At 69.6% G+C, this 57671-nt stretch carries 50 protein-coding genes and 1 pseudogene (1 of these 51 running past the window's edge); 14 read left to right on the forward strand and 37 right to left on the reverse strand.

Annotated elements, in window-relative coordinates:
• Nucleotides 1–47 precede the first annotated feature (47 nt).
• Nucleotides 48–215 carry a DUF1427 family protein gene (locus WS49_RS00005; protein WP_059523305.1) on the reverse strand — a complete coding sequence of 56 codons (168 nt, stop codon included), beginning with the start codon at nt 213–215 and terminating at the stop codon, nt 48–50.
• A 112-nt stretch (nt 216–327) separates the two neighbouring features.
• Here WS49_RS00005 and WS49_RS00010 point away from each other — a divergent pair, with 112 nt between their 5' ends.
• Nucleotides 328–1251, forward strand: coding sequence for a LysR family transcriptional regulator (locus WS49_RS00010; RefSeq protein ID WP_059523307.1), 924 nt, complete (start codon nt 328–330; stop codon nt 1249–1251).
• An 18-nt stretch (nt 1252–1269) separates the two neighbouring features.
• Here WS49_RS00010 and WS49_RS00015 read toward each other — a convergent pair whose 3' ends face one another.
• Nucleotides 1270–1956, reverse strand: a complete 687-nt coding sequence (locus WS49_RS00015; protein WP_059523309.1) for a hydrolase — start codon at nt 1954–1956, stop codon at nt 1270–1272.
• A 283-nt stretch (nt 1957–2239) separates the two neighbouring features.
• On the opposite strand from WS49_RS00015, the gene WS49_RS00020 reads away from it, so the two are divergent.
• The 4 genes from WS49_RS00020 to WS49_RS00035 all read left to right on the forward strand — a co-directional run bounded on the left by WS49_RS00020 (nt 2240) and on the right by WS49_RS00035 (nt 5454).
• Entirely contained in the window at nt 2240–2500 is a 261-nt protein-coding gene (locus tag WS49_RS00020; protein WP_059523312.1) for a DUF1427 family protein, read from the forward strand.
• Nucleotides 2501–2510: 10 nt separating this feature from the next.
• Nucleotides 2511–4091, forward strand: a complete 1581-nt coding sequence (locus tag WS49_RS00025; RefSeq protein WP_059523313.1) for a cation:proton antiporter — start codon at nt 2511–2513, stop codon at nt 4089–4091.
• 61 nt (nt 4092–4152) lie between these two features.
• Nucleotides 4153–4545, forward strand: coding sequence for an OsmC family protein (locus tag WS49_RS00030; RefSeq protein ID WP_059523315.1), 393 nt, complete (start codon nt 4153–4155; stop codon nt 4543–4545).
• 24 nt (nt 4546–4569) lie between these two features.
• Nucleotides 4570–5454, forward strand: a complete 885-nt coding sequence (locus WS49_RS00035) for a pirin family protein (protein WP_059523317.1) — start codon at nt 4570–4572, stop codon at nt 5452–5454.
• 60 nt (nt 5455–5514) lie between these two features.
• On the opposite strand, the gene WS49_RS00040 is transcribed toward WS49_RS00035, so the two are convergent.
• The 9 genes from WS49_RS00040 to bcsB all read right to left on the reverse strand — a co-directional run bounded on the left by WS49_RS00040 (nt 5515) and on the right by bcsB (nt 20365).
• Nucleotides 5515–5709: a hypothetical protein gene (locus WS49_RS00040; RefSeq protein WP_059523319.1), complete on the reverse strand. Its 195-nt coding sequence runs from the start codon at nt 5707–5709 to the stop codon at nt 5515–5517.
• Nucleotides 5691–7244 carry a cellulose biosynthesis protein BcsG gene (gene bcsG, locus WS49_RS00045; RefSeq protein WP_059523321.1) on the reverse strand — a complete coding sequence of 518 codons (1554 nt, stop codon included), beginning with the start codon at nt 7242–7244 and terminating at the stop codon, nt 5691–5693. The genes WS49_RS00040 and bcsG overlap by 19 nt, the downstream gene beginning before the upstream one ends.
• Nucleotides 7245–7271: 27 nt before the next feature.
• The gene (bcsA, locus tag WS49_RS00050; RefSeq protein ID WP_059523820.1) at nt 7272–9809 is read right to left on the reverse strand and encodes a UDP-forming cellulose synthase catalytic subunit; all 2538 of its coding nucleotides are present in this window, start codon (nt 9807–9809) and stop codon (nt 7272–7274) included.
• Nucleotides 9806–10594 (reverse strand): cellulose biosynthesis protein BcsQ, encoded by a 789-nt coding sequence (gene bcsQ, locus WS49_RS00055; protein WP_059523323.1) that lies wholly within the window; start codon nt 10592–10594, stop codon nt 9806–9808. Before bcsQ ends, bcsA begins: the two co-directional genes overlap by 4 nt.
• Nucleotides 10591–10800 carry a hypothetical protein gene (locus WS49_RS00060; protein WP_059523325.1) on the reverse strand — a complete coding sequence of 70 codons (210 nt, stop codon included), beginning with the start codon at nt 10798–10800 and terminating at the stop codon, nt 10591–10593. Before WS49_RS00060 ends, bcsQ begins: the two co-directional genes overlap by 4 nt.
• Nucleotides 10797–12752, reverse strand: coding sequence for a cellulose biosynthesis protein BcsE (bcsE, locus tag WS49_RS00065; RefSeq protein WP_059523327.1), 1956 nt, complete (start codon nt 12750–12752; stop codon nt 10797–10799). Before bcsE ends, WS49_RS00060 begins: the two co-directional genes overlap by 4 nt.
• 207 nt (nt 12753–12959) lie before the next feature.
• Nucleotides 12960–16889, reverse strand: a complete 3930-nt coding sequence (locus WS49_RS00070; RefSeq protein WP_059523329.1) for a cellulose synthase subunit BcsC-related outer membrane protein — start codon at nt 16887–16889, stop codon at nt 12960–12962.
• Nucleotides 16874–18094 carry a cellulose synthase complex periplasmic endoglucanase BcsZ gene (gene bcsZ / locus WS49_RS00075; protein ID WP_059523333.1) on the reverse strand — a complete coding sequence of 407 codons (1221 nt, stop codon included), beginning with the start codon at nt 18092–18094 and terminating at the stop codon, nt 16874–16876. The genes WS49_RS00070 and bcsZ overlap by 16 nt, the downstream gene beginning before the upstream one ends.
• A 3-nt stretch (nt 18095–18097) precedes the next feature.
• Complete coding sequence (gene bcsB / locus WS49_RS00080) at nt 18098–20365, reverse strand: cellulose biosynthesis cyclic di-GMP-binding regulatory protein BcsB (RefSeq protein WP_059523335.1); 2268 nt, start codon at nt 20363–20365, stop codon at nt 18098–18100.
• A 504-nt stretch (nt 20366–20869) separates the two neighbouring features.
• On the opposite strand from bcsB, the gene WS49_RS00085 reads away from it, so the two are divergent.
• Nucleotides 20870–21892, forward strand: coding sequence for a sensor domain-containing diguanylate cyclase (locus WS49_RS00085; protein WP_059523337.1), 1023 nt, complete (start codon nt 20870–20872; stop codon nt 21890–21892).
• A 48-nt stretch (nt 21893–21940) separates the two neighbouring features.
• Here the strand turns inward: WS49_RS00085 and WS49_RS00090 are convergent, their stop codons facing one another.
• The 4 genes from WS49_RS00090 to WS49_RS00105 all read right to left on the reverse strand — a co-directional run bounded on the left by WS49_RS00090 (nt 21941) and on the right by WS49_RS00105 (nt 26242).
• The gene (locus tag WS49_RS00090; protein WP_059523339.1) at nt 21941–22393 is read right to left on the reverse strand and encodes a hypothetical protein; all 453 of its coding nucleotides are present in this window, start codon (nt 22391–22393) and stop codon (nt 21941–21943) included.
• The gene (locus WS49_RS00095) at nt 22393–23802 is read right to left on the reverse strand and encodes a phosphatase PAP2/dual specificity phosphatase family protein (protein WP_059523341.1); all 1410 of its coding nucleotides are present in this window, start codon (nt 23800–23802) and stop codon (nt 22393–22395) included. Before WS49_RS00095 ends, WS49_RS00090 begins: the two co-directional genes overlap by 1 nt.
• Nucleotides 23799–25568 (reverse strand): bifunctional alpha/beta hydrolase/class I SAM-dependent methyltransferase, encoded by a 1770-nt coding sequence (locus WS49_RS00100; protein ID WP_059523343.1) that lies wholly within the window; start codon nt 25566–25568, stop codon nt 23799–23801. The genes WS49_RS00095 and WS49_RS00100 overlap by 4 nt, the downstream gene beginning before the upstream one ends.
• 68 nt (nt 25569–25636) lie before the next feature.
• Complete coding sequence (locus WS49_RS00105; protein WP_059523345.1) at nt 25637–26242, reverse strand: CDP-alcohol phosphatidyltransferase family protein; 606 nt, start codon at nt 26240–26242, stop codon at nt 25637–25639.
• A gap of 83 nt (nt 26243–26325) precedes the next feature.
• Between WS49_RS00105 and WS49_RS34635 the strand changes: the two genes are divergently transcribed.
• The 3 genes from WS49_RS34635 (at nt 26326) to WS49_RS00115 (ending at nt 28293) form a co-directional block, all read left to right on the forward strand.
• Complete coding sequence (locus WS49_RS34635; RefSeq protein ID WP_156441308.1) at nt 26326–26463, forward strand: hypothetical protein; 138 nt, start codon at nt 26326–26328, stop codon at nt 26461–26463.
• Nucleotides 26464–26694: 231 nt separating this feature from the next.
• Nucleotides 26695–27327 (forward strand): lysophospholipid acyltransferase family protein, encoded by a 633-nt coding sequence (locus WS49_RS00110; RefSeq protein ID WP_059523822.1) that lies wholly within the window; start codon nt 26695–26697, stop codon nt 27325–27327.
• Between the two features lie 36 nt (nt 27328–27363).
• Nucleotides 27364–28293 (forward strand): phosphatidate cytidylyltransferase, encoded by a 930-nt coding sequence (locus WS49_RS00115; protein ID WP_059523347.1) that lies wholly within the window; start codon nt 27364–27366, stop codon nt 28291–28293.
• Between the two features lie 127 nt (nt 28294–28420).
• Here WS49_RS00115 and WS49_RS00120 read toward each other — a convergent pair whose 3' ends face one another.
• Genes WS49_RS00120 through WS49_RS00130 form a run of 3 tightly spaced genes read right to left on the reverse strand, consistent with a single transcriptional unit; the run spans nt 28421 to nt 31430 of the window.
• Entirely contained in the window at nt 28421–28732 is a 312-nt protein-coding gene (locus WS49_RS00120; RefSeq protein WP_059523824.1) for an AtuA-related protein, read from the reverse strand.
• Nucleotides 28732–30093: an acyclic terpene utilization AtuA family protein gene (locus tag WS49_RS00125; protein WP_059523348.1), complete on the reverse strand. Its 1362-nt coding sequence runs from the start codon at nt 30091–30093 to the stop codon at nt 28732–28734. The genes WS49_RS00120 and WS49_RS00125 overlap by 1 nt, the downstream gene beginning before the upstream one ends.
• A 38-nt stretch (nt 30094–30131) precedes the next feature.
• On the reverse strand, nt 30132–31430 hold the full coding sequence (locus WS49_RS00130) for a CitMHS family transporter (protein WP_059523350.1): 1299 nt from the start codon (nt 31428–31430) through the stop codon (nt 30132–30134).
• Between the two features lie 97 nt (nt 31431–31527).
• On the opposite strand from WS49_RS00130, the gene WS49_RS00135 reads away from it, so the two are divergent.
• Entirely contained in the window at nt 31528–32424 is an 897-nt protein-coding gene (locus WS49_RS00135) for a LysR family transcriptional regulator (RefSeq protein WP_059523351.1), read from the forward strand.
• A gap of 40 nt (nt 32425–32464) precedes the next feature.
• Here WS49_RS00135 and WS49_RS00140 read toward each other — a convergent pair whose 3' ends face one another.
• Nucleotides 32465–33058 carry a flavin reductase family protein gene (locus WS49_RS00140; protein ID WP_059523353.1) on the reverse strand — a complete coding sequence of 198 codons (594 nt, stop codon included), beginning with the start codon at nt 33056–33058 and terminating at the stop codon, nt 32465–32467.
• A gap of 418 nt (nt 33059–33476) precedes the next feature.
• Between WS49_RS00140 and WS49_RS00145 the strand changes: the two genes are divergently transcribed.
• Nucleotides 33477–34637 (forward strand): porin, encoded by a 1161-nt coding sequence (locus WS49_RS00145; RefSeq protein WP_059523355.1) that lies wholly within the window; start codon nt 33477–33479, stop codon nt 34635–34637.
• Nucleotides 34638–35057: 420 nt separating this feature from the next.
• The gene (locus tag WS49_RS00150; RefSeq protein WP_059523357.1) at nt 35058–36293 is read left to right on the forward strand and encodes a transglycosylase SLT domain-containing protein; all 1236 of its coding nucleotides are present in this window, start codon (nt 35058–35060) and stop codon (nt 36291–36293) included.
• 21 nt (nt 36294–36314) lie between these two features.
• Here the strand turns inward: WS49_RS00150 and WS49_RS00155 are convergent, their stop codons facing one another.
• The gene (locus WS49_RS00155) at nt 36315–36650 is read right to left on the reverse strand and encodes a hypothetical protein (protein ID WP_059523359.1); all 336 of its coding nucleotides are present in this window, start codon (nt 36648–36650) and stop codon (nt 36315–36317) included.
• A 144-nt stretch (nt 36651–36794) separates the two neighbouring features.
• Complete coding sequence (locus tag WS49_RS00160) at nt 36795–37541, reverse strand: MipA/OmpV family protein (RefSeq protein WP_059523361.1); 747 nt, start codon at nt 37539–37541, stop codon at nt 36795–36797.
• A gap of 245 nt (nt 37542–37786) precedes the next feature.
• Between WS49_RS00160 and WS49_RS00165 the strand changes: the two genes are divergently transcribed.
• Both WS49_RS00165 and WS49_RS00170 read left to right on the forward strand, forming a co-directional pair.
• On the forward strand, nt 37787–38515 hold the full coding sequence (locus tag WS49_RS00165) for a response regulator (RefSeq protein ID WP_059523362.1): 729 nt from the start codon (nt 37787–37789) through the stop codon (nt 38513–38515).
• Complete coding sequence (locus WS49_RS00170; protein ID WP_059523363.1) at nt 38516–39886, forward strand: ATP-binding protein; 1371 nt, start codon at nt 38516–38518, stop codon at nt 39884–39886.
• 26 nt (nt 39887–39912) lie between these two features.
• Here WS49_RS00170 and WS49_RS00175 read toward each other — a convergent pair whose 3' ends face one another.
• The 16 genes and pseudogenes from WS49_RS00175 to WS49_RS00245 all read right to left on the reverse strand — a co-directional run.
• Nucleotides 39913–40356 (reverse strand): nuclear transport factor 2 family protein, encoded by a 444-nt coding sequence (locus WS49_RS00175; protein ID WP_179949164.1) that lies wholly within the window; start codon nt 40354–40356, stop codon nt 39913–39915.
• A gap of 85 nt (nt 40357–40441) precedes the next feature.
• Nucleotides 40442–41422, reverse strand: coding sequence for an NADPH:quinone oxidoreductase family protein (locus WS49_RS00180; protein WP_059523827.1), 981 nt, complete (start codon nt 41420–41422; stop codon nt 40442–40444).
• Between the two features lie 110 nt (nt 41423–41532).
• Nucleotides 41533–41697 (reverse strand): annotated as a pseudogene (locus WS49_RS32870) (acyl-CoA dehydrogenase N-terminal domain-containing protein); the annotation flags it as partial.
• Nucleotides 41698–41899: 202 nt separating this feature from the next.
• A complete protein-coding gene (locus WS49_RS00185) occupies nt 41900–42634 on the reverse strand; it encodes a winged helix-turn-helix domain-containing protein (RefSeq protein WP_059523367.1) in 735 nt (244 codons plus the stop codon).
• Between the two features lie 117 nt (nt 42635–42751).
• Complete coding sequence (locus tag WS49_RS00190) at nt 42752–43489, reverse strand: TenA family transcriptional regulator (RefSeq protein ID WP_059523369.1); 738 nt, start codon at nt 43487–43489, stop codon at nt 42752–42754.
• 19 nt (nt 43490–43508) lie between these two features.
• The gene (locus tag WS49_RS00195; RefSeq protein ID WP_059523371.1) at nt 43509–45908 is read right to left on the reverse strand and encodes a putative bifunctional diguanylate cyclase/phosphodiesterase; all 2400 of its coding nucleotides are present in this window, start codon (nt 45906–45908) and stop codon (nt 43509–43511) included.
• Between the two features lie 139 nt (nt 45909–46047).
• Entirely contained in the window at nt 46048–46824 is a 777-nt protein-coding gene (locus tag WS49_RS00200; RefSeq protein WP_059523373.1) for a Crp/Fnr family transcriptional regulator, read from the reverse strand.
• A gap of 423 nt (nt 46825–47247) precedes the next feature.
• Complete coding sequence (locus WS49_RS00205; protein ID WP_059523375.1) at nt 47248–48261, reverse strand: lipase secretion chaperone; 1014 nt, start codon at nt 48259–48261, stop codon at nt 47248–47250.
• Between the two features lie 3 nt (nt 48262–48264).
• Nucleotides 48265–49416, reverse strand: coding sequence for an esterase/lipase family protein (locus WS49_RS00210; protein ID WP_082725447.1), 1152 nt, complete (start codon nt 49414–49416; stop codon nt 48265–48267).
• Nucleotides 49409–49825 (reverse strand): DUF4345 domain-containing protein, encoded by a 417-nt coding sequence (locus WS49_RS00215; protein ID WP_059523377.1) that lies wholly within the window; start codon nt 49823–49825, stop codon nt 49409–49411. The genes WS49_RS00210 and WS49_RS00215 overlap by 8 nt, the downstream gene beginning before the upstream one ends.
• Before the next feature lie 16 nt (nt 49826–49841).
• Nucleotides 49842–51137, reverse strand: a complete 1296-nt coding sequence (locus WS49_RS00220) for a hypothetical protein (RefSeq protein WP_373557180.1) — start codon at nt 51135–51137, stop codon at nt 49842–49844.
• Between the two features lie 20 nt (nt 51138–51157).
• Entirely contained in the window at nt 51158–51937 is a 780-nt protein-coding gene (locus WS49_RS00225; protein ID WP_059523382.1) for an outer membrane lipoprotein-sorting protein, read from the reverse strand.
• 51 nt (nt 51938–51988) lie between these two features.
• Entirely contained in the window at nt 51989–53398 is a 1410-nt protein-coding gene (locus tag WS49_RS00230) for an ABC transporter permease (protein WP_059523384.1), read from the reverse strand.
• Nucleotides 53395–54111, reverse strand: a complete 717-nt coding sequence (locus WS49_RS00235) for an ABC transporter ATP-binding protein (protein ID WP_059523386.1) — start codon at nt 54109–54111, stop codon at nt 53395–53397. Before WS49_RS00235 ends, WS49_RS00230 begins: the two co-directional genes overlap by 4 nt.
• Nucleotides 54108–55493 carry a flavin-containing monooxygenase gene (locus WS49_RS00240; RefSeq protein ID WP_059523387.1) on the reverse strand — a complete coding sequence of 462 codons (1386 nt, stop codon included), beginning with the start codon at nt 55491–55493 and terminating at the stop codon, nt 54108–54110. Before WS49_RS00240 ends, WS49_RS00235 begins: the two co-directional genes overlap by 4 nt.
• A 20-nt stretch (nt 55494–55513) precedes the next feature.
• Nucleotides 55514–57671: the 3' portion of a cytochrome P450 gene (locus WS49_RS00245; RefSeq protein ID WP_059523388.1), read on the reverse strand. The gene runs 1865 nt beyond the window's last position; the window shows 2158 of its 4023 coding nt (coding positions 1866–4023); its start codon lies off the right edge, out of view; its stop codon occupies nt 55514–55516.

The following is a 57671-nucleotide window of genomic DNA, read 5'->3' on the forward strand; positions in this document are numbered from 1 at the left end:
GATCCGGTTGGGTCCCGGTTGCGGTCATGTGCATCACCTCGCTTCGATCAGAAGCCAAAGAGCTGTTTGAGGGTGGGGATGGCCTGCACGCCGATCAGCATGCCGCCCAGACCGACCAGCGCGATCAGCGGCGGTGCGGGCGAGCGCACCTTGATCACGCTGTACACGACGCCGATCAACACGCCGGCGCCCAATGAAGCCAGATACGATTCCATACGCCCTTCCCGACTGAATTAGAATGTGCCGCATTGCCGCCCGGGCGCCGTGCGTCGGCAGCCCGAACCGTTTCCGCCCGTTCGCTTCACTTCGCCGCCACGCTCTCCAGCCATGCAACATCTTCCCGATCTCGAAGCCTGGGCCATCTTCGCGCGCGTCGCCGAGACCGGTTCGTTCGCCAAGGCGGCCGACCTGCTCGGCATCTCGCAACCGACCGTGTCGAAAGCGATCGCACGCCTCGAAAAGCGCCTCGGCGCGATGCTGCTGTACCGCACGTCGCGCAAGCTGTCGCTCACGCCGACCGGCGAACTGCTGCGCGATCGCGCGATCCGCCTGCTCGCCGACGCCGAGATGATCGAGGACGAGGCCTCCGCGCACGCGCTCGAACCGCACGGTCTCGTGCGCGTGAACGCGCCGATGTCGTTCGGGCTGCACCACCTGGCGCCGGTGCTGCCCGCGTTTCTCGAACGCTACCCGCGCGTCGACATCGATCTCGTGCTGTCCGACCAGTTCGTCGACATCGTGTCGGGCGGCTTCGACGTCGCGATCCGGATCGCCGAGCTGAACGATTCCTCGCTGCGGGCGCGTCGTCTGTGCGCGGTGCGCCGGCCGCTCGTCGCATCGCCTGCGTATCTCGATCGGCATGGCCGGCCGACCCATCCGAACGAACTCGACCGGCACGTGTGCCTGACCTACACGAACATCCCGACGCCCGACTACTGGCGCTTTCGCCACACCGCGTCGAACGACGAAATCGGCATCCCCGTGCGCGGCCGCATCCGCACCAACAACGCCGACGTCATCGGCCCCGCGCTTCTTGCCGGCCACGGTCTCGCGCTGCAGCCGACGTTCCTGGTGTGGGACGCACTGCAAAGCGGCGAGCTCGAGGAAGTCATGCCCGACTGGAAAATCGCCGACATCAACGTCAATCTCGTCACGCCGCCCGGCATGCTGCGTGCCGCGCGCGTGACGGCGCTGCTCGAGTTCCTCGTCGAACATCTGTCGCACGCGCCGTGGGCACTGCCGCCCGTCTGAACGGGCGGCCCGTGCCCGTTACTTCGCCGGGACGGCCGGAATCGACTCGTGCGGCGTCGCGGTGCGCTGCGCGGCCTTGTGAACCATCGTGTACGCGTAGTCGACACCCATGCCGTACGCGCCCGAATGCTCCTTCGCGACCGCCATCACGGCGTCGTAGGTGTCGCGGCGCGCCCAGTCGCGCTGCCACTCGAGCGCGACCTGCTGCCAGGTGACGGGCACGACGCCGGCCTGGATCATCCGCTGCATCGCGAAGTCGTGCGCGTCCTTCGACGTGCCGCCCGACGCGTCGGCCACCATGTAGATTTCGTAATCGCCTTCGAGCATCGCGCTGAGCGCGAACGTCGTATTGCAGACTTCCGTCCACAGGCCCGACACGATGACCTTCTTGCGGCCGTTCGCGGCCAGCGCATCGCGGACCTTCTGGTCGTCCCACGAGTTCATCGACGTGCGTTCGAGCGTCTTCTGGTTCGGGAACACGTCGAGCAGCTCGGGATAGGTGTAGCCCGAGAAGCTGTCGCTTTCGACGGTGGTGATCGTGGTGGGGATGTTGAATGCCTTCGCGGCCTTGGCCAGCCCGACGACGTTGTTCTTCAACGTCTGGCGATCGATCGACTGCACGCCGAACGCCATCTGCGGCTGCTGGTCGATGAAGATCAATTGGCTGTTCTGGGGGGTGAGGACTTCAAGCTTCGGGTTGCTCATGGCGCGAATCATCCTTTGGACAGGAAACGTTTGAGGCTTGCCTCGACCGGAAACCGGGAGGAGCCGACTGTGCGTTACCCCGGAACGGCGTCTTCCGGTTGCAGCCATTTAATCGGAAAAGTCGCGGCTCGAACATCCAAGAAATGGAATCGATCGAATTCCGAAAGAGAGGGCTCTCGAAGGGCCATCTGCCCTTTTGTTCCACACGTAAACCCGATACGCTTCCAGCACGTTGAAGGCGCGCCCTTCGCCCCCGATCAGCCTATCACGAGAGGTTTTCACCATGAAACCGTATTTTCTGTCGCTGTTCGCAGGCATCCTCGCCGGCGTCATCTACGGCGCGCTCGGCGTGAATTCGCCGGCACCGCCGATCATCGCGCTCCTCGGCCTGCTCGGCATGCTGGCCGGTGAACAGATCCTGCCGCTCGCGCGCCGAATGCTGTCCGGCTACCGGCTGAATACCGCGTGGCGCGACGCACAATGCAGCCAGCACATGTTCGGCACGCTGCCGGGCGGCGCCGCGAACGACCGCAAGCCGTCGTGATGCACGGCTCATGAACAACGTCGAACTGTTTCATTACCTGCTGCTGTTGATCTGCGGCGCGGGCGCGCTCACGTGGCTCGCGGAGCGGATCTCGATTCCACCGGCCGTCGTGCTGCTGCTCGGCGGCTGCGTGGTGGCCGTCGCCGGCAAGCGCGTGCCCGACATGGACCCGGCGCTGCTGCTTGCGGCCGTGCTGCCGCCGCTGCTGATGTCGAGCGGTTTCTATACGGCATGGAAGGAATTCCGGCACGAGCTCGGGTCGATCGCGTCGCTCGCGCTCGGCGCGGTGGCGTTCACCACGATTGCGGTCGCGCTTGCCGTGCATGCGGTCAATCCGGCGCTGCCGTGGGCCGCATGCTTCACGCTCGGCGCGATCGTGTCGCCGCCCGACGCGGTCGCCGCGAAGGCGATCCTGCAGCGCCATCCGCTGCCCGCCCGGCTCGTCGCGGTGCTCGAAGGCGAAAGCCTCGTCAACGATGCGTCGGGCCTGCTGCTGTATCAGATGGCCGTGTCGGCCGCGCTCGCCGTCACGATCACGACCGCGAGCGCCACCGGCCTGTTCTTCTCGCTCACGCTGATCGGCATCGCGGTCGGTCTCGCATGCGGTCATGCGATGTGCTGGGTGCTGCAGCGCCTGCGCGAGCCGATGCTCGGCATCGTCGTGACCTTCGCGATGGCGTGGGGCAGCTACGGGATCGCGGAAGCCGTGCACGGCTCCGGCGTGCTGTCGGTCGTGACGTGCGGCCTCGTGCTCGGCGTGCGCCAGCATCGCGTGTTCGACGCCGACATGCGGATCAAGGCGAAGGCGACCTGGGAAGCGATCGTGTTCGTGCTCGACGCGCTCGTGTTCATCCTGATCGGCCTCGCGCTGCACGCGATCCTCGCGCGCGTGAACCACGAAGGCGCGGTGCTGATGGCCGGCCTGCGCGTCGCGCTGCCGGCGACGGCCGCCGCGATCGCCGCGCGCGTCGTGTGGGTGTTCGTCGCGATGTGGCTGCCGGGCCGCCTGCGCGCGCCGCGCGCGGGCCACGCGCCCTGGTCGTGGCGCGAGGCCGTCGTGCTCGGCTGGTCCGGCATGCGCGGCGTCGTGAGCCTCGCGGCCGCGATCGCGCTGCCGAACGACTTCCCCGGCCGCGACCTGATCCTGTTCAGCACGTTCCTGCTGATCATCGCGACGCTGGTCGTGCAAGGCGGCACGCTCGCGCCGCTGATCCGCGTGCTGAAGCTGCGCCCGGCCGCGCGGCACACGATGTCCGAGCATGCGGTGCGCGCCTACACGTTCGGTGCGGCGCTCGCCGAACTCGATGCTCGCGAACAGCGCGGCGCGGGCCTCGAACGCGCATCGCTCGACCGGCTGCTGACCGAATACCGCAGCCGCGTCGCGTTCAACGAACGCGCGCACCGCGACGGCGCCGAACCGGCCGACGTGCGCGCGCGGATGCTGCGCGTCGAGCTGGAACTGGTCGGCGTGTCGCGCGACGCGCTGCTCGGCCTGCATCGCGACGGCCGGGTCGACGATGCGGTGTTGCACCGCATAGAATCCGAGCTGGATTTCGAGGAACTGCGGCTGCAGCGCCTGCTCGAACCGTAACGCCTCGCCTGCCCGGCCATGCCCGGCCGGCCCGTCTCCCCTTTCCCCACATGGAATTGCAATGAGCGAACTGTCCGTCGAAGCGAGCATCGGCTCCGTCGATTACCTGGTCCATTTCACCGACGGCGTGCATCAGTGGCGCGCCGACGAACCGGTGTCGCTCGGCGGCGGCGATACCGCACCGACGCCCGTCGCGCTGCTGCTGTCGAGCCTCGGCGCCTGCACCGCGATCACGCTGAAGATGTACGCGCAACGCAAGGGCTGGCCGCTCGCCGAAGTCCACGTGAAGCTCGCGCACGAATCGGGCAGCGCGGGCAGCACGATCATGCGCCGCATCACGCTCGACGGCGACCTGACCGACGAGCAGCGCGAGCGTCTGCTGCAGATCGCGAACGCGTGCCCGGTGCACAAGATCCTCACGCACCCGATCGCGATCGATACGGCCATCGCCTGACTCACCGACACCGAGAAACCCACCATGTCCGCATCGATCAAGACCCTGCTCACGCCGCGCGAGAGCGACATCGGCAACCTCGTCGTGCGCCGCGTGCTGCCCGCGCGCGCCGCGCGCCTCGTCGGGCCGTTCATCTTCTTCGACGAAATGGGGCCGGCCGTGCTGCCGGCCGGCAGCGGGATCGACGTGTTGCCGCATCCGCACATCGGCCTCGCGACCGTCACCTACCTGTTCGACGGCACGCTGATGCATCACGACAGCCTCGGCTTCCGGCAGAAGATCGTGCCCGGCGACGTGAACTGGATGACGGCCGGGCGCGGCATCGTCCATTCGGAGCGCTCGCCCGACGAGGACCGCCCGCATGAACAGCCCGTGCACGGGATCCAGACCTGGGTCGCGCTGCCGGTCGAGCATGAGGACACCGCGCCCGCGTTCGTGCATCACGCGGCCGACACGCTGCCGTCGTTCACGCGCGACGGCGCGCGCGTGCGCGTGATCGCGGGCACCGCATTCGGGCTCACGTCACCGGTCGCCGTGTTCTCGCCGACGCTCTACGCGTATGCGGAATTCGCCGCGGGCGCGCAACTCGCGCTCGATGCGGAACACGAAGAGCGCGGCGTGTATCTCGTCGACGGCGACCTCACGGTCGACGGCACGCCGCTCGCACCGGCGACGATGGCCGTGCTCGAACCCGGCGCGAACGTCGCGCTCGCCAGCGGGAACGGCGCGCGCGTGATGCTGCTCGGCGGTGCGCACCTGCCGGGCGAGCGGTTCATCGAATGGAATTTCGTGTCGAGCGAGCGCGCGAAGATCGAGGCGGCCCGCGACGCGTGGGCCGCGCAGACCTTCGGCAAGGTGCCGGGCGAGGAAAACGAGTGGACGCGCCAGCCGGCGCGCCGCGCGCAGTAAGCCGACAGCGTCGGCATCATCGATGCAACGCGGCCGGCATTCACGCCGGCCGCGTTGCGTTTACCGCTTCAATCCCATCAGCTTCGCGAGCACCGGCCAGCGGTCCAGCGATTCGACAAACGCGCGCCGCGCCTGCTCATCGACGTAGCGTGCGGGGTCCAGCGCGGGCAAGTGCCGCGCGAGGCCGAGCACGTCGTTCGGTTGCGACAGGCGATCGTCGTCGCCTTCGCCGATGTTTATTGTTCGTCGATCCATACGCCGTCCGGGGTCTTCACCGCATAGCCGGTGCTCGTCTGCATCGTCACCGTGCCTTCGTTCTCGCCGACCATCCGCGTGCGCGGCAGGTCGGCCGCATATTGTGCAAGCGTCACGCCCGGCTTGAACGGGCTGTTCGACACGAGGTTCGACAGCAGCTGCGCGAGCGCGAGAAAGCTCGTCGCCTGGTCGATCACCGTCGTCGTCCCGTGATTGCCGGTGAAGCCGACGAGCCGCACGCCGACCGGCCCGTGAACGATGCGCGGCGTCGGAATCTCGCGCAGGCCCGCGACCTGGTTCTTGTCGCCGCGCAGCGCGGCGCCGTGCTCGGGCACGAACACGATCACCGCGCGCCGGCCCGACTGCGCGATCAGGTCGGCGAGCCGGTCGAAGTCGTTCATCAGCCTGGTCGCGCGCTGCGGATACGAATCGATGCTGGTCAGCCCACTCCCCACCACGCGGTTGCCGTCGTGCAGGCTGATCGTGTTGTAGTACAGCACGACCGGGCCCGGCACCGACGCGCGCTGCGCGTACCAGCTCGCGAGCGTGCCGTAATCGTCCTTGATCGCCGAGCCGTCGAACGCATGCATCGCGACCGGCGCGGCGGCGTTCGAGATCATCGGCGCGTCGGGCACGCCGATATTGTCGTGAATGACCTGGAGGAAGTTGTCGAAGTGGCCGTCGTGGTTGAGCAGCGACTGCACCGTGTAGCCGGCGGACGCGAGTTGCGAGAACAGGTGGCACTGCTGCGGCGCCGGCTTGTACAGGTCCGCATGCGCTTCCTGCCCGCAGCTCGCGCGCAGCACGCGGATCGCGGCCGGGCCGCTGTAGCTCGCGGCCGTGCTGAAATTGTTGAACAGGTAGTCGAAGTGATTCAGCATCGGGTGGTTGCGCACCTTCGCGGCATCGAGGTCGTCCCACGACAGCGAGCAGACGTGCAGCACGATCACGTCGAACTGCGCGGCCGGGTCGTTGCCGAGATGACCGAACGCGACCTGGCGCTGCGATTCCTGCGCGCGGAACGTCGCGAGCGCCGCGTTGTGATCCTCGGGCTGGCCGGCGCGCGCGCCCGTCGCGGCGACCTGCTGCGGCAGCGGCGCGACGACGCGCGCCATCAGCCCGTTGCCGGCCTGCCACAGCGGCATCACGATCAGCACGGCGAGCACGAAGGTCGCGACACGCACCCAGCGATTGACGACGAAATAGACGATCAGCACGCCCACGACCGTCAGCACCAGCACGGGCGGCAACAGGCGCGGCAGCAGTTCCATCCAGTAGTCGAGGCGGAATGTGCCGACCTCGCGCGCGGCTTCGGCGAGGCGCGCGAGCGGCGGCGCATGCATTTCGCGCGCGAGCAGCGGCACCGCGATCGCGATCGCGACGAGCTGCCGCACGATGCGCCACGCGCGGCGCCGGATCGGCGCGCTCGCCGCGAGCGCCAGCGCGAACGCGAGGTTCGCGAGCCACAGCGGCTGCAGGTGGCCGGTCGCGAACAGCGCGAACTTCAGGATGAAATACAGATTCCAGAACGTCATTTGAACCACTCCGTGATGGGCGCCGCGTCAGTCGCGCGCCCGATCGAGCTTCGGCGCCAGCATCGACTGCACGCCGCGCGCCGCGCCCTTCCACATTCGTACGTAACCGTCCAGGCCCACGCGCAGCACTTCCTTCAGCCCGCGCAGCGGCGTGTCCGCGCGCGCGCTGGCGTGCCAGTCGAGCCACGCGTCCGCGCGGCCGAACGTGCACTGCACGAGCTGGCGCTCCTGCTCGAGCGTCAGCGCCTCGAAGCTCACGCCGACGTGCGTCGGCGTCACGCGGCTCACGCGCACCGGGAACGGGAACGGCCGGTCGCCACGCGTCACGCACACCGTCAGCGTGTCGCCGACCGCGAGCGGCAGCCCCGGCACCGCTTCGAGGCCGAGGCCGCCGGTCGAGTAGTCGCTGGTGAAGCAAGCGGCCGTCGACCCGTCGGCGAGCAGCAGCGTCGCCGGCACGCGCATCGCGATCCGGTGCGTGACGCGCACCTGTTTGGTCTCGCGCGCGACGGCCAGCGCGGCGCCGAGCATCGCGAGGTTGTAGACGGTCCAGCCGAGCGTGATCAGGATCGTCGACGCCTCGTCGCCCTGATCGGCCGCGAGCCGCCACACGCCGGCCGCGATCGCGAGCACGTTCAGCGCGAACAGCACGAGGTACGGCTTCGACGTCGACCAGTCGACGTAGCCTTCGTCGATCTTGCCGCCCTTGTCGGTCACGTTGAACTTGCCGTGCTTCGGGCTGAAGAACGCGACGGTGGTCGGCAGCGCGATGTACCACGCGAGCACCGATTCATAGACCTCGGCCCAGAACGAATGGCGATAACGCCCCTGCATCCGCGAGTTCGCGACGTTCGCGAGCACCAGGTACGGGATCACGTAGCTCGCGAGCGCGATCGACGACGCATTGATGAAGTACAGGTGGAAGAACAGGTAGGCGAGCGGGATCGTCAGGAACACGAGCCGCGGGATCCCGTAGAAGAAATGCAGCATCGCATTGCCGTAGCAGATCCGCTGGATGAAGCCGAGTCCGCGCCCGAGGAACGGATTGTCGATGCGGAAGATCTGCGCCATCCCGCGCGCCCAGCGCGTGCGCTGCTTCACGTGGCCCGCGAGGCTCTCGGTCGCGAGGCCGGCCGCCTGCACGGTCGGCAGATAGGCCGACGTGTAGCCGCGGCGATGCAGCTTGAGCGCGGTGTGCGCGTCCTCGGTCACGGTCTCGACGGCGACGCCGCCCACCTCCTCCAGCGCGCTGCGCTTGAGCACCGCGCACGATCCGCAGAAGAACGTCGCGTTCCACAGGTCGTTGCCCGACTGCACGAGCCCGTAGAAGAGGTTGCCCTCGTTCGGGATCTCGCGGAACGTGCCGAGATTGCGCTCGAACGGATCGGGCGAGAAGAAATGGTGCGGCGTCTGCACCAGCGCGCATTTCGGGTCGCGCAGGAACACGCCCATCGTCGTCTGCAGGAACGAGCGCGTCGGCACGTGATCGCAGTCGAAGATCGCGATGTATTCGCCGTGCGTCTTCGGCAGCGCGCGGTTGATGTTGCCGGCCTTCGCGTGGCGATTGTCGTCGCGCGTCAGGTAGCCGATCCCCGCTTCCCGCGCGAACGCCTCGAACTCGGGGCGGCGGCCGTCGTCGAGCAGGTACACGCGCAGCTTGGCCGTCGGCCAGTCGATGCTCTGCGACGCGAACACGGTCGGCTTCACGACCGACAGCGGCTCGTTGTAGGTCGGGATATAGATGTCGACGCTCGGCCAGCTGTCGGGATCGTCGGGCAACGGCACGATCGGCCGGTCGAGCGGCCATGCGGTCTGTATGAAGCCGAGCAGCAGGATCATCCACGTGTAGGCTTCGGCACCGTACAGCAGGTAGCCGGCGAACGCCTCGACGGGGCTGCGGAAATCGAGCGTCTGGGTCGTGCGCCACCACACGTAGCGGACCGTGGCGAGCAGCGCGAGCGACGCGAGCGCGAGCGTCGGCAGATGGCCCGGCAGGCGGCGCAACGCCAGCGCCAGCACCGCGACGATCGCGAAGAACGCGAACTGCGCGCCGGGCATCAGCGGCGACATCCCGGCCGCGGCCCACATCAGCGCACCGGCGATCAGCAGCAGCGGTGCAAGCCAGCGGTGCCGGCCGACGCCGTGCGCGCGCGCGTCGAGCCAGCCGCCCCAGCGCGCCCACGGCAGGCGCCCGAGCAGCGCGTCGAGGCGGGCGCCGAGCGCGCGCGCCGCGACGTAGACCGGCACGACGAACGTGTCGAACCATGCGAGCGGATCGCGCGCGGGCCGCTCGTCGGCCGCGCGCGGCGCGCGCACGATCGCGCGCCACAGCCATTCGCGCGGGCTCAGCGGCTGCAGCACGCCCCACTCCTTCGCGAGCCACAGGAAGGCAACGCGCGCCCGGCGGCTCATGGGATCGGGCCGGCCGGGCGGCGGTGCATGGAAGAACAGCCGCACGAGCCAGTCGAGCAGCGTGCGCTGGGCCGGCAGCCCGATCCCGCGCGCACACCAGTCGGTCGCGCGCCGGGCCGCGGCGCGCCAGCGCGACGCGAACGCGGCCTTCATCGCCGCGCTCCCGTGCGGCCGGCCGCGGCCGCCGCGAGCCACGCGTCGACCCAGTTCGCGACGCCGTTCAGGTCGTGCGACGCCTGCGAATACGGCGCATCGTCGAAGATCCAGGTGCCGCGCGCGAGCGTCTCGGGCACGGCCGCATCGACGTGAATCCGCTGTTCGAGCATCGACGCCGGCCCCGCGACCGCGCGCAGCATCGCGAGCGCATCGCGCTGCATGTCGCGCGCCGGGTTCAGCCGGTTCACGACGATCTGCAGGTCGCCGCCGCCGGCCCGCAGCGCGTCGAGGCGCGCGGCGACCGTCGCGCACGCGGCCGGTTCGGGCGGCACGACGACGAGCGTCAGGTCGGCGCGGCGAATCGCCTGCTCGGCCTGCGGCGACGGATAGCGCGCGGTGTCGACCAGCACGACGCCGTCCGCCGGCAGCGCGATCTCGTCGAGCGCGCGCGACAGCCACGCCGGATCGGCCGCGAGCCGCGCATCGCAGGCGGCGGCGCCCGCTGCGTCGACCTGGCCATACGGCACGAACAGCACGCCGTCGGCGTTGCGCCACGTATGCGCGTGCCATGGCGCGGCGTCGCCGGCGTCACCGAGCAGGCTGTGCGCGAGCCCGTGCTCGGCCAGCGTGTCGAGACCGAGCGTCGCGCCCATCAGGTTCTGCGCGTCGAACTCGACCGCGACGACCGGCCGGCCGCGGCGCGCGAGCAGCACCGCGAGCGCACCGGCGAGCGTCGTGCGGCCCGCGCCGCCGGTCGTCGACGTGACGGCGATCGTCTTCATGGCGCGGCCTCGTCGGTACGGCCGGCTTCGGGCAGCAGGCGCCCGCGCAGCGCGACCGGCACGAGTTCGCACGGCACCGCGTCGCGCCGGTGCAGCCCGCGCGGCGCATGAAAACCGCGGCCGAGGCCCAGGTGCTGCGCGACGATCCACACCGGCACCGCGATCGCGATGCCGACGACGAATCCGATGACGAGTTCGGCGATCATGCGCCCTCCGGCTTGCGCAGCGGCATCGCGCTGCGGATGGCGCCGCGCGTGCGCGCGACGGGAAATTCGGCGGACGATGCCGCCGTATCTGCGGCCGGCGTGGCGTCGCCGGCGTGCGGCGCCGCATCGGCATGCGCGTCGACCGTCCCGGCCGCAGCGACTCCGGCGTCCGGTTCGGCGCGCGGCGCGACATCCTCCGCGCGTTCGATCGGCGCGCGCGCCGCGCCGGCCGGCTTCGCCGCCGCGAACAGGTCGCTGTAGTCGGCGATCGGCGCGCGCCGGTTCTCGGTCTTCAGCGCATCGAGCTCGGTGTCGATGCTGCCCTGTCCGAGACACACGACGCGATCGGACAGCGTGTCGACCGGCACGTCGAAGATCCGCGTCAGCGCGTCGTCGGCATCGGCCGGCTCGCACGCGAACAGGAACACGTACAGGTGTCCGGCATCGGCGGTCACGACGTCGCCCGCGCGGCGCGGCCGGCAGTGCCGCAGCGCATCGACGTGCGACACGCCGGGCAGCAGCGCGATCTTCGCGAGCGTATGCGGCAACGCGAGCACGGCGCCGCGATCGAGCACCGCGCGAATCCGCAGACAGAAGGCGCCGACCGGCAGATAGCCCAGCACCGAATCGCCGAGCGCGGCCGCGAGCGCCGCACGATAGTCGGCCGCGACGGGCCGCGCATAGAGCTGCCCGCGCAGCGCGTTGACGGCCGCGTGCACCCGCGACACCGGCAGGTCGCGCGCGACGACGCGATTCGCGCCGACGCTCAGCACGAGCATCTCGAACTGCTGGCGCAGCACCTCGCCGCGCTCGACGACGGCGATCTTCAGTGCGCCGCCGGATTGTCGGCGCAGCGTGTGAACGGCCGCGCACAGCGCCTCGAGCTGCGCGTGCGTGCGGAACGCCAGAACCGCGGTCGCGGCCTGCGCATGCGCACAGGCGGCGACGACCGCCGCGTTGTCGTCGACGATTTCCCAGCCGGCAGGTACGCGGCTCGTTTCGTCGAGCACCGCGCGGCTGACGACGACGCGATCCTCGTCGGTCGCGAGCTTCATCCGGCGCGACGGCTCGGCGGCGGCGCCGTCGACGATCGCGGCGAGCCGGCCGCTCGGCGCGAACCGCAGCGGCCGCACTTCACCGGCCGCGAGCGTGTCGCCGGCACGCCAGAAATCGACGACCCACAGCAGCTCGCCGTGCGTGCGCTGCAATTGCGCGACGCCCGAGCACACCCCGTGAAAGCCGCTGCGCGGCGCGCGATTCGCGTCGCGCACGAGCGGCGGATCGTCGGTATCGAGGTCGGCGCCGGTGCGCACGATCTCGGGATCGACCAGCAGCACCAGCGCGATCCGGTGCGTGCGGCACCAGTCGGCGAGCGCGTGTGCCTCTTCCGCGAGTGCCGCCGGATCGCCCCAGCTGAACCAGCGCTGCGCGCCTTCGATGAAATACAGCGAGCGTGCGCGAAAGCCGTAGCGCTTCATCGCGCGCAAGCCACCCGTGAGCCGAGCGAACGGACCGGGCGCCGCACGGCGCGGCGCAGCGGTTTCGCGCGCGGCATCGCCGTCGGCCGGCTCGTGCGCGGGCGGCATCGCCAGCACGTTCAGGTTGCGCGGCCAGCCGGCCGGCTGCGCGCCGCCCGCGAAACCGCGCGACGCCATCTGCGCGGCGACGCGCGCCGCGTCGCGCGCCAGCACGACCGTCACGTCGCGCGTGCGCGACTGCCGCGCGCTTTCCCACACCAGCGCGTCGCACGCCGGCGTGCCGGCAGCGGCATAGATCGCGTACAGGCCGCCCGCTTCCAGCTGCGTCCACGTATCGGGCAGGCCGTCGATCGCGAGCCGGCTCAGCGGGCCGGCGCGGCCACCGGCCGGCCCGGTGCGCAGCAGCGCGCGCAGGCGGCCCAGCAGGCCGGCGGCGCCGAGCGCGGGACGGGTTGCATCGATTTCCGTATTCACGCGCTTCCCCCAAGGTCTGCTTGCATATGGAACGCACACGCGTTGCCACGAGAACGGCCGCTCGCGACGCGTGGGACGCCGCGAATACTGGCCGTATTCGCAAGGAGCGCAACGCGGCGAGCGGCCGTTCTCGTGGCAACCCCAAACCAAAAAGTCGTTCCAGGGGAACGCCCGAAATCGCATGTACGTTCCATATGCAAGCAGCCCCTAGTAATCCGAATAAAGCCGCACCGGCGTCGGCGTGACGAGCCAGCTGCGCTCCGCGCGTGCGTCGAACGCATAGCGCAGGTACACGAGCGCCGAACTCGGCGCATAGTCGTGCGACCGGTCGACGTGCAGTTGCGCGCCGACGCTCAGGTGCGGATTCACGCGATATTCGACGATGCCGTTCACGCCGTACGAGAACGACACGCCGCGCGTCGAACTGCCCGTGTAGACGAGCCCCGCCGCCTCCTGCGCAGCGCGCTGGTTCGCAAAGGTCGGGTAGAACAGCGAATCCTTTTCGTAGCTGTTCGAGATCCCGGCCGTGACCGTCAGGTCCCACGACAGCGCGTCGCGCCGCCCGGCCCACTCGATCGGCACGCCGAGCGACAGGTAGCGCTGCGGGCTGTAGTAACCGCCCTGCCCGTACGTGTAGTAACGCAGGTTCTGCGCGTAGTGCCACGCGTTGCCGACGAGCCCCGTGCTCACCTTCATCGTCGCGCGTTCGTACACGGGCACCGTGAAGCCGGAGCGCAGCGTGACTTCCGCGTTGCGCTCGACGTTGCGGCCGGACAGCACGCCCGCGCCGAGTTCGGCGAACAGGTTCACGCGCCCGACGTCGACCGCCGCGCGCAGGTTCACGCCATCGCGACGCACGCCGCCCCATACGGCCCCGGTCCACGGATCGCGCATCCCCGCATACGACAGCACGCTGCTCGTCTCCGGCCGGCGCGACGCGTTCACGGTGAAGCTCGCCGGCCCCGCGTCGAAGCGGTAGCGTACGCCGCCGACCAGGTAATGCACCGGGAAGCCGAGCGGCGACGTGCCGAGGTCGACGCGCCATGCGTCCGTGCGATAGCCGGCGCCGAGCGCGACGCCCGTCATCGGCTGATGCAGGTCGCCCGCCGGATGCGCGATCGACGCGGCGGCCGACGGATTCGCGGCGAACGGCGCGGGCAGCCCGATCGGCGTGTTGAGCGCCGCGTAGGTCCCGAACGTCTTCAGCGAATACGCGTTCGGGTCGCTCGTATCGAGCGTGCCGGCGTCCAGATGCACGGTGTCGAGCTGCAGGAACGCATGCCCGTCGTAGCGCACCGGCATCTGCACGTAGATCGGCACCTGCTGCGCGCGGTACGCGGAAATCCCTTCGTCGCCCGACTTGTACGCGGGCAGCCAGCCGATCTCGATCTCGGGATCGCGCCGCTGCGCAAGATCCGCGAACGCGGCCTGCGCGGGCGTGCGACCGTCGCGGCCGGGGCTCACGCCGCTCGTGCGCTCCTGCGACAGCGACAGCCGGTACAGCGATGCGGCATCGTCGTAGCGGCCCTGCGCCTCGGCCACGCGCCCCGCCGCGACCGTCACGTCGGCACGCGCCGGGTACGCGGCCTGCAGCGGGTCGATCACCTGCGCGGCTTCGTCGGGGCGGCGCAGCGCGTTCAGCCGGCGCACGACCGACAGCCGCGTATCGACGTCGTCGTCCGGCGTGCGCGCGAGCACGGCCTGCACGCGTGCGAGCGCGGCCGCGCGGTGGCCGCTGTCCTCGTCGATGCGCGCGAGCGCGAGCTGCGTATCGGCATCGTCCGGCGTGCGCGCGACGACCGGCGCGAGCGCGTCGCGTGCCGCGTCGTAACGGCCCTGCGCGCGTTCGAGGTCGGCCAGTTCGAGTGCGTAGCGCTTGTCCGCGCGGCCGGCCGGGCTCGCCCGGTCGAGCAGCGTGCGGGCGCGCGCATAGTCCCGTTGCGCGATCGCGTCGTCCGTCTGCCGCAGCACGAGCCGCAGCGACTGGTCCTCGATCCGCGCGGTCTGTGCCGGCGTCAGCGCCGGCTCGCGGCGCAGCGCGTCGAGCCACGCGGCGAGCGCGTCGTCGCGCCCCGCGCTGCCGAGCAGGTCGCCGTAGCGCAGCCGCACGTCGGGATCGGCCTCGCGCGGATGCGTGGCGATCCAGTCGCGCAACGGCGCGAGGCCGCGCTCGGGTTCGCCCGCGTCGATCCACTGCGCGCCGATCGCGGCCAGCATGTCGGGATCGTCCGGCGCGCTCGCCTGCGCATGGGCGAGCGACGCGGCGAAGGCCGCACGATCGCCACGGCCGAGCGCGCCGCGCGCGCCGGCCAGCGAACCTTCCGCGTCGAGCTTGCGTGCGAGCGCACGCATGCCGTCCGAACGTTGCGCATCGTCGACGCCCGCGAGCGCGGCCTGCGCGCCCGCGATGTCGTCGAGCGAGTTGCGATACAGCGCGGTCGCATAGCGCATCTCGGGCGTGTCGCTTTGCGCGAGCCCGTCGTCCATCACCGTGCGGCCGAGCTGCGGCAGCCCCATGTCGCGATACAGCCGCGCAAGCGCGAAGCGCGTCCACGGCGCATCGGGCGCCGCGCGCACCGCCGCTTCGTAGCGTTGTGCGGCCGGCCCGCGTTCGCCCTTGTCCGCCAGCGCGCGCGCCTCGCTCGCGAGCAGGTCGGCGCGCAGCCCGTCGAGCGCGTGACGATCGTCGCGGCCCGTCACGCGGCTCTGCAGCGCGTCGAGCAGCGGGCCGATGCGATCCGCGCGGCCGGTGTTCTCGTACAGCGTCGCCGTGCCGCGCACCGCCGACAGGTTCGGCGAACGTGCGGCCAGCAGTTCGCGCAGCAACGGCTCCGCGCGCGCCCAGTCGCGCTGCGCGAGCAGCGCATCGGCAAGCTGAAGCTTCGCGTCCGGGCTGTCGGGCTGCATCGCGAGCGCGGCGCGCGCCGCGCGCTCGGCATCCTGCGGCCGTCCGGCCGACGCCGCCGCGCGCCCTTGCGCGATCAGCCCCCAGAACTGCGCGGTGCGCGCGAGGCTCTGCCACTTGCCGCGCTGGTCGGTCGACAGCGCCGCGGCACGCGTGAACAGCGCGCGCGCTTCGTCGTGCCGGCCTTCGCGCAGGCGCAGCAGGCCGAGCCCGCCGACCGCATCGGCATCACCCGCGCGCGCCTGCGCGGCGCGCGCAAGCAGCGGATCGGCGCCGCTCAGATCGCCGCGCGCGAGCGCCTGCAAGCCGCGCTGTTGCGCGATGTAGCCCGGATCGCGCTCGAGCAGCCGTTGCGCGTCGCGCTGCCGCTCGATTGCGGCGGCGCGAGCGCGGAATTCGGTGTCGTCCGGCACGAGCGCGAGATAGGCACGCAATGCGTCGAGATAGGCGGGATCGGTGCCGGCGGACTGCAGCACGCGCCGCCACACGGCCATCGCTTCCGTATGGTCGGCGTCGGGCCGCTTCGCGAGCGACCACGCGATGCGGTTCGCCTCCGCACGCGTGTCGTCGCGCTGGTTCAGGAGCCGCGCGAGCGCCAGCGCCGCGTTCGAATCCTGCGGGTCGGCCGCGACCGCGCGGCGCAGCGCGGCGACCGCCGGTTCGCGGCCGCCCGGCGCGTTCGCGACGATCTGGTAATACTCGGCGCCCAGCGCACCGGACGGCGCGCCGTTCGGAAACAGCGCGACGATCCTGCGGGCCGCCTCGTCGGCGCGGCCGCTGCGCGCGAGCAGCCGGATCTGCGCCATCTCGCCGCGGCCGCTCGTCGCGACGCGATATTCGTCGGCCGCGCGGCGCGTGTCGGGCGCCGCGGGTGCGCGCGCCTGCAGGCGCGCCAGCGTGGCCTGCGCGCCTTGCGCGTCGCCGAGCCGCAGCAGCACGCGCACCTGTTCCGCGAGCAGTTCGGAATCATCCGGCGCGATCAGGAGCCCCTTGCGCAGTGCGTCGCGCGCGAGGTCGTCGCGATGCTTGGCGCCCCACATGCGGGCGGTCGCGAGCTGACGCCGCGCGTCGGGCGACGTGGCCGAGGCCGAGGCCGGCGCCGACACGGCATTCGGCGCGACGGGTTTCGTCGCCGCGACGGCGACGGTGGCCGGCGCCGCCGCGGAGACCGACGACGCGAGCCACGCAAGCCCCGCGACACGCCGCGCGCCGTGCTTCATCGGGCCGCGCATGAACGGCCCTCCCAGCGCGCATCGAGCGACCCGTCCGCGCCGAACCGGTAACGGCCCTCGCGCCAGCCGAGGCCGAACAGCGTCAGCACGCTCGTGTAATAGCCGGGCGCCGACTGGCGCGCGAGCGCGTCGACACGGGCCGCCTGCGCATCGGCGAGCGCATGCTGGCCGCGCGCGTCGAGGAACGGCACGGCCGCCGCCGAGAAGCCGCCGTTGCCGTCGTTCGGCCCCGCGACGCCGGTCGTCGTATCGACCTTCTCCGGCGGCGCGCCATGCGCGGCGATGTAATCGGCGAACGGTGCGAAGCGCGCGAGCAGCGGCGCGGCGAGCGGATCGGCGCGATCGAGCATGCCGGCCCACAAGTACACGCGTATCGCGTTGTACGCGCTTTCCGCGTGGGTCTGCGGATCGGGCGCGAAGCCGGCGCCGGCGCGATACAACGCCCAGTCCGGCGCAAAGCCCTTGGGCGCGGTGTCGAGCAGCACGCGGCCGGTGCTGGCCGCGAGCGCGGCCCAGCGGCGATCGTCCGGCAGCCGCGCGGCGAGCCCGCGGATCACCTGCGGCGGCGAATAGCTCGGGTTCACGCGCCATCGACCGTCGGCCAGCTTGAATCCGGTCGGTCCGGGCAGCAGCGTGAGGCCGAGGCCCGGCACGCTGGCCGTCTCGTCGTCGAGCACGCGCTTCGCGAGCAGCGCGCCGCGCGCCGTATAGCTGCGCTCGTGCCACAGCCGTCCGGCTTCGACGAGCGTGTACGCGATCCACAAGTCGGCATCGGACGCCGCGTTCGCGTCGAGCACGCGCCACGCGCCGTCCGGCGCGCGGCCCCACAGCCACGCTGGCAGACGGGCGCTCAGGTCGCCCTGCGCGAGGTTGTTCTCGGTCCATGCGAGGATCGTGTCGAACGTGCGCCGGTCGTTCGCGACGAGCGCGAAGAACAGTCCATACGCCTGCCCCTCCGATACCGTGCGCGAATCCGTCGAGCCGACGTCGATCACCCGGCCGTCGGCCGACACGAAATCGCGCTTGAACGCGTCCCAGCGCGGCCACGCCGCGCCGCACCGCACGTCGGCCGTGCCGCCTTGCGCGGCCTGCGCGCGCCCGGCGGCGCCGGCCGCCGCGCACACGGCCGCGACGGCCAGCACGAGCGTCGTGCCGACCCGCCGCGCCGGCTGCGCTGCCCGTCGCCTTGCGAATGCCCACGCCATCCGTTACATCCCCCGTCGGCGCGCGGCGATTCTCTGCAGCACGCTGAACACGCCGAGCGCGAGCAGCAGCCCCGCGACGACGCCGACCACGCCGAGCACCACCGGGTGTCGCGCCGCTTGCGTCCAGACGCGCGCGTACCACGGCACGAAGCCGACCACGTACGGCTCGCCGACGCGCAGGCTGTCGACCTGCCCCGGCCGCACCAGCGCGAGGTCGCCCTGCAGCTGCGACACGAGGCCCGGCTTCTCGAATACGTCGAGCAGATCGGCCAGACGCGTCTGGTCGGTCGCCGTCAGCGCCACGACGCTGCGGCCATGGCTGCCCGGCAGCTCGAACCCGGCCAGCGCCGCGAGCGAGCCCGTCTGTTCGATATGCGCGCCGCCGTCGGCCATGCCGACGCCGTTGCGCCAGCGCTCCTTCACCGAGAACGCGACACGCGTCGCGCCCGTGCCGGCCTGCTGGTCGATCGACAGCGGCAACGCCGCGCGCCAGTGCGACAGCAGCGGCGACGCGGGCGAGCCGTCGATCACGAGCAGGTCCTTGCGGCCCGCGAGCGCGGCGACGTCGCCGGGCCGCGCGACCTGCACGCGCAGCGCCGGGAAGCCGGTCCACTGCCCCATGTGGCCGAGCATCGTCAGGTAGGCTTCCAGCTCCTGCGGCGACGGCCGGTCCGGCATCACGACCGCCGTCTGCGACAGGTCGGCGAAGCGCGTGAACGGGAAACCGCTGTTCGCGAAGAACGCGAGGTTCGGCAATTGCGCGTAATGGACGAAGTGCGAGAAGTCGATCGTCGAATCCGGATCGATCGCCGCGCGCTGCGGCTCGGTCGCGGTGCTCGAGCAGAGCCCCGTCTTCTGCGAATCGAGCGTGAAGCGGAACTGCAGCTGGTTGCCGCTGCCGACCCGGAACGCCGGAATGTCGACATCGCTCGTCACGCGCCCTTCCGGCACCGACAGCAGCGGCAGCTGCATGCGCCCGCGCGCGTCTTCCGCATGGGTCGGCCCGAGCCGGTACGACTTCACGAGCTGTTCGTTGATCTCGACGGCGAGCGTCGAGTTGTCCTGCACGGTCGGCGCGGTGTAGCGATAGCGCAGCGTGATCGGCACGCCCGAGCCGTTCCACGAATGCAGATCGGCCGGCACGCGCAGGTTCAGCCGGATCGCGTCGGGCGACGTGCCGCGCACTTCGAGTTCGCGCGGATCCGACACCAATTCGCGGAACGTGATCGGCCGGTTCACCGGCAGCCAGCGCGGTGCGTCGTACGGCTTGCGCGGCGCGCCGAGATCCACGTGCGCGACCGTCGCCGCCGGGCCCGACAGCGCCGCGCGGCCGAGCACGAGCGCCGCGACCGCGTCGTCGACCTCGGCGGCCGTGCGGCCCGTCACGACCAGCAGCTTGCGGCCCGGCGCGGCCGGGTTGTCGGCGACGGCGAGCAGCGGGCCGTTGACCGACGGCAGCGCGAGGCCGGCCGGCAAGGTCGCGGCCGTGCCGACCACGACCGCCTGGTCGTCGGCCGGGAGCGTCGCCGCAACCGGGAAGCGCGCCTGCCGGTAGTCGGCCAGCGCGCCGAACCACGACGCGAGCACGCCGGCGCTGCGCAGCGTCGCCGAGTCGGGCGACGCCGGCAGCACGAACGGCAGCCGCAGGAGCCCGTTGTCGCGCCGGTCGAAGAACGGCGCGGGCAGCAGCGCGAGATCGTTCGGCAGGCGCACCGGCGACTCGTCGAGGATCAGTTCGCTCGTCGGGCTCACGTCGGCCCACAGCGCCGAGCTCGACGGGTCCTCGCAGTGGTCGAGCGTGTAATGCGCGATCAGGCGCAGGCCGATCTGGTTGAAATCGGAGAAGTAGCGCGGATCGATCGGGATGTCCTGCGTGACCGTACGGCCCGCGCGCGTCGCGTCGAACGGGACGGTCGCGACCACCTCGCCGTTCATCGACACCTTCAGGTGCGACATCGGGAAGACCAGCGCCGGCGAATACGCGTAGGTCAGGCGCAGCCGCGCGCCGGTGACCACGCGGTCGAGCCGCACGCCCGCATTGATCGTGCGCGCGTCGTCGGCGCCGCGCAGGTGGACCGGGTCGAACGCGCCGAGCGACGCGAACGGCAGGTGCACGGTCGTCGCGGGCTGGCCGGCGGCGCTCGGCACGGCCGCGCCGCTGGCGGACGCCGAAGCGGCCGCAGCCGGCATGGGCGCGGCCGACAGCGCGGCCGCATGGAACGCGCCGAACGTGGCGAGCGACAGGACGAACAGCGACGCGGCCGGCTTCATGCGCGGCCCCGCTTCGTCAAGATCGTCCGGTCATCAAGCGCGCCGCAACCGACGCGCGCAAAGCAGCTATGCCCGTGAGTGCACATCCCCACTGCTTCCCCTCAAAGTCTGGCCTGAATGCATTTATCGAAACGACGCGGCGAATCATTGTGCAGCCGATTCGTCGGACAGCGCGCACCGGGCACCGGCGCTCGCACATTCGTCACACTATCTCAAAATCAAGACAAAACTCGCCCTGATTCGTGCTGACGAAGCGAAAAACAACTCAATCCGGTCGGAAATGCTGCGCGTCGCGATGGAATGGCAAGAGTTACACCGTTGCTGCCGGCCGGACCGCCCGGCATACTGCCGGCGCTGCCGAACCGGCGGTCCGGCGCCCCGGGAAACCGGCCGGATGCCGGCGGCGGCCCGTTGCGGGCCGCCCGGAACGCGCTGCCGCGTGAGCGGCGCGTATGCTACCGCAAGCCCGGGCCGCGTGCTTGGCTTTCTTCATGGAAAACTGACTTGGATCAAATCGTCGACACCGCTACCCCGTCCTCCGACACGCTGCTGCGCATCATCGCCGCGCAGACCGAGATCGCGAAACTCGGCCTCGACCTCGGCAGCGTGATGGCTTACGTGACCGAGCAGGTGCCGCAGCTCACGGGCGCGAGCGGCGCGGCGGTCGAATTCGCCGAAGGCGACGACATGGTGTACCGCGCCGCGTCGGGCTCCGCCGCCGGGATGCTCGGGCTGCGGCTGCGCCGCTCGGGCAGCCTGTCCGGCCTGTGCGTGACGCGCGGTGAACTGCTGCACTGCAAGGATTCGGAATCCGACCCGCGCGTCGACCGCGATGCGTGCCGCCGGGTCGGGCTGCGCTCGATGCTGGTGATGCCGCTCACCCACGCGGACACGACGGTCGGCGTGCTGAAGGTGATGTCGCCGGACATCGACGGGTTTTCGGCCGCCGATGCCGGGACGCTGCGGCTCACGGCCGACCTGATCGCCGCCGCGATGTTCCACGCGGCGCGCAACGAGGCCAACGAGTTGTACCTGCGCGCGACGCACGACGCGCTCACCGGCCTGCCGAACCGCGCGCTGTTCTACGACCGCCTGCGCCAGTCGATGCATACGGCGCTGCGCGCGAACGGCCGGCTCGGCATCCTCAACATCGACATGGACGGGCTCAAGCCGATCAACGACGGCTACGGCCACCGCGCGGGCGACGCCGCGCTGCGCGAGATCGCCACGCGGATGCAGCGCGCCGTGCGGCGCTCGGATACGGTCGCGCGCGTGGGCGGCGACGAGTTCGCGGTGATCCTGCCGAACATCGGCAGCCGCGACGACGTCGATGCACAACGCGCACGGCTCGCCCGGCAGGTCGGCGAGCCGTTCGAATTCGAAGGACATCCGCTGCGGCTCGGCGTCAGTGTCGGCGTCGCGATGCTGCCTGACGACGGCACCGACATGAACGCGCTGATCGAACGTGCGGACCAGGCGATGTACGCGGTGAAGCGCACGCGGACGCAGCGGGCGGCGCACGCGTAACCCGCCTGACCGGCCGGGGCCGCGGCCGTCCGGGCCGGTTACGGATGGTTAGCCGACCCGCGCCACCGCGATTGCAAAACCGACCACGATCCACTGCACGATCGCGACCAGCATACCGGCACGGCACAACCCGACCGCACCGCGCACACGCGCGTCGAGCGCGCGTCCGGCCTTGCCTGCGTCGATCCAGCCGAGGTCGGCAAGCGCGCGATCGAGCGCGGCCAGCCCGTCGTCGGCCGACGCATCGCCCGATGCCGTGCGCGCGAGCGCGGCGAACAGCCGCCGGTCGATCTCGATGCGCACCGCGTACCACAGCGCGGCAATCCCCGACCCGGTGCTGATCACGGCCAGCAACACACGCGCGATCGTCGCCGGCGGCCAGCCCGCCGCGATCCACCAGCCTGCGCCGGCCGCGGCCAGCGCGGCCGCGATCGCCCACGCGCCGGCGTCGAGCGCCCCGCGCGCGGCGGCGATCCGGAACGGTGCGGACGGGTCGCGCATCACGCCGCTCCCGTCACGCGGCGACGGTCGATCCAGTCCTGCAGCACGGCCGCGCCGTCGTCCGACCATACCGCGCGCGGCCGCATCGCCCGTACCGCGGCAAGCGCGTCGCGCGCGTCGCCGAGCCCCCGCCGCGCGGCGAGCCAGGCAGCCGCGCACAGCACGCTGCGCCCGTAGCCGAGCGCACAGCAGATCAGCACGTCGCGCCCCTCGGCGTGCAGGCGTTCGAGCGCCGCGACGGCCGCCGCGAGCTGCGCCGCGGTGGGCGCGACGAGGTCGAGCTGCGGCACCGACGCATACGCGAGCGACGCGTCGGCCGCGGCCCAGCGCGGCATCTCGGCCGTCAGGTCGACGAGCGCGGTGAAGCCGTGGCGTCGCAGGTCGCGCGTGGTCGGCGTGCGGCCGATCGACACGCGCTCGTCGATCCGCGCCGGCGCCGGATGCCGGAACGTCCACACCCGCGAGTTGACGAACGCGCCGGCGATCGTTGGTGCGAGCAGCCAGCGGATGAACACCGGGAAACGGCCCGCGTCGTCCTTCTGGAACGCACCGGGCGCGCCGCGCCGGTAGATCCACGCGACGCACGCGAGCGCCAGCGCGACCCACCCGGCCGCCAACGCCCAGCCCGGCGCGCGCGACACGCAGCCAAGCGCCACCAGCGCGACCAGCGCCGCGCCGAGCGCATAGCGGCGGGCGAGCACGCGGCCGCCTGCGGACGGCGAGCCGGTCACGCCCGGCAGTCGCCCCGCGGCGTCACGCAACGGAAACAGGAACAGCGCCAGGCAGCCGACGGCCGCACCGGTCGGCACGTCGATCGCATGATGCTGATAGGTCGTCAGCACCGACACGCCGATCGCCGCGAACCATGGATGCAGCACGAACCGAGCGAGCGTGCCGCGCAACTGCTTCGCATAGACGGCCCACAGCACGACGAGCAGGCCGATGTGCAGCGACGGCGCCTGGTTGAACGGCTTGTCGAACCCCATCAGCAGCGTGAACAGCGCGCCGGCCACGCCGCCCGCGTCGGGCCGCTCGAAGCCGAAGCGCAGCGGCCACGCGACGAAGCACGCGACCGACACCAGCTGCACGGTCAACAGCCGCTTCACGTGATCGAGCAGATCGTCGCGGCGGGTCCAGAAGAAGAACGACAGCGCGTACAGCAGGTCGATCGACCAGTACGGCACGATGGTCCATGGCACGAACGGAATCGCATGTTCCCAGCCGAACGCGAAGGTCGGCACCACGGCCCGGCGCGCGGCGAGCCAGTTCGCGAAGCCGTACGAGGAAAAGAACACCGCGCCCATCGCGGCGAGCCAGCCGACGCGCAGCACGAACGACGCGTCGTGCGCGCCGGCCGCCGACTCGGCGAGACCGTCGCCCGCGCCCGCGCCGCCGCCGAGCGCGCTCATGACGCGTCGATCCGTTGCGCGAGGCTGACCGTGAAGATGCCCATCTCGTCGATGCGCTGGTCGAGCTTGCGAAAGCCCGCGCGCGCGACGAGTTCGTCCATCTCGGCCTGCGAGCGGCGGCGCATCACCCAGGTCGCGTCACCGCGATGATTGTTCAGCGCGCGTGCGATGAATTCGAGCTGCGGATGCCACGGTTGCCCGGTATAGACGAGATAGCCGCCGGGCGGCACCGCCTGCGCGAGCCCGCGCAGCGAACGTTCGATCAGCGCGTTCTCGCCGAACAGTTCATACAGCCCCGACACGATCGCCAGCGTCGGACGCGGCTCGAGCGTCGCGAGCGACGCCTCGTCGAACGCGTCGCCGTGCTCGAAGCGCGCGATCGGCTCGAGACCGCGCTGCGCGATCAGCACGCGCCCGGCCTCGACGTTCGGCGGGCTGTAGTCGCGCAGCGTGATGTCGTCGGGCGCCGCGCCGTCGCGTTCGGCGGCCGTCGCGATCGCGTCGAGCACGTAGCGGCCGTGCCCGGCCGCGATGTCGACGATCCGCACCGGTTCGCCGTGGCCGCGCAGCCGGCCGATCGCCGCACCGATCAGTTCCTGCAGATGCACCTTGCGCTGACGGATGCCGACCCAACCCGGCGAATCGAGATAGGTGCGGTCGATCAGTGCGCCGACGCCGAGCCGGCCCTGCGCGCGGTTGCGGTACACGTAGTCGAGCGTCGAACCCGAATCGAAGCCGAGCCGCAGCCCGAGCGCGATGCCGTCCGACAGCGCGCCGCCAGCCTTCAGACCCGCCCGCGTGATCGCCCAGTACGCCCGTGCGAACGGGTTCGCGGGCGGGCGGCCGAGCGCCGCGTATTCGTCGTGGAATGCGCCGCGCCGGTCGGCGTCGGCCAGCGACACGCGCGGGCTCGGCGTATCGAACTCGCGCAGCACGAACGCGCGCAGCGGCGCGAGCGCCCGCGCGCGGTCGCGCTCGCCGAGCGTGTCGTGATAGAAGCCGGGCAGCACGATGCGCTCCTTGCGCGCGGCGCCGAGCCGCTCGAAGAAGCGGTCCTGCGGGCCGCGATGCACGACCCAGTCGGCGCCCGAGATCAGCAGCTGCGTCGGCACGGTGATCGCGGCCGCATCGGCGACGATCCGCTTCGCGGTGTCGTGCAGGTCGAGCAGCATGTTCACGGCGATCGGCCGCGTGATCAGCGGATCGGCCGCATAGCTGGCGATCCGTTCGGGATCGTGCGTGAGGAATTTGGGTTTCACGTAGCTGTTCACGTAGAACAGCCCGCGCAGCTTGTGCATCAGCCGCAGCCCCGGCCGCGCGAACGGTACGTAAAGCTTGATGTGGAACGCCGGCGACGCGACCACGAGGCAGCGGATCGGCGGCGCGTAGTCGTGTACCCAGGTGGCGGCGAGCACCGCGCCGACGCTCTGGCCGACCACGGCCATGTCCTCGATCGCGATGCCGTGCGTGTCGCGGATATGCTCGACGAAGGTCTGCAAGTCGCGCACCGACGCGGCCGCGCTCGGGCTGTAGCCGCGCGCGCCGGGCGAGCGGCCGTGACCGCGCGCATCCCACGCGAAGAACGCGAAGTCCGGCAGGTCGAGCTCGTCGACGAGGTGCGCGACACGCGCCGAATGTTCGTGGCCGCGATGCAGCAGCACGATCGCGCCGCGGCAGCGCGGGCCCGTCGCGGGCCAGTGGCGATAGAACAGCGTTTCGCCGTCGTGCGTGATGAAGTCGGCCTCGCGGGCCGTGCGTGCGTTCATGCGATCTCTCTCGTTTCGTTATTCGAATCATGCGGCGCCGCCCTCCGGCGCCGGTCCCACTACCGCCGTCAGCCGCCCGCTTCGGCGATCCCGGCCTGCACGCGCCGCACCACCGTCACGATCGACAGCACGATCAGCACGCGCCACAGCCATGCGGCGACGCTGCCGACCGGCAGACCGAAGCCGATCCACAGCGCGAACGCACCGAGCGCGAGCGCGCGATCGCTCTTGCCGAACGGGCCGTCGTAGCGGCGCGTCGCGCCGGCGAGCGGGCCGATCAGCCCCGCGCATTCGACGATGACCGCCGTCAGCGCGAACAGCCAGACGTCCGCCGCGGTGAACGCCGAAATCGCGAGGAACGGCAGCACGAGCGCGACGTCGGACACGACGTCGCCAAGCTCGTTCAGGTACGCGCCGAGCGTGCTCTTCTGCCCGTGTTCGCGGGCGAGCATGCCGTCGATCGCGTTGAGCGCCATCCGCACGAACAGCCAGATCGGAATCAGCAGGAACAGCACGCGGGCGAACACGCCAAGCCCCGCAAGCGCGCCGACGACGATCGAGCCGCCGGCCGCGAACAGCGTGACCTGGTTGGCGGTGACACCGCGTTCGGCAAGCGAATCCGCGAACGGACGCAGACGATTCTGGAATTTCGGTTTGAGTGCGTAGAGGCTCATCGTTTTATTGATTCTTCACGTTCGGACACGTTTGCCGCTGCCCTGCCCCGGGCAGCACGCCCGTCGGCGTCGGCTTTCGACAGGTGGTCGTCATCGTCGCCGAGCGGCCCCGACGCGTCAAGCCGCGCGCCGCACCGGCCGCGCCGGGCAATCTGGTGTTTTCGACCAAAACTCGCGATAATCCGCTGGCCCACGAGCGCAGCAATTCATTCGAACTGTGACCGGGCGCTCGTGCAACAGCCGATTATCACGCCGTCGAACGGCGAATTCGCCGCGACGCAACACCCGCCGGCGCATCGTCCGATTATCGCGGCCCTGCGACAGGCAGCCACGAATTTGAAAAAACTTGAACAATGGCCGTCCGGCGCGCATCCTGCCGCGCCGGCATTCCGGGATTCCGCCCGCCGCCCATGCGCGGCCGCGCGGGCATGCATGCAGGAGGCGCCGCGCCGATGAACATCCTGAACGTCTGGCAGCGCGATTTCCTGCTGTCGATCGTGCGGCTCGTCGCCGGTGCGTATCCGGTCTGGCATCAGGCGCCGCCTTCCCCGACGCAGAAGATCTACTTCTCGAACCATACGAGCCACATCGACACGCTCGCGATCCTCGCCGCGCTGCCGCGCGACGTGCGCGCGGTCGTGCGGCCCGTCGCCGCGCGCGACTACTGGGACAGCAGCAACGTGAAGCGTCACATCGCGCAGAAGCTGCTGAACGTCGTGCTGATCGACCGCCACCGCGAAAGCGGCGGCGACCCGTTGGACCCGGTGCGCGACGCACTGCGGCAAGGCCACTCGATCATCATCTTTCCGGAAGGCACGCGCGGCGCCGAAGTCTTGCCGCAGCCGTTCAAGAGCGGCCTGTTCCATCTCGCGACCGAGTTTCCGGAGGTCGCACTCGCGCCGGTCTATCTCGAGAACCTGCAGCGCATCATGCCGAAGGGCGCGATCTGGCCCGTGCCGCTGATCTGCAAGGTGCACTTCGGCGCGAACGATGCGCTCGGTGCCGGCGAAGACAAGCCGACCTTCCTCGCCCGCATGCGCGACGCGATCGTCGCGCTCGCGCCGCCGCAGCGGCCGGCCGGCTGAACGCGGCGCCCTCCCCTCCCTTTTCCGGACCTCTCCATGCGAACTCTCTTCTGGGAACTGGTCGCCGGCGTCACCGGCGTGCTGGTGCTCGCGACCGTGATCGGCGCGATCCTCGGCGCGCGCAGCGGCGGCACCAGCGCGACCATCGTCAACCTGAACCAGCGCATCCGCGCGTGGTGGGCGATGATCGCGATCATGGTCATCGCGATCGGCCTCGGCAACAACGTCACGTATCTGGTGTTCGCGCTGCTGTCGTACCTGACGCTGCGCGAATTCATCACGCTCACGCCGACGACCCCAAGCGACCACACGACGCTCTTCATCGCGTTCTTCATCGCGATTCCGGTGCAGTACCTGCTGCTCGGGATCAACTGGTACGGGATGTATTCGATCTTCGTGCCGGTGCACCTGTTCTTCGCGATGTCGCTGGTGTCGGCGCTCACGCAGGACACGCGCGAATTCCTGAGCCGCAACGCGAAGATCAACTGGGCGCTGATGGTCTGCGTGTACGGGTTGAGCCATGCGCCGGCCGTGCTGATCCTCGACATCCCGCGCTACGCCGGGCAGAACGCGCTGCTGCTGTTCTTCTTCCTGTTCGTCGTGCAGATCAGCGACGTGCTGCAGTACGTGGTCGGCAAGCTGTGCGGGCGCCGCAAGATCGCGCCGCGCCTGTCGCCGTCGAAGACGGTCGAGGGCTTCGTCGGCGGCGGTCTGCTCGCGACGCTGTGCGGCGCATCGCTGTATCGCGTGACGCCGTTCAGCTTCGGCGCGGCGTTCGGGATCTCGCTCGCGATCGTGATCGCGGGCTTCGTCGGCGGCCTGGTGCTGTCGGCCGTGAAGCGCTCGCTCGGCACCAAGGACTGGGGCTCGATGATCGCGGGCCACGGCGGGATGCTCGATCGCGTCGACTCGATCTGCTTCGCGGCGCCGGTGTTCTTCCACCTCGTGCGCTACGTGTACGTGTGATACCGGGACGGCGGGACGGCGCGACGCCGTCCGGTCCCGATTACCGCACGCTCGATCTGACGCACAACGCCGTCGACGACGGCGGCTCGACAGATCCTGGTTGTCGATTCGCCGAACCCGCGAATCGTCACGGCGGGTCGGGCAAATCGATCGCCAGCAACGCCGAGCTGACCGACTTGCCGTGCGCGTCGAGCGCGAGCGAGCGCGTGACACCCCCGCCGAGCGCATCGCGCAGCACGAAGTTGAACGCGGCAAGCGCCGGCAGTTCGTAGCACACCACATCGCCGTGCACGATGCCCGCAAGCCATGCCTTCACCGCCGGCGCATCGAGATGCGCGCGCAGGTGTTCGTAGTGACGCGGATCGCGGCAGATGACCGACACGTTCAGCGTATTGCCCTTGTCGCCGGTGCGCGCATGCGCCAGTTCACGCAGTTGCATCATGCCTCCACGAATGAAAACGACGGCGTTACGTCCGTGCGCGGCAGCAGCACCGACTGCACCGCGATCACCTCGCGCGTCGACTTGAACGCGCCGCCGCCGCCGGCCGGGCCGTTCGTATAAAGCGTCTCGACTTCGTTGCCGATCCGCGCGGCCTCGGCGGCGCTCGCCGCACGGCCGGCCACGCGCACGCGGACTTCGGCCGGCTCGCCGCGCACGGCAGGCGTCGCGTCGCCGTACAGCGAATCCACGCCGATCAGGTCGAAGCGCAGTTCGGTCGCGGCCACGCCGGTCAGCGCGAGCCGCTCGCGGACGATGTCGAGCGCGAGCCGCGCGCGCGCCAGCGCGCCCGGCCCCCCGTACGAGATCTGCCCTTCGCCGATATGACCGTCGACGTACGCGACCGACACCTTCAGCGTGTCGGTGCGCGCGCTGCCGCGCCCGCCCGTCACGCGCACGCGGTCCGGCGCCTCCTCCGCGACGGCCACGCGCGTGAAATCCGCGACGACGTCGGGCTGCAGGTAGCGCGCCGGATCGTGAATCTCGTACAGCAGCTGTTCCTTGCAGGTCGCCGCGCTCACGCGGCCGCCCGCGTGCGGCACCTTGGTGATCACGACCGAGCCGTCGGCCGCGACCTCGCCGATCGGGAATCCGAGCCGCGCGAGATTCGGCACGTCCTTGTAGCCGGGGTCGGCGAAATAGCCGCCCGTCACCTGCCCCGCGCATTCGAGCAGATGGCCGACGACCGTCGCTGCCCCGAGCGTGTCCCAGTCGTCCATTCGCCAGCCGAACGCGTGGATCAGCGGCGCGGCGAACAGCGACGGATCGGCGACGCGCCCGGTCAGCACGACGTCCGCGCCGGCCGCGAGCGCGTCGACGATCGGCGCGGCGCCGAGATACGCGTTCGCGGACACGATGCGGTCGCGATACGCGGCAACCTCGTCGCCCGACTCCTCGAAACGGAACGCGCCGCGCAGCACGACGTCGAGCACGTCGTCGCCTTCGACCGCCGCGACCTTCAGCCCCGCGAGGCCGAGCGACTGCGCGATCCGTGCGGTGCGCCGCGCGGCCGCGCGCGGGTTCGCCGCGCCCATGTTCGACACGATCCGCACGCCCCTGGCCGCGGCCACCGGCAGCACGGCATGCATGCGCGCGTCGAGCAGCGGATCGTAGCCGAGCGACGGATCCTTGCGCCGCGCCTGCTGCGCGATCGCGATCGTGCGCTCGGCCAGGCATTCGAAGACGAGATAGTCGAGCTGCCCGTGCTCGGCCAGTTCGATCGCGGGCTCGATCCGGTCGCCCGAATAGCCGGCGCCCGCGCCGATGCGTACGCGCCGTTCGTGTGATGGCTTTGCTGTCATGTCGATACCGTGGTCCGGCGCTCGCGCGCCGGGAAAAATCAGAAAACGCCCAGCACGACGCACGCGATCGTCATCACGATCGAGGCGCCGAACAGCAGCGGGAACGTGAATTTCTGGTGCTCGGCCAGCTCGATCCCGCACAGGCCGACGACGAGGAACGTCGCGGGCGTCAGCGGGCTGACCGGAAACCCGGTCGTCATCTGGCCGAGCAGCGCGGCCTGCCCCACGTGCACGGCCGGCACGCCGAGCTGGCCGGCCACTTCCGCGATCACCGGCAGCACGCCGAAGTAGAACGAATCGGGATCGAACAGCATGCTGAGCGGCATCGACGCGAGGCCGAGCGCGACCGGGATGTGGCCGGCCATCGACGGCGGCACGAAGCCGACCGCCGCCTGCGCCATCGCCTTCAGCATCCCGCTGCCCTGCATGATGCCGGTGAACACGCCGGCCGCGAGCAGGATGCCGGCCATCATCAGCGCCGCGCGCGCATGCGCGTCGATGCGCTTCCTCTGCATGTCGACGTCCGGGTAGTTCACCATCAGCGCGACGCACAGGCCCACCATGAACATGATCGCCGGCGGGATCTTCTCGCCCATCACGACCATCGTGCCGAGCACGACGAGCGTCAGCACCAGGTTGAACCAGAACAGATGCGGCCGGCGCAGCGCCTGCTCGTCGGGCGTCAGCTCGCGTGTCGGCAGCGGAATCGACGCATCGTCGCGCGACAGGCCGAGCCGCTTCTCCTCGCGCCGCCCGAGCCAGTACGCGACGCCGAACACGAACACCAGCCCGATCGCCTGCACCGGAATCAGCGGATTGAACAGCGCCGACACCGGCAGGTGCAGCGACGCCGACGCGCGGATCATCGGCCCCGTCCACGGCAGGAAATTGATCCCCGCCGCCATCGACACGGCGGCGGCCAGCACGCGCCGGTCCATCTTCAGGCGGTCGTACAGCGGCAGCACCGCGGGAATCGTCACGAGAAAGCAGACCGCGCCCGAGCCGTCGAGATGGATCAGCAGCGCGAGCAGCGTCGTGCCCATCACGATCCGCGTGGGCCGCGTGCCGACCGCGCGCAGGATGCGGTCGATGATCGGGTCGAGCATGCCGGCATCGGTGATCGTCCCGAAATAGAGGATCGCGAACACGAACATCCCGACCACGGGCGCGAGGCCCTTCAGCCCGTCGATCACGAATTTGCTGGTATGCAGCCCGAAGCCGCCGATGAGCGACGCCGCGATCGGCACGATGATCAGCGCCACGAGCGGCGACATGCGTCTGGACAGAATCGCGGCCAGCAGCACGACGATCGTGCCCAGCCCGAGTAACGGCAGCATCGGTGTCTCCTACCTTGTCTTTTGTTGGAGACGAGCGTAAGGTCGGCGCAGCGATAGCACAATTGAAATGATTTGATCGCAGCAATCACGAGCCGTTATGGATCTGAACCTTCGCGACATTCGCGCGTTCGTCACCGTCGCGCACGCCGGCAACTTCACGCGCGCCGCCGCGCGGCTGCATCTGTCGCAGCCGGCGCTGACCGTGCAGATCCGGCGGCTCGAGGAAATCGTCGGCGCGCGGCTGTTCGACCGCAACAGCCGCAGCGTCGCGCTCACGCAGACCGGGCGCGAACTGCTGCCGCTGCTGCAGCGCTCGCTCGACGACATGGAGCGCGTGCTGCGCGACGCGCGTGCGCTCGGCGAAGGCGCGAGCGGCACGGTGCGGCTCGCGTGCCTGCCGACGTTTGCGTCGAGCATGTTGCCGGAGCTGATTCAGTCGTTCCGGCGCGACGTGCCGCGCGCGGCCTTCGACATTCGCGACGGCGTCGCGAGTCTCGTCACCGCGCTGGTGCGCAACGAGGAAGCCGATCTCGGGCTGACCGGCGGCGACGCGTTCGACGCGTCGCTGGACGTGCTGTACGCGGGCGCCGACCGGCTCGTCGCCGTGTGCCCGAAGGATCATCCGCTCGCGCGCAAGCGGCGTGTGCGCACCGCGGATGTCGCCGCCGTGCCGCTCGTGCTGACCGCGCAGGGCACGAGCGTGCGCAGCGTCGTCGATGCCGCGCTGGAGGCAGCCGGCTGCACGCCCGACATCGCGTGCGAACCGACCTACATGATGACGGCCGTCGCGATGGTGCGCGGCGGCCTCGGCGTGACGATCCTGCCGGCGACCGCGCGCGAGGTGCGCGCCGAACCCGACCTCGTCGCGAAGCCGATCGACGACCCCGCGTTCGTGCGGCCGATCGCGCTCGTCGCGAAGCGCGGGCGCACGCTGTCGCGCGTTGCGCAGGCGTTCGCCGACGCGATGCTGGCGGAACTGAAAAAGCGCGCGTGAGCCGCGCGCCCTCGACGACGGCCGGCCGCCGGCCGAACGCTTATTGCGGGTCCGGCTGGCCCGGATCGACGTGCAGTGATTCGCCGATCGCATAGAAGTTGCCGCCCGCGATGTAGTGCAGGCTGCGCAGCGCCGGATCGGCCGATTCGAAATTCCAGTGGCCGTCGCGGAACACGCGTGTGTCGGACCACGCGCCGACCACCTCGCCGATGAACAGGTCGTAGGTCTGCTGGTTGTGCGGCTCGGGAATCAGCCTGCATGCGAGCCAGCCCGAACAGCCGGCGACGAACGGCAGGTCGTGGCCTTCGACGTCGAACAGCGTGACGCCCGCCTCGCGCAGCTTGTCCGGCCGCTCCGCGAGACTGTGGCTGCCGACCGCATGCGTGAGTTGCAACTGCGCGGCCGTCGGCACCTGGATGACGAAGGCGCCGCTGCGCTCGACGAGCTCGCGCGTCTTGGCCGACTTGTCGAGCACGACCGTCAGCTTCGGCGGCAGGAAGTCGAGCGCGCAGGCCCACGCGGCGGCCATCACGTTGTCGACGCCGTCGTGACGGGCCGACACGAGCACGGTCGGGCCGTGGTTGAGAAGACGGTAGGCTTTCTTCAGCTCCACCGGAGCGATGTGACTGTCCATGCGGGTTCCCTGATGAGCGGCACGGCGCGTGCCGGCCGAAGGCCGCATTCTCGCACCCTGAGCCAATCGCCGCAGACGGCGAACGCGAGCGCCCAATAACACACCGGGCCCGCATCGCGCGCTTCAATTCATTAAATAATCAATTGATGAATCGACGACGAATGCGTCGCCATCGAAATTCGCCTGAAAATCGTGCGGAATTATCACGAATCCGGCAATACGCCGATCGCTCCATCCTGAAATTCAAATCGATTGATGCACGATTCTCAATAATGCGAATCTCTCAATGGACCTTGCCGCAGCATGCACCTGTCTGCTTTAGGTCACATCGGAGAATTTCGTTTTTGCCGTTCGTCGGCGGCTCGGTAGTCTCCTGCCAATCCGCTTCAAGAAAGCAAGTCAATCGCCAGGAGATGAAATGAAACGCACGACCCTCTCGCTGATTTCGCTCGCATCGTTCGCGGCAATGCCCGCCGCGCATGCGCAGTCGAGCGTCACGCTGTATGGCGTGATCGACACGTCGATCACGTACGTGAATCACGCGCAGGGCAAGGACAATGCCTGGATGCTCGGCAACAGCAGCGCGGGCAATCTCGCCGGCAGCCGCTGGGGCGTGAAGGGCACCGAGGATCTCGGCGGCGGGCTGAAGGCGCTGTTCCAGCTCGAGAACGGCTTCGACCCGAGCAGCGGCCGGCAGGGCCAGGGCGGCCGCCTGTTCGGCCGGCAGGCGTTCGTCGGCCTGACGAGCGACCGCTACGGCACGCTGACGTTCGGCCGCCAGTACGATCCGCTCGTCGACCTCGTGCAGGGCATCACCGCCGACAACTATCTCGGCAGCGTGTTCGCGACGCCGGGCGACGTCGACAACTACGACAACAGCTTCCGCGTCGACAACGCGGTGAAGTACACGTCGGCCGTGTATTCGGGCCTGCAGTTCTCGGCGATGTACTCGTTCGGCGGCATCGCCGGCAGCACCGGCGCCGCGCAGTCGTATTCGGCCGCCGTGTCGTACAACAACGGGCCGTTCAGCGTCGCGGGCGGCTATTTCCACGCGACCAACAGCCCCGCGTCGAACGGGCTGCGCAACGGCTGGACCAGCTCGTCGGACGGCACCTTCGACGGCCCGATCAACACCGGCTATGCGAGCGCGCACTCGATCGGCATCGCCCGCATCGCGGGCCAGTACGTCGCCGGCCCGTTCACGTTCGGCCTCGGCTACAGCAACGCGCAGTACCGCCGCGACGCAAGCTCGGTGTTCAACTCGAACGAGCACTACAACACCGGCCAGGGCTTCGTGAACTACCAGGCGACCAATGCGCTGCTCGTCGGCGTCGGCTACAGCTATACGCGCTCGGGCGGCGATACGTCGGCGACCTATCACCAGGTGTCGGCCGGCGCGGACTACAACCTGTCGAAGCGCACCGACGTGTACCTGACCGCCGCGTATCAGCACGCGAGCGGCCGGACGGGCGACGGCAACGGCGGGTCGATGGCCGCGCAGGCGTCGATCGGTTCGTACGGCTATGCCGGCACGAGCTCGCAGACGATGGTCAACCTCGGCCTGCGTCACCGCTTCTGATCGACGACGGCCGGCCGCGCGCGGCATGGCGCGGCCGGACGCTCGGTACCGGACTCGGGAATCGGGGATTCATCGACACGGCGGCTGCGGCCGCCGTCGTCGTTTCCACGGCCCGCGCAGCGCCGGATGCGCCGCGCGTCATTCCGCTTCGCCGTGCCATTCACGGCCGCCGTCGCGGCGCATCTGACGCGCCGCGTCAGTATTGCGACCGCACCCGCCTGCCGGCATGCGGGCGATAGCAGTCTTTTTTACCGATTCCGTCCTGTCGCGCATCGATGCGGCGACAACGACAATGCGCAACACATGCGCCGGCAAATGCAAAGGAAAGTTTGACGCGAGCCATTTGACGGCGCGCTATGGCACACTTCGCGTCTGCGTAATTTCCTTGCACCGGGCGGTCGGATTCCGCCCCATCCTGCCATGCCGCGTCAGACTGCCCGTTCGATGAACCACGCCACGCCGAAGATCGCCGCGACGATCGCGCTGTCGTGCGCGCTGCACGGATTCGCGCGGGCCGACTGCCTCGACGATGCGGCCACGTTCCAGAAGGTGAGCGTGAGCCTGCTGCGCGGCATCGCGCAAGTCGAATCGGGAATGAACCCGAACGCCGTCAACACCAACACGAACGGCACCGTCGACATCGGGCTGATGCAGATCAACAGCACCTGGCTGCCGACGCTCGCGCGCGAAGGCATCTCGCGGGAAAGCCTGTTCGACGCGTGCACCAATGCGTACGTCGGCGCGTGGATCCTGTCGCAGAACATCCGCCAGCTCGGCGCCAACTGGAACGCGATCGGCGCGTACAACTCCGCGTCGCCCGACAAGCGCCTCGCGTATGCGCGCAAGGTCTATGATGCAATCCGGACCATGCCGGATTCGCCGGATACTCCCATGCCCATCCTGCCCCCCTCTTTCACGCCGCCGCAGCAGGTGCAGGCGTACAACCCGTTCGCAAGCCTGAGCGTGTCGGCGCCGCCGGCCGCGCGTGCCCGCACGCTCGCGCCGGCCGCCCCGCCGCCGCAGCCGCAAGGCGGGCCCGCCGGCCCGGCCGGCACGTACAACTTCGGCTGGACGGTCACGGGTGCCGACCAGGCCAAGCCGACCCAGGTGTTCGACGACGGCGCGCGAATCTACGTGCAATTCAGCGACATGAAGCACGTGCCGGCGATCTTCACCGAGACGTCGTCGGGCCGCGTGCTGATGTCGTGGGAGCTGCAGTTCCCGTATGCCGTTCTGACGCGTCCCGCGCAAACGTTAATCTTCCAGCTCGGGCCGTTCGAGGCGCGCGCGCAGCGCGGCGCGGCGGGGGCGACCGCGCAAGCAGGCACGGGGACGGCAGCGGGCACGCAGCGTTCGGGCGCGGCGGCAACGGCCGCCACGTCGCCGACGGCGAAGCACACCGCCGATGCGTCGGCCAAGCGCACCGCGTCGTCCGATGCACTTTGGTATATCGATACGGCATCGACGTCGGGTTCGCCAGCGACCTCGAGTACGGCAAATACCTCGACGACATCGACCACGTCGCAGACGCCCGCGACCTGGCCCACCGCAGTGACGTCGAACACGCCGCCCCCCGTCGCGACACCTCAGGCGCCGGCCGCGACGAAGCCGGCTGCGCGCGTCAGCACCGACGCGCTCTGGTATCTCTCGAAGTAACGCACGCGCCGGCCCGCCGCGTCACCCGCGCCGCACCCAGATCACCTTGCCGTCGCGAATGCCGAGGTCGCGGCGCTCCTGGCGATAGTCCATCGTGCCCGGCAACGACTGGCCGTCGCGCTCGAGCACGCGCCACAGGCAGCCGTCGAGCAGCGCGGCCGCCTCGGTCTCGGTCTTGCCGATCAGCGCATCGTCCGGTGCGGCGTCGGCCTTGCATGCGTTCACGGCGCCCGACGGAGCCGGGTTCATCACCGCGCCGCCGGCGGTGGCGTTGGGGTGTTTCGTGTTCATGTCCGCACATCCTGCAAAGGTTGCGCTCGCAACGAGTGCCACGAGCATTGCGATCGATTTCTTCATCGGTTTCTCCCTGAAGTGCCCCGGCCGTTCATGCGACGCATGACGTGAGCCGCCGGACCCGCGTGCATGTTACCGCACGCGATCCGCAGCAACCGTGACCGCGGCGCCGGCATCCCGCATGCGCGACGCGGGCCGGCGTCCCGTTCAGAACTTGTACGTCGCGCCGGCCATCCCGTAGTAATTGCTGCGCGTCTGCACGATCGGGCTGTCGCCATAACGCCCGAGCAGGCGCGTGAAGCCGCCGGTCGCACGCACCGACCAGTGCCGCGACACGTCCCAGTTCCATGCGAGCGACAGCGTCGCGCTGTCGACCCCGCCGCTCGTCGAATACGGCCTGAACCCGCTCGCCAGCGACTGCGCGTCGGTCACGCCGTAGAACGTCTGCATGTAGCGTCCCGTGCCGGCGTGCACGCTGCCCGTCGCGACGAACGAATGCCGTCCGGTCTCGAACAGGGGCACCGCGAGATCGACATGGCCGGACAAGCCGCGCGACGTATGCGTGACAGGCGCGTCGACCGCGATACTCAGTTCGCCGCCATCCAGCAGCTTCACGCCGGCGCGCAAGCCGACGAGCACCGATCCCGGAACCCGGCCCATACCCTTCAGGTGGTCCGAGCCCGGCAGGCCGAAGCGGTTTTCGTCGGCACGGCCCGCGTCGTAGCCCACCGCCGCCGACACGAACGCGCCGTGCGGCAGGTTCAGGCGATAGCCGGCGCCGGCGCTGGTGTCGATGAAGAAGCCATTGCCGAACATCGCGGAAAACGACGGTCCGACGACCGCGCGATACTGGTTACTCCCCTGGTAGCGCGGTGCGAAGCCGCCACCGAGCGATATCGCGTACTGGTTTTCGGCGTGAGCCATGGCGGCAAGCGTGAGACCGGCAAGCGGCATGCAATAGCGCAAGGAGCGGAGGGATGGGCGCACGATATCTGGACAAGAGTGAAGGAGCTCGAAGTCTAGGTTCGGCCGTTCGGCACGACTGTCCGGAATCTGCGGAAAATGTGTGCTCAATTGTGTTCGAGTGTTCCCGATTGTCGTGCGTCGCACCGAGCCTTCGGAACGGCGGATAGAATTCGCGTGGCGCGCGCCGTGCCGCCCGCCGCGCGACGGACGACGCGTGCATTTCGAGGAGACCCATGAACGACAATCCGCTCAAACATCGCGTGCTGCTGATCGAGGATGACGACCGCCTCGCGCGTCTCGTGCGCGAATACCTCGACGGCTACGAGTTCGAGGTGACGGTCGTGCGCCGAGGCGATCTCGCGGTCGCCGCAGTACGCGAACACCGGCCCGCGCTCGTGATACTCGACCTGATGCTGCCGCATCTCGACGGGATGGAAGTCTGCCGGCGCATGCGCGCGTTCACCAACGTTCCCGTGCTGATCCTCACCGCGCGCGCCGACGTCTACGACCAGGTCGCCGGTCTCGAAATCGGCGCCGACGACTACGTGACGAAGCCGATCGAGCCGCGTGTGCTCGTGGCGCGTGCCCGCGCACTGTTGCGTCGCGCGCAGCCCGCGGCATCGGCCCCGCACGCCGACATGCCGGCGCACGAGCTCGTGTTCGGCGAACTGGCGATTTCACCGCCGAACCGCACCGTGACGTGGCGCGGCGAACTCGTCGACCTGAAAACCACCGAGTTCAATCTGCTGCTGATCCTCGCCCGCTCGGCCGGCACGGTGCTCAGCCGCGACGCGATCCTGAAGCAGCTGCGCGGGATCGAATTCGACGGAATCGACCGCTCGGTCGACTCGGGCATCTCGAAGCTGCGTCGACGCTTCGAGGACGCTTCGTCTGAGCCGCAACGGATCAAGACGATCTGGGGCCGCGGCTACCTCTTCAGCCCTTCTGCGTGGGATGACTGAATGCTGCGCTCGTTGATCAGGCTCTACCTCATCGTGATCCTGTGCTGTGCCGCAGCGATCGTATTCATTCAATGGTCGTTCAACCGAATTTTCTACGAGCGGGTTGCACAGGCGCAGCGCAACGCGCTGACCACTTACGCGTTCGTGCTGAATGACTACCTCGAACGTCATCCGGGCGGGAAGCGCTCCCTCGCGCTGCGCGAACTCGCGCAGCACGGCAACGAGCGATTCGGTTTCGTGACGATGGCCTACGCCCGTGCCCAACTGAGCGGCGCGCCGCTGCGCGATCTGGACGCCGGCCGGATTGCGATCAGTTACGACCGCAGGAACTACTACATGCCGCTCGCGGACGGCTCGGTCCTGCACGCCCGCCCCATCGCACCGGCCGACCTCGACATCCAGATCTACGCATACGGGATGACCGCACTCGCGGCGCTGTTCGCCGTCGCGCTGTGGATCTCGTATCACTGGCGAGACCTGCGCAAGCTGCAGGCCGCCGCGCATGCGTTCGGCGCGGGCAACCTGTCGACGCGCGTGAAGCTGTCCGGGCGATCGAACATCTACGAGCTGTCGCAGCAGTTCAACGACATGGCCGAGCGGATCGAGGCGTCGATCAAGCAGCAGCGCGAAATGATGCACGGCATCTCGCACGAGCTGAAAACGCCGCTCGCCCGCCTCGAATTCGGCCTCGCGCTGCTCGCCGACTCCGACGACAGCGGCCGGATGCGCGAACGCCGCGACGAACTGCGACGCGACGTGCGCGAACTCGACGATCTCGTGACCGAACTGCTGACGATCGGGCGGCTCGAACAAGGCGCAAGCGAGCTCGCGCCGATGGAGGTCGTCGTCGATGCGCTGATCGACAGCGTGGCCGGCAACGTCGCGAACGACGTCGCCGACCGCGGCCTCACGCTCGGCGTGTCGACGACCGGCGCCCCTGCCACGCACGTGTGCGATCCGAAGCTCGTCGCGCGCGCGCTGCTGAACCTGATCCGCAACGGCGCACGTTACGCGTCGCGCACGGTCCTGCTGTCCGCGACGCACGATGCGTCCGGCGCGCTGGTGCTGAGCGTCGACGACGACGGTCCCGGCATTCCGGTCGCCGAACGCGCGCGCGTGTTCGAACCGTTCCAGCGGCTCGACTCGAGCCGCGACCGGCAGACCGGCGGGTTCGGGCTCGGGCTCGCGATCGTGCGACGCGTCGCACTCGTGCACGGCGGCGACGTGCGGCTCGAGGATTCGCCGCTCGGCGGCGCACGCTTCGTGATTTCGCTGCCGCCGCGGGTGTTGCCGGACTTCCTCGGCGACGCACCGGAGAGCACGGCACCCGGCCGGGCCCACCCCGCATCGCCGAGTTCACTGCGTCAATGAATGCAGGCGGGGCGTCGCCGCCCCCCTCACCCGCCGGTCCTGAACGCCGGCAGCTGCTGCCCGAGCCGTGCGCCCATTTCCGCGCCGAGCGCCTGCAGGGCATTGAACGGACGGATCATCACTTCGAATTCGACGATCCGTCCGTCGGCGTCGAAGCGGATCATGTCGATCCCCTTCAGCCGCTTGTCGCCGACCGTCGCACTGAATTCCAGCACGACGCTCGTGCCGTCGTCGTCGGCGAACGCGCGGTGATATTCGAAGTTCTCGAGAATCGTGAGCACCGTGCGCAGCGCGAGCAACAGCGCGGGCGCCGGCCCGTACGGCTTGAACGCCATCGGCGAACGGAACACGGCGTCCGGATGGACGATCGTGTCGAGCTCGCTGAAATCCTTGCGGGCGAGCATCGCGTGCCACGCAGCAAGCGAGGTCGCGACGGCGGGTTGCAGATTCGACAGGGGTTGCATGGTCAGCGACTCCGGTAACGTCACACGAAAGAACCTTGATCGAAGGCGGCGCCCGGTCGGGCCGCCGCCGCGTGAATCGGCACCGGCGTAATCACGCGTCCGGCAGGATCACGACCTTGCCCTTGACCTGCCGGTTCGCCATGCGCGCAATTGCGTCGGCCGCACCCGCGAGCGGCACGCGCTCGGTGATCGCGGGCCGCACCTTGCCGGCCGCGAACCATTGCGCGAGCTGGCGCATATTCGCCGCGTGCTGCGCGGGGTCGCGCCGCACCGCGTCGCCCCAGAACACGCCCAGGATGTCGCGCTCCTTGAGCAGTGCAAGGTTCAGCGCGATCTTCGGAATTTCGCCGGCGGCGAAACCGACCACGAGGAACCGGCCGCGCCACGCGGTCGCGCGCAGCGCGGCCTCGCTGTACGCACCGCCGACCGGATCGTAGACGACGTCCGCGCCGCGTCCGCCGGTCAGTTCGTCGACGCGGCGCCGCAGGTCCTCGGTCGCATAGTCGATCGTATCGTCGGCGCCGGCTTCGCGGCACAGCGCCAGTTTGTCCGCGCTCGACGCGGCCGCGATCACGCGCGCGCCCAGCGCCTTCGCGATCTCGATCGCGGCGAGTCCGACACCGCCGGCCGCGCCCAGCACCAGCAGCGTCTCGCCCTGCTGCAGGCGCGCGCGCTGCTGCAGCGCATGCAGCGACGTGCCGTAGGCCAGCACGAGTGCCGCGCCCTGCTCGAACGTCATCCCCGGCGGCAGCGCGGCGATCTGGTGCACGTCGGCCACGCACTGCTCGGCGAAGCCGCCGTGGCCGGTGAACGCGACCACCTCGTCGCCCGGCCGCCAGGCGCTCACGCCGTCGCCGACCGCGTCGATCACGCCGGCGAATTCGGCGCCGGGCGAGAACGGCACTGCCGGCTTCACCTGATACAGGCCCTGGACGATCAGCGCATCGGGGAAATTGAGCGACGCCGCCTTCACGCGGATCCGCACCTGACCGGCTGCCGGTTCGGGAATCGCGACGTCCTCGATACGCAAGCGGTCGATCGGGCCGAATGCGGTACACAACAGGGCTTTCATGCTCTCCATTCTCCTCGCGCGACATCGCCGCGCATCGATACGGCAGCGGGACGCGCCCGCGAGCGGCGCGCGGCGCAGGCCAGGCGGCCCGCACCGCGAAACCATCATCCGTGCGGCGCGAACAGGTCGGCCGCGATCCGCTCGCTGGTGTCGAGCACCGCATCGAACGTCTCGCGGCTGTGCTCCGCATAGCGCGGCAGCGCGGTGAGCGCATTCGCATCGAGCCGGTCGTACAGCAAAAATGCGAGATCGCGTCGCGACATCAGCAGGCTCATCGCGCCGGCACACCCGTTGGCGCCGGATGCCGGAACCGGCGGATTGGGCCGGTGACTGCCAATGCTGGCGGGAAATTTAGCACGGTCGTTCGGAAGCGACAATGGCGGGTCGCCCCGACGGCGAACCGAAGCGATGGCGGCAGGCGAAGGTGAAGATGGGTCGATACCGGCACGCGACGCGCCCGGCTCACGCGTGCGGCGGCTAACCCGCGTCGTCGTCGGCCAGCGTGCCGAGCGGCACGAAAACGTAACCCTTCCCGCGCACGGTGCGGATATAGCGATAATCGCCGACCGCCTGCTCGATCAGGCTGCGCAGCCGGAAGATCAGCACGTCGAGCCCGCGCTCGGAGCGTCCGGCCACGCTCAGTCCCAGCAGCGCGAGAATCTCCGCGCGCGACAGGACGCGCATCGGCTGCGAGATGAACAGGTCGAGCAGCGCGAATTCACTCGCACGCAACCCGAGGTCGGCTCCCGCGCGCGTCGCGCGCCGCGTGACGAAATTCACCTCGATGTCGCCGAATGCATAGGATTCGGGTTTCCCGCGCCCGCGTCCCGGCTCCGGGCGGCTCGACGCGTACCGACGGATCGCGCTGCGCACGCGTGCGATCAGTTCCATCGGCTCGAACGGCTCGACGACATAGTCGTCCGCGCCGAGCTCGAGCGCGACGACCTTGTCGACCACTTGCGCATCGCGGCTGATCACGATCACCGGCATGTCGTGACCGGCGCGCCGCAGCGCACCGAGCGCCATGTGGGACGTCGTGGCCGGCCGTTCGACCCGCAACACGATCAAGGTGGGCGGTGCCGCCGTCACCTGCCCCGGCAGCAGCGACACGTCGTCGAGCGCCGACGTCTCGATCTGGCAGCCGCGCAGGAGCGCGCGAATCATGTCGCGCATCCGCGGATCGGGCTCTACGACGAGAACTTGGGTGGTCATCGACAATCGTCCGGCACGACGTCCCGCACGGCGCATCGCGACGTCACGTCTGCCTGCCGTCCGACCGGAACGACCCGGCACGGTCCGTTCGAACCCGCGAGTGTATGGCGCCGGCGACTACACATGCATGCAGCAATCGAGACTCGTCAGGAAATAGCTCAGGCTCTTGCGGATCGACGTCTCGACGTCCCGCACGTCGCGAGCGGCGGGCGACTGCCCGAGCAGCGTCGCGACGATGTCCAGCGCTTCCCACGGATGCCGGTCGTCGTAATCGGCATGCAGCTTGAGCCAGCGCATCGCGCGATGCCGCACGGCCGGATCGAACTGCTGTTCATACGGCGATGCGCACAGCAACGCACTCCACTCGCCGGTCACGCCTTCGATCGCATAGTTGGTCGCGGCGATGCTCGGCGCGAGCGCGTCGGTGCTGCCGCTCTTCCAGCACCAGTGGCTCAGCGCGAATCCGGCGAGCGGCGCGTCGCCGCGCAGCAGCATGTCGATCGTGACCCCCGATTCCGCGGCCCAGTTGGCCCAGTGATCGACGTGATTCTGTTCGACGCGGATATTGCGGATCAGATAGCGCCGCGCCTTCTCGTCGCCGCGCGACCGAAAGGCGGCGGTCTTCAGCAGGTTCATCGCCATGTATTCCGGAAACTGGCTGACCACCGCCCAGCCCGTCACGAAGAATGCGCGAAGTTGCGACGCGCGCAGCGTCCCGCCGCTCATCGCCGCGAACACCGGATGCGCGCGGACGCGCGCCTTCAGCTCGTCGGTCGCGCCGACCACGTCGCGCAGCCAGGCCGGATAGCTCGCCAGGTCCATCAGGTCGCCGGTCAGTTCAAATGGAGCACTCATGCGTTCGTTCCTCGCTTGTTCAATGGAATCCCCCTTCCTGCCAAGGCGCGGGGCGGCTGAAGTAATAGCCCTGGCAATAGTCGACGCCCAGCGCGCGAAGCATCTCGGCCGTCGCCGTGTCCTCGACGTGCTCGGCGACGGTGCGGTACTGCATCACGTGCGCGATGTCGTTGATCGCGGACGCGATGCCGCGCTTGATGCTGTCGGACGTCATGGTCGACACGAGGCCGCCATCGATCTTCAGGTAATCGACCGGCAACTGGCGCAGATACGAAAACGACGACATGCCGGCGCCGAAGTCGTCGAGCGCGAAGCGGCAGCCGAGGTCGCGCAGCTCGCACATGAAACGCGACGCGACCTCCAGGTTGCGGACCGCGCTCGTCTCCGTGATTTCGAAACACAGCAGCGACGGGTCGAGCCCCGACGCCGACAACTCGGCGATCACGAACTCCACGAAGCGCTCGTCGGTGATCGACATCGCCGACAGGTTCACGTTGTATTCGACGTACTGGCGCTGTTCGAGCCGCGCGAGGCGACGGATCACGGTGCGCACGACCCAGCGGTCGATCATCGTCATGTGGCCGTAGCGCTCGGCGGCGGGCAGGAAGACCGGCGAGATCAGCTTGCCGTCGGCGTCCGGGATGCGCAGCAGGATCTCCGCGCGCTCCTGCGCGCCGAGCGCCGGCTGGATCGGCACGATACGTTGCGCATACAACTGGAACGAATTCGTTTCGAGCGCCGTCTTCACGCGCCGGCTCCACTGCATGTGATACGCCTGGCGGCCCGAGTTCATGTCGCGCGCATCCGCGACGTGCACGCGGTTGCGGCCGCGATCCTTCGCGACGTAGCACGCGATGTCGGCCATCTGCATCGCCTTCTCGACGCTCTCGGGCCGGCAGGCGAGATCGAGCACGCCGATGCTCACGCTGATCTTGAACGGCTCGCCTTCCCACTGGAACGTGAAGTCCTCGAGACATGCCCGGATACGCTCCGCCTTGCCACCGTCCGGCGCGCCGTTGCGGGCGGCCGGCAGCAGGATGCCGAATTCGTCGCCGCCCAGCCGGCCGAACACGTCGTCGTCGTCGAGACAGCGCGCGAACACCGCCGTCGCGTCGCGCAGCAGCGCATCGCCGGCCGCGTGCCCGCACACGTCGTTGACTTCCTTGAAGCCGTCGAGGTCGAGCACCAGCAACACCCCGCCACCGCGCTGCGCCAGCGCGTCGCCCAGGCGCCGCTCGAACGCCGTGCGGTTGATGAGGCCGGTCAGCGCATCGTGCGACGCCTGCCAGGTCAGCTTCTCGATCAACTGGTATTCGCGCGTCATGTCGCGCAGGATCAGCACGTAGCCGACGCAGCGGCCGGCGGCGTTGTCCATCTTCGACAGCGACGCGCGCACCGACACCGCCGAGCCGCACACGCGGATCAGGTCGAGATCGCGGGTGAAGGTATGGTCGCCGCTGTTGCTGAGCGACGCGAGCAGCTTGATCGACATGCCGGTCGACGTGTCGATCAGGTCCAGCACGTCGTTGATCGGCTTGCCGACGCACAGCCGCGACGACGCGCCGAGCAGTTGCTCGGCCGCCGGATTGACGGTCTCGATGCTGCGCGTGAGGCCGATCGTGACGATCGCATCGGCGACCGAGCGCAGCGCGGCTTCGGCGAACGCCTGGCTGCGGTCGAGTTCGGTCTGCATCGACACCTGCTGGCGTTGCGCGCGGCTCGCCCATCGCACCGACAGCAGGATGATCAGCAGCGACGCCACGACGTACGACAGGAACAACTGGATGACGGCCGAGCGGAATTCGGCGCTCAGCTCGGCGGAGAAACGCTTCGGCAGTGGTTCGATGTGCGAATTGAGATCCCAGATCGCGCGGTTCAGGCGGCTCGTGCGCCGGACGTCGTCCGCGTGCACGGACTCGCGCAGCGCGTTGGCGATCGCCCGCAGGTCGACCAGTTGCCGGTCCGCGTCCTCCCAGTATTGCAACGCGGCGTTCAGGCGCGCGAAGCTGCTCAGGATCGGATAGAACCACACCACCGCCGCCGCATCGACGGGATTGATGCCCGCCTCGATCAGCGCCCGGCGCGCCACGCCGTGGTCCGGCGGCACGCTCGTCATCGCGCGGCGCGCGACGCCCAGGAACGCGAGGGTCCGGTCGACCGTCCGGTAATCGTCGAACAATTTCTCGTCGCCGGTCTGCCCGTAGCGGCTCAACAGGATGATTTCGTCCTTCTGCGCCTTCGACCAGCTGCTTTCGCCACCGACGTACACGCGCAACGACATGATCACGATCAGGCTGACGGCGACGAACCCGGCCAGCGCGCCGATCACGACGACGATCGGCAGAATGCCGAGCGCCGGACTCCATGGCCACACGTGAAACGAGCTGCGCTGACTCTGGAGCTTCGAAATGTTTTCCATACCTGAATGACTGCTTTTCTGATTCTTCTCGATGCACCGGCCTGCCGCGTCGATGCGCGTCCTGCGTTCAGGACTCCCCCCTTCCATGCTCGCGACGCGCTGGCGCTCATGCAGGCGCGCCGGCACGACGCGCCGGCGACTAGGTCGTCCGGATACGTCGCGACAACCCGGCACCCGCATCCGTACCCGCATCGATCGCGAGGATGCGGCGCGTTTCGTCGCGGATGACCCGATGGCAGTCGCAGCCCTGCCGTTCGAGACCGTCGAGATCCGTCAGCACGACGGCACCGCGATGCTGATGGATCAGGCCGAGTTCGTGGAGCTGCCGCGTGGTATCGGTGACGGTCTCGCGACGCACGCCCAGCATCTGGCCCAGCATGCCGTGCGTGACCGGGATCTCGATGCTGCGCGAGCGCTCGTAGGCGATCAGCAGCCAGCGGCTCAGTTGATGACGCATCACGTGATGGCGGCTGCAGAACATGACCTGCGACGCCTGGGACAGCACCAGCTGCATCCGCACGAAGACCTGCCGCCGGATCGCCGCCGATGCGTCGCACGCGTCGGCGAAACGGTGCGCATACAGCCGATACGCGAATCCGCCGCGATAGACGACGACGCGGCGCTGCATCGCGCTGCCGATGACGTCGTCGCACACGAGGCCTTCGCGGCCGATTTCCGTCACGCCGAGCGTCGTCTTGCCGCCCGCCGTGTATTGCAGGGAAAATCCCGCGGTCACCGGAAAATAGACGGCCTCCAGATCGTCGCCGGCATCGCACAGCACCTGGCCGGTCTTGAGATTCGAAAGCATCAAATGAGGCGCCAATTCCGAACGGCTGATTCCGTCGAGCGCAGACAGGAAATGATTGGCACCGAGTGCATGCGGCAACTCGATGACGTTGTTGGCCTGATCTCTCACGGCGCACCTCGTACGTTGTATCCCTGCCCCTCGGCCACCGAACCTTTCTGCTGTTTTCACCGCACCGGTTTAACGGTTTTTTCCGCCTTATCATCGCGGTGACATTGAGCAAAAAGGTATCACGCAGCCCAGCCGTACGCGACACTCCGCTTTCGTTACATGAAGTAATTTGACAGTTCGGTTCGCCATCCGAAGATACTTGCACCGTCAATCGAAAATCCACGATTTAAACTTGTTCAATATAAGGCGGATTGTTCGATGGATTATCGGAAATGACGGGAGAATGCCAATACGGGGTAATGCGATTTACTCCGAAAATTAAAATCATTCTCGAATCGAAAAGAATGCGGGAAACGTGGGCTACCGCACACTTTCCGCTCGACATGTTTGGAAGCCGTGGTGGCGCGCACTCGGAAACCGGTGCTAACGCGCCGATGCCGCTGCCCTGCCCGCGTCGAGCGATGCGGCCCGCGATGCATCCGACGGATCCGGGAAATTGCGTTGCCGCAATTGGGCGATCTGCGCATCGCGCACGTCGGGCGCAAGCTGCTGCGCGTCGAGCCGGTCGCGTTCGGCCGCATAGTCGCGATAGCGTGCCTGCCACGCGTCGTCGTCCTGCTGCATCCGCACGACGCGCGCGGCAACATCGGCACCGAGCTGCGCGCGCAGCGCATCGGGCGTCGCGCGCTGGCCGTCGAGCCTCGCAACCGTTGCAATCGCGTCGCGCTGTCGCGCCGCGCGCTCGCGTGCATCGCGCTCGCCGGGCGGCAGCGCCTGGTCGAGCGCGGCGAGGCGCGCGCGCTTTTGCGCATCGCCGAGCGTCGGATCGCGCGCGATCCTGATCCGGTCGAGGTCGTCGCCCTGCCGCCGGACATCCGCGTCGAAGAACGGCGTGCTCCAGTCGCCGAGCCAGTGGCGCGCGAGTGCCGCGCGCCGCTCGAGCTCGCCCGCGATCGCGTCCGGATCGAGAGCGGCGCCGGCCTGCATCGCGCCCGTCTGCGTATCGAACGCGGCGAGGCACGCGCGATAGCGCGGCCACACGTCGAGCGCGTCGCGGCGGGCCGCCGCACCGATCGGTTGCGCGTCGATCTCGCGCGCGACCAGCGCATCGAGCGCCATGGGTGTCAGGTCATGCTGCGCAAGCAAAAAGTAATCGAAGAATTCCCGGACCGCGCGCACTTTCGCGAGGTGCCCGTCCGGCGCGACCGGCAGACTCGGCGCACGCGAGCCTGCAAGCGATGCCGGCAACGCGACATCGGATGCGGCAAGCATCGGCTGCGCCGCCGCACCGCGCGGCGCGGCACGACCCGGCGGCGGCGCAACCGCGACGGCCGGCGACGCAGCCTGTCGGCCAAACACGTGCCACGCGGCGGCCACGGCGATCGCCCCGGTCGCGCCGTACAACACGGCGCGGGACAGCGCGGTCCGGACTTTCATCGCTCAGACGCCCCGCAGCTTCAGCCGGTTCGCCTGCACACGCAGCGCGGCGACCGGGTCTTCCGCATACGCGCCGCGAATGCCGAGCAACTGATTGATCGCGTCGAAGTGATTCCAGCGATAGCGCGTCGAGATCACCGTGCCGAACAGCGAACTGCAGGTCGACGTGAAACCGTCGTTCGGGCCCGCGCCGGCCAGCGCCATGATGTTGCCGGCCGTCAGGAACACGAGCGTCGACGGATCCAGCACGTTCGCCGGATCGATGACCGGAATCACGCTGGTGTCGACCGCGCCGGTCACGATGCCGAGCAGCGACACCGGCTGATACGCGGCCCCGCTCCACGAGTACAGCAGATGCACGTTGCCGCCGATCGTCTCGACCGGTGCGCCGGTACCGCATGCGCCGGCGCCGAGCCCCGGGCTCGGAAACAGCTGGTTGAACCGCGCGGCATAGGTCGTGCTCAGTGCGTCGAGCGCGGCGATGGCGTCCTGATTGGTGTTGTGTGTGTTGCTGGTGAGGATCCCGAACAGGTTCAGCAACGCGCCGAACACCGGCGTCGACAGGCCGGTCGGGTCCAGCTTCAGCGCGCCCAGCACGAAGTCGGCGAACTGCGAGCCGCGATGCGGCGTCGCGATCGTCGTGACCGACGCAACGAGCGCGGGTGCGACCGACGCCACGTAGCGCGACGTCAACCCGCCCTGGCTGTGGCCGATCAGGTTCACCTTGGCCGCCCCCGTCACCGCGAGCACTTGCTTCACGTAGGCCAGCAACTGCTCGCCGCGCCCGTTCGGGCCGAGGTCGCTCTGGAAGCCGGAGAGATCGGCGACGTAGACGGTCGCGCCATGCCGCTGAAGATCGGCCTGGATGCCGTACCAGTACGGCAGGATGCCGAAATAGTCGTCCGTTCCGGTCAGCCCGTGCACGAGGATGATCGGATAACGCGTCGCCGCGTAGTCGTCGACCGCCGTCTGCGCACCGGCCTGCGCCGAACCCAGCGCGACGCACGCGAGCAGCACGATGCGGGCGATGAACCGTGCGCGCACGCGCGACACGCATCGCGCCGCCACGGCGCGCAGGACCGTCGCGACGCCCTGCACGGCGATATCGGCGCGACGACGCGGCGCGATACGCCGGTTGATGTCGATGTCATGCATTCTCACTCTCCCATGCGGCATGCGCGGCCACGCGCCGCTGCCACGCGATAAACAGCGGCGCGCCGACGACTTCGAGCGCCGTGAAGCCGACGAACGGCGGCCACGGCAACCCGAGCGCCGCGAGCGACATCAGCCGCCCGACACCGCCGAGAAAAATCATCATCCATAGCGTCGCGAACAGCCGTCCCTGCCGCTCGATCCGCGGGATCACCGAAAACGCCGCGAGCCCGAGCCCGAACCACACGCCCGCATAGAAACGCAGGTTGCCGTCCAGCGTCGAGTCGGCCGGCAGCGCGATGCCGAGCGACGCGTACAGCGGATCGTGAATGCCCATCATCCCGAGCACGCCGGTGATCGTCGGAACCAGCGCAAGCACGGCGGTCGCCGCCTGAAGCGCGCGTTTGCTCATTCGAATTCTCCTTGCGTCATCGATAAAAAATGCCCAGCACCTGAATGCTCGTCGACTCCGGCATCGCACCGAAGCGGCTCCACGACGGCCCGCCCTGATGCAGCCACTGCAGCGCGACGTCGAACCGGTCGAAGCGCCGCCGCAGTTCGAGCCAGTATTGCCGGCCGCCGCCGAGATCGGCCTGCACGAAACCCGACAGGTCGAGGCGCCGCACGCCGACGTTGCGCCATGCCGCCATCACGAACACGCCGTGACGGGTCTGCAGTTCCTGTGCGGCGATCGACGTCTGCACCGCACTGCCCCATGCCATCGGGTTCGCGCGCTGCAACGACCGCCATTGCGCCGCGTCCGCGCCACCGCCGTTGCTCTGGAATTCGGCGGTCAGCGAAAGATCGACCGGCAGCGTCCACGTCGCGCCCACCGACGAACTGCTGCGGAACGCGCGATCGTCGGCCGCGCCGGTGGCACGCGCGATCAGCGAGCGCCGGTAGCCGCCCGTCCATTCGACGTATGCGACCACCGAGTTGCCGAGCAGCACGCTCAGATTCTGGCCGAACTGCGGCGCCTGCCCGCTTTCGCCGTAGACGATCCATTGCGGCTGGATCGCCGCGCTGAGCTGCTGGCTTGCGACGAGCATCCAGCGATCGACGCCGTTGGTGCGCTGCAGGTCGGACGCCGCGGCCGGGTCGCCCGGCACGCTGCGGCGCTCGAGCCGCGGCGACAGCAGCGCCGCGAGCGAGCCCGTGTCCCACACCCGCTGTGCGCGCAGCCCGACCGTGCCGAGCCGGTTCGTGTGCCGGCTGTCCGGATCGGGCGGCACGTCGAGGCTCACCGCGCCGGCGCGGAAGAAGTCGGTCGGGTTGTAGCCGATCGCCGCGCCGAGCCGCTCGTTCACGCGGCCCGCGTCGACGACGAACGCCGGCGACGCGCGCCAGCTCGCATACGCTTCCTTCACGAGCGTCACGTCGCGCGACGACGTGCGCGACGTGCCGAGCGGATCGAACCGGTCGAAGCGCATCGAGAAATGCGCGGCGAACGACGGCGTCAGCCACTGCCCGTACTCGAACTCGATCGACAACTGGTTGCGGCCGGCCTCGCCGCCGTCGCGATAGCGGCTCGCACGCAGCGCGTCCTGCACGTTCAGCTTCCACGGCTTCGCGGTGTCGGGCGGCGTCGCGGCCGGCTGGTCGGCCAGCGCGAGCGCCGCGGCATCGGCTTCGTCGACGCCGGCCATGCCTCCCGTCCCGTCTGCCCCGCCCGCATCCGCCGCGTGCACGCACGCCGGCAGCAACGCGAACGCAACCGCCGCGATCCGGCCTCGGCGTCGCACCGTCATTGCGCCTGGAAGCGGGACAGGTAGTCGCGCTGCAGCCATGCATCGGGAATGTCGCGCCACGCGTAGTCGGAAAAGCGCATGACCGTGACCCAGTTGCTGTCGAGCCCGTCGATGATGACGGTCTCGGTCGGCCGCTCGACGCCGAGCTGCATCGTGTAGCGGCGATAGAACGCGGTCTTCAGCAGGCGGTCGCTTTCCGAATAGAAGCGCGCCTTCAGCGGCCGGTTGTTCGCCGCGTCGATCCAGATCTCGATGCGGCGATACGTGAGCCCGTCGCCGTGGCCGGCGAGCGCGAGGCGGTACGCGCGGCGCGTCTGCCGATCGCCGTCGACGATGTCCTCCACGCCCTTCAGATCGGCCGTATAGTCGTGCGCGAGATTGACCGTCACGACGTCGCCGTTCGCGGCCTGGCCGAGCAGCCGCTGGTCCGGCGAGATCCGCACGCTCGCCTGGTTCGCCGGGTCGTAGAACCACAAGTCGTTGCCGTTCTTCAGCATCAGCTTGCCCGTGTCGCGCGCCGGCGCGACGAAGCGCACCAGCGTGCGGAACGCGCCGCCCGGCGCGTCCGGCTTCGAATGGATCGACAGCGTATTGCCGTCGACCTGCTTGCCGGAGCGGTACTCGACGAGCGTCGCGGTCAGCACGAACGATTTCTCCGGCGTGCGGATCGCGTCGCTCGCCGCGAGCAGCTTCTGCGGATCGGGCGTCGGCTGCGCGTGCGCGACGCCGGTCAGGAACGAAAGACTCAGACAGCATGAAACGAACAGGCGACGCACGAGCGCTCTCCCGAAAGTGAAGTGAACGAAAAACGCGGCATCCGGGCGACATCACACATGCCGCAGCGCATCGACGATCGACAGCCGTGCCGCGTGCCGCGACGGCAGCCACGCGGACAGCCCGGCCACGCACGCGAGCCCGACGAACGTGACGGCGATGGTTCGCCACTCGCCCCACACGCGCACCGTCAACGCGACGGCGTCGATTCGCGCGGGCGGTGTCCACGCGAGCCCGCTGTGATTGACGATCGAGGCGATCGCGAGCGCGACCAGCACGCCGAGCGACGCGCCGGCCACGCCGAGCAGCGCGCCCTCGCAGACGAACAGCCGCTGGATGCCGCCGCGCCGCATGCCCATCGCGCGCAGCGTGCCGATCTCGACGGTGCGCTCGATGATCGCGGTGCTCATCGTGTTGCTGATCACGAACAGCACGATCGCGCTGATCAGCACGAACACGAAGCCGAAGATCACCGAGAACATCCGGTTGGTCTGGTCGTAGAACGGGTTCAGCGTCGCGAAATCGACGACGTCGAGCGACTGGCCGTCGAAGCCGCCGTGCAGCAGCTGCTCGATGCGCGCCCGCGCCGCGGGCAGATCGGCCGTGCGCGCGAGCTGGATCTCGATCGCGGTCGCGCGCGGCGCGGCGCCGCCGTAGACGAGCCGCTGCGCCTGCGGCAGGCGCACCGCGAGATATACGTCGTCGAGCTCCTTCACGCCCTGCTGGTCCGCCTTCACGACCGAGAAGCGGCCGACGTTCGGCGCACCGCCCGCGCTCGCGGTCAGCACTTCGACATGGGTCGCGCCGTCGGCGGCCGGCCGCGTGCCGGCCTCGGCCTGCGCGAGCGCCAGCACGTCGGGAGGCGCGCTCGTGGCCGGACCGTCGGCGGCCGGCTCGGCCGGGCCCGGCGGCGCATCATGGCAATCCGGCACGCGCAGCGGTGCGCACAGGTGCAGCACGCGCGCGACGCCAAGGCCGACGATCGCCGCGTCGTCGGCGCTGCCGCGCAACGCGAACGCACGCGGCCGCAGCGGGAACCCGTACGCGTTCCATTGCTGCATCCGGTACTGGTCGTCCGGAATCGCGCCGAAGCCCATCACGGTGCGCGACACGCCGGCCGCGAAGTTGCCGGCGATCCCGCCGAACTGCAGCGTCGGCGTGACGACCTGCAGCAGCGGCGCGAGCTGCGGATCGCGCCGCAGTCGTTCGATCAGCGCCGGGTAATCGCGAATCCCGTATGCGGCCGGGTCGCCCGTGCCGTACAGGAAATAGCCCTGACGCTGGATCTGCAGGTGGCCGCTGCGCTGCACGAAGTCGGTCTGCAGGCCGAGCGTGATATCGCGGCTGAAGCCGCCGAACAGCAGGATCGCGCTGACGCCGACGATCATCGCGAGCAGCGTGGTGAGCGAGCGCCGGCGGTTGCGCTGCAGATTGCGCAGCGCGAGCATCAGCGTATGGGTCATCGGCACACCTCCTGCGTCGCCGTGTCGCCGCCGGCCCGTTCGTGGCCGACGATGCGGCCGTCGAGAATCCGGATCACCTCGTCGGCCACCTTCACCACGTGCGGATCGTGCGACGACACGATGAACGACACGTCGCGCTCGCGCTGGATCGTGCGCATCAGTTCGATGATCGCTTGCCCGGTCGCGCTGTCGAGGTTCGCGGTGGGTTCGTCCGCGAGGACCATCGCGGGCTCGGCCGCGAGCGCGCGCGCGATCGCGACGCGCTGGCGCTGGCCGCCCGACAGCTGGCTCGGCCGGTGCCGCGCCTTGTCGGCCAGGCCGACCGCGTCGAGCAGGTCGCGCACCCGCGCGGCGCGGCGCGCCGGCGCCCAGCCTGCCATCAGCAGCGGATACTCGACGTTCTCGTAGGCGGACAGCACCGGCAGCAGGTTGAAGGTCTGGAACACGTGGCCGACATGGCGCGCGCGAAAATCGGACAGCGCATCGTCGGACAGCGACGCCGTGTCGTGACCGGCGATCGTCACGCGCCCGCTGTCGGGGCGGTCGATGCAGCCGATCAGGTTCAGCAGCGTCGTCTTGCCGCTACCCGACGGGCCGCTCAGCACGGTGAAGCGGCCCGCGTCGAGCGTCGCCGACACGTCGGCGAGACCGGTCACGCGCACGCTGTCGAGCCGGTACGTCTTCGACAGGTGTTCGACATGCACGAGGCTCACGACGCACCTCCCGCGCGCACCGCATGCACCGACGCCGCCTTCGACGCATCCGCGCCGGCACCGCCGGACACGGCCGGCAACGCGCGTATCAGCCGCCGCAACTGCAGCCGGTACGCGAAATGCTCGACCTCGATCACGTGCCGCGGCGTGCGATGGAATGCGATGCCGCCGCTCCAGTCCGAGCGGCCGCGCCGGATCAGCCGGTCGATGCGTGCGGCCTTGCGCGGCGCCGTGTCGCGCGCATGCAGATAGCGGGCGAGCAGTTGCGCCTGATAGTCCATCAGCGGCCAGTTGCCGGTCGACGTCTGGAACAGCCCGATGAAGAACAGGTCGCGATGCTGCGCGTCGAACAGGTTCAGATACAGCGACGGTTGCTGCTTGCGCCATTGCAGGTGTGCCTGGTCGATGAACGGGAAACTCGGCTGGTAGCCGGTCGCGTACACGATCACGTCGATCGGCTCCTCGCTGCCGTCGACGAACGCAACGCGATCGCCCTTCAGTTCGCGCACGTCCGGCCGCGCGTCGAGATCGCCGTGGCCGAGGTGATAGAACAGCGTCGAGTTGATGATGAAATGCGATTCGAACAGCTTGTGGTCGGGCTTGCGCAGCCCGTAGTGTTCCGGCTGTCCGGCCGTCGTCAGGCGCAGCAGCCGTTCGCCGAAAAAGCGCCGCGCCCAGAGCGGCATGCGCAGCCGCAGCGGCCACTCCGCCCACTCGTCCGCCGGCATCCCGAACAGGAATTTCGGCCAGTAGTAGTAGCCGCGTCGCGTGCTGTGGAATACCGCGCTCGCATGATGCGACGCCTCGACCGCGATGTCGCAGCCGGAATTGCCGGCGCCGACCACGAGCACGCGCTTGCCGTCGAAGATCTCCGGTGTGCGGTACTGCGACGAATGAAGCTGCAGCCCGTCGAAATGCCCCGGATAGTCCGGCAGTTGCGGATGCGACAGATGCCCGTTGCAGACGATCACGCCGCGATAGGTCCGTACTTCGCCGCGATCGAGCTCGACGCGCCACTGCGTACCGCCCTGCACCGGCGCGATCTCGAGCACCGAACGGCCGAATTCGATCCGGTCGTACACGCCGAAGCGCCGCGCGTACGCGCGCAGATACGCGAGCGCCTGGTCGCCGCGCGCGTAGGTCGGATAGTCGTCGGGGATCGGAAAGTCGGTGTATTCGGAAAACCGCTTCGAGCTGATCATGTGGATCGAGCGATACACCGCGCCGCTCGACCGTCCGTAGTACCAGTTGCCGCCGACGTCGTCCTCGCGCTCGATCACGTCGAAGCCGATGCCGGCCGCGAGCAGGTTCTTCGCGGCGGTGATGCCCGCCGCGCCCGCGCCGATGATGCAGTACCGCGCGCCGTCGTTGCGCTCCGTCATGGTGAGCCTCCTCTTCCCGTTCAAATGGCCGACGCCGCCGCGGCCTGCGTGTCGGTCGCGCCGGCAAGCCGTGCGCCGTACAGGTCGGCGATCGATGCGCCAGCACGATCGGCGATCGCGAAGCGATCGTTCGGATAACGCAGCAACATGTCGGCATCGCCGGCGTGCGCAGCGCCGAACACGATGCGGCCGATGCGCCATGCGCGCGGCCGCTCGCCGTCGGCGGGCCACGCGCCGAGCAGCACGCGCAGCACGTTCTCCAGGTGATTGACCGGCAGCCACAGCTGCGGACACGGCACGCGTCCCTCATCCCCCTGCACGCCCCATAGCGCGGCGGGGTCGACGGCCTTCGCCTGGGCGATGCCGCCGCTCCATCGCGCCTCGGGCAACAGGTCGTCGCGCCAGCTCGCCCGTGCGGACCGCCGGATCGTGTCGTCTTCGGTTTCGCGCGGCAGCGGAACGGTCATGCCGCCGGGCGGATGATCGCGGTACACGAACGTCGCATCGAGCAGCACGCGGCCGGCGAGCGACGCGCAGCGCACCGTCACGTGCCAGCCGTCGTCCACCGCGCGGCCGCTCGCGTCGGTGTCGAGCGCGAGATCGCCGTGACCGTCGAGCGCATCGGCGAGCGCGTCGAGCGCGATCGTGATGTCGACGGCTTCGTGCAGGGACGCCCGCTCGCCGCCGGGCGGCGCGACCCAGTCGGCCGCGACGCGCGCGTGCTCGAGCAACAGCGACGCCGGCACGGCCGCGCGGCCGTCGAAGCGGAAAGCATGCGTATAAGGTGCGCCCGCGGTGCGATAGCGCGTCGAGAAGCACGTGAACGGCCGGAAGCGTCGTGGCTCACCCGCGTGATGCCGGCGCGTCGCGAGTTCGCCGAGGTTCGGCAAGCCGTCGACCGCGTCGAATCCGCGCAGCTGGATCGGCGTCAGCGCGCGGCCAACCGCCCCCATGTACATCGGTTCGGCGCTGCCGCGGGTCGCCGGCGTTGCCGGTGTCGCGAGTTCCGCGAGCCAGTGGCGCACGCCTTCGTCGATCCGCATCGGCGTCACGTAGCGCCGCGTGACGGCGAGGTTCGTGATCATCCCGACGCCGTCCCAGGTCGGCCACGCGATCGTCTTCACGACGCGCGCGCCGGCGTCGCGCCGCGCCCACCAGCCGAGCCGCGCCAGCGCCTCGTTCGCGGCCGCATAGTCGGTCTCGCCGGTCATTCCGCCCCAGCGGCCGGTCAGCGAGCCGACGTTGACGAAGCAGCCCACGCGCGGGAGCTCACGCACCGCCGCGTAGAGATTGAGGAAGCCGCGCACCTTCACGCGTACGGTGTCGATGAATTCATCGGCGCGCTTGCGCGGCAATCGCACCGGCTGGTCGATGCCCGCGTTGTGGATCACGCCGCGCAGCCGGTCGCCGAAGGTGTCGCACAGCGTCCGCACGGCTTGCGCGTCGGTCACGTCGCATACGCGGTAGTGCACCGGCAGGCCGAGCGCGGCCGCCGCATCGAGCGACGCCTTCAGTTCGCGGCGGCGTTCGAGCCGCTGCAGTGCATGCCGGATCGCCTTCGGCGACCGCTGCGGCGTCGCCTGGCGCAGTTGCTCGAGCCCGTAGCGCTTGAAGCCCGCGTCGTCGAGCGCAAGCCACGGCTCGTCGCCGGCTGGCAACGTATCGCGCCCGGTGACGATCACCGTGCAGCGATGGCGTTTCGCCAGCGCGCACGCAGCCAGGAAACCGATGCCGCGCGCACCGCCCGAAAACAGCACGACATCGTCGGGCCCCCAGTCGGGCGCCGCGTCGGCCGGCAGATCGTCGCGACTCGCGACGAGCGTATGGCGGCGCCCGCCGCGGTGGCCGACCTCGAAGCGTCCCCAGCGATACAGTTCGCGCGCGATCAGCTGGTCGACGCGTCCCGTTTCGTCGGGCGCGATGTCGAGCACGCGCACGTTGCAGTTCGGCAATTCCTGGGGCAGCGTCTTCGCCAGGCCGGCCCACAATCCGCCGAGCGGCTGCACGAGCGTGCCATCGCCGTGACCCATCAGCCCGTCCTGCCACGTGAGCGCCAGATAGAACAGCCGCGACGTCGACGCCTCCTGCGACCAGTCGCCGTAGCACGCCTGCAGCAGCGCGACCGTGCGGCGCAGCGGCGCTTCCCATTGATCGTGCGCGTCGAGCGAGAACGGCGCC

Origin of the sequence: Burkholderia sp. RF7-non_BP4, from assembly GCF_001521935.1 — a bacterium.
In the GTDB taxonomy this organism is placed as follows: domain Bacteria; phylum Pseudomonadota; class Gammaproteobacteria; order Burkholderiales; family Burkholderiaceae; genus Burkholderia; species Burkholderia diffusa.

Coding starts and splice junctions, on each gene's coding strand:
- WS49_RS00005 (WP_059523305.1), bottom strand. CDS start 215: ATGGAATCGTATCTGGCTTCATTGGGCGCCGGCGTGTTGATCGGCGTC.
- WS49_RS00010 (WP_059523307.1), top strand. CDS start 328: ATGCAACATCTTCCCGATCTCGAAGCCTGGGCCATCTTCGCGCGCGTC.
- WS49_RS00015 (WP_059523309.1), bottom strand. CDS start 1,956: ATGAGCAACCCGAAGCTTGAAGTCCTCACCCCCCAGAACAGCCAATTG.
- WS49_RS00020 (WP_059523312.1), top strand. CDS start 2,240: ATGAAACCGTATTTTCTGTCGCTGTTCGCAGGCATCCTCGCCGGCGTC.
- WS49_RS00025 (WP_059523313.1), top strand. CDS start 2,511: ATGAACAACGTCGAACTGTTTCATTACCTGCTGCTGTTGATCTGCGGC.
- WS49_RS00030 (WP_059523315.1), top strand. CDS start 4,153: ATGAGCGAACTGTCCGTCGAAGCGAGCATCGGCTCCGTCGATTACCTG.
- WS49_RS00035 (WP_059523317.1), top strand. CDS start 4,570: ATGTCCGCATCGATCAAGACCCTGCTCACGCCGCGCGAGAGCGACATC.
- WS49_RS00040 (WP_059523319.1), bottom strand. CDS start 5,709: ATGGATCGACGAACAATAAACATCGGCGAAGGCGACGACGATCGCCTG.
- bcsG (WP_059523321.1), bottom strand. CDS start 7,244: ATGACGTTCTGGAATCTGTATTTCATCCTGAAGTTCGCGCTGTTCGCG.
- bcsA (WP_059523820.1), bottom strand. CDS start 9,809: ATGAAGGCCGCGTTCGCGTCGCGCTGGCGCGCCGCGGCCCGGCGCGCG.
- bcsQ (WP_059523323.1), bottom strand. CDS start 10,594: ATGAAGACGATCGCCGTCACGTCGACGACCGGCGGCGCGGGCCGCACG.
- WS49_RS00060 (WP_059523325.1), bottom strand. CDS start 10,800: ATGATCGCCGAACTCGTCATCGGATTCGTCGTCGGCATCGCGATCGCG.
- WS49_RS00070 (WP_059523329.1), bottom strand. CDS start 16,889: ATGCGCGGCCCGATGAAGCACGGCGCGCGGCGTGTCGCGGGGCTTGCG.
- bcsZ (WP_059523333.1), bottom strand. CDS start 18,094: ATGGCGTGGGCATTCGCAAGGCGACGGGCAGCGCAGCCGGCGCGGCGG.
- bcsB (WP_059523335.1), bottom strand. CDS start 20,365: ATGAAGCCGGCCGCGTCGCTGTTCGTCCTGTCGCTCGCCACGTTCGGC.
- WS49_RS00090 (WP_059523339.1), bottom strand. CDS start 22,393: ATGCGCGACCCGTCCGCACCGTTCCGGATCGCCGCCGCGCGCGGGGCG.
- WS49_RS00095 (WP_059523341.1), bottom strand. CDS start 23,802: ATGAGCGCGCTCGGCGGCGGCGCGGGCGCGGGCGACGGTCTCGCCGAG.
- WS49_RS00100 (WP_059523343.1), bottom strand. CDS start 25,568: ATGAACGCACGCACGGCCCGCGAGGCCGACTTCATCACGCACGACGGC.
- WS49_RS00105 (WP_059523345.1), bottom strand. CDS start 26,242: ATGAGCCTCTACGCACTCAAACCGAAATTCCAGAATCGTCTGCGTCCG.
- WS49_RS00110 (WP_059523822.1), top strand. CDS start 26,695: ATGAACATCCTGAACGTCTGGCAGCGCGATTTCCTGCTGTCGATCGTG.
- WS49_RS00115 (WP_059523347.1), top strand. CDS start 27,364: ATGCGAACTCTCTTCTGGGAACTGGTCGCCGGCGTCACCGGCGTGCTG.
- WS49_RS00120 (WP_059523824.1), bottom strand. CDS start 28,732: ATGCAACTGCGTGAACTGGCGCATGCGCGCACCGGCGACAAGGGCAAT.
- WS49_RS00125 (WP_059523348.1), bottom strand. CDS start 30,093: ATGACAGCAAAGCCATCACACGAACGGCGCGTACGCATCGGCGCGGGC.
- WS49_RS00130 (WP_059523350.1), bottom strand. CDS start 31,430: ATGCTGCCGTTACTCGGGCTGGGCACGATCGTCGTGCTGCTGGCCGCG.
- WS49_RS00135 (WP_059523351.1), top strand. CDS start 31,528: ATGGATCTGAACCTTCGCGACATTCGCGCGTTCGTCACCGTCGCGCAC.
- WS49_RS00140 (WP_059523353.1), bottom strand. CDS start 33,058: ATGGACAGTCACATCGCTCCGGTGGAGCTGAAGAAAGCCTACCGTCTT.
- WS49_RS00145 (WP_059523355.1), top strand. CDS start 33,477: ATGAAACGCACGACCCTCTCGCTGATTTCGCTCGCATCGTTCGCGGCA.
- WS49_RS00150 (WP_059523357.1), top strand. CDS start 35,058: ATGCCGCGTCAGACTGCCCGTTCGATGAACCACGCCACGCCGAAGATC.
- WS49_RS00155 (WP_059523359.1), bottom strand. CDS start 36,650: ATGAAGAAATCGATCGCAATGCTCGTGGCACTCGTTGCGAGCGCAACC.
- WS49_RS00160 (WP_059523361.1), bottom strand. CDS start 37,541: ATGCCGCTTGCCGGTCTCACGCTTGCCGCCATGGCTCACGCCGAAAAC.
- WS49_RS00165 (WP_059523362.1), top strand. CDS start 37,787: ATGAACGACAATCCGCTCAAACATCGCGTGCTGCTGATCGAGGATGAC.
- WS49_RS00170 (WP_059523363.1), top strand. CDS start 38,516: ATGCTGCGCTCGTTGATCAGGCTCTACCTCATCGTGATCCTGTGCTGT.
- WS49_RS00180 (WP_059523827.1), bottom strand. CDS start 41,422: ATGAAAGCCCTGTTGTGTACCGCATTCGGCCCGATCGACCGCTTGCGT.
- WS49_RS00185 (WP_059523367.1), bottom strand. CDS start 42,634: ATGACCACCCAAGTTCTCGTCGTAGAGCCCGATCCGCGGATGCGCGAC.
- WS49_RS00190 (WP_059523369.1), bottom strand. CDS start 43,489: ATGAGTGCTCCATTTGAACTGACCGGCGACCTGATGGACCTGGCGAGC.
- WS49_RS00195 (WP_059523371.1), bottom strand. CDS start 45,908: ATGGAAAACATTTCGAAGCTCCAGAGTCAGCGCAGCTCGTTTCACGTG.
- WS49_RS00205 (WP_059523375.1), bottom strand. CDS start 48,261: ATGAAAGTCCGGACCGCGCTGTCCCGCGCCGTGTTGTACGGCGCGACC.
- WS49_RS00210 (WP_082725447.1), bottom strand. CDS start 49,416: ATGCATGACATCGACATCAACCGGCGTATCGCGCCGCGTCGTCGCGCC.
- WS49_RS00215 (WP_059523377.1), bottom strand. CDS start 49,825: ATGAGCAAACGCGCGCTTCAGGCGGCGACCGCCGTGCTTGCGCTGGTT.
- WS49_RS00230 (WP_059523384.1), bottom strand. CDS start 53,398: ATGACCCATACGCTGATGCTCGCGCTGCGCAATCTGCAGCGCAACCGC.
- WS49_RS00240 (WP_059523387.1), bottom strand. CDS start 55,493: ATGACGGAGCGCAACGACGGCGCGCGGTACTGCATCATCGGCGCGGGC.